Below are 57,671 nucleotides of genomic sequence, written 5' to 3'. Positions count from 1 at the left end.
CTTTCAGACTTACGGCTTCAATCGGAATTATACCGTTGCCCCCAGTTTGTCTTTTAAAGTCAATGATCGCCTTTCCTTACACATTGATGCCGAGTTTTTCCGGACGAACCGTACTACGCTTCCCGCGTATGCCTTTGGCAAAGCAGGATTCAAAAATATCAAGGATACGCCGCTGGCATACGATCAGGCCATCAACAGCAATGATCCGCTCCTGAAAATGGGTACGCACAACGTCTTTGCCAAGGCAGAGTACAAACTTTCGGATCAGTGGACTTCCGCCACGCAGTACGCCTACGGAAACATTCAGTACGATAATGTCAACTATATGTACCCGGCTACCTGGACGAGTGATAGTACCATTGCCCGTAGTCTTTCGGCGGCTCGGAATAGCTACACCCGCTCCATGCAGTTTCAGCAGAATTTCACGGGTGACTTTCAGATCGGCCGTTTCAAAAACCGGATGGTTGTCGGTGTCGATGCATATTACACGGCCAGCCTGACGCAGTCGTACGGCATTGTGAATTACGATGTAATCAATATCCGTAAACCGATTGTACCGATCTCCCTCTCCCGTCTGGAAAACATGGTCGCGAATGCGAACCTCACGAATACCTTCGCTGAACAGTATCGCTATAGTGCATATGTATCAGATATACTGAATCTGACGGATCGCTTGATGGCGATGCTGAGCGTACGGGTCGAAAAATTCGATAACAAGGGCACTTCTGTCAACGGACAACCCGCAGCGGCAGCCGGGGTGTACAGCCAAACGGCCGTTTCTCCCAAGTTCGGTCTGGTGTATCAACCCATCAAAGAGCAACTTTCGGTGTTTGCCAACTACATGAATGGCTTTCAAAACGTAGCTCCCGTTACTCAGCCCGACAATTCAATCCTGACGCCCTTGCCGCAATACGGTAATCAGTGGGAAGTAGGGGTAAAAACGGAGGCTTTGGCCCAGAAACTTACGGCTACGGTGAGTTACTACGAAATTGATCTGAAAAATGCCATACGCACGGATCCAACGCGGCCCGGGTTTTCCATTCAGGATGGTCAGCAAAAAAGTAAAGGGGTTGAGGTAGACATCGTGGCTAATCCCTTACCCGGCTTAAATCTGATTTTGGGTTATGGACACAATGAATACAAATACACCCGGGCCAATGCCAGTCAGGAAGGCTTGAGCAATGGCTTGCCGGCCGATATTGCTAACTTCTGGGCTAGTTATAAATTCACGCAGGGAGCGGCGAAAGGATGGGGGCTAGGCATTGGCGGGAATCACGTTAGTACAATCTATCCCAATAACGTCGGTGGAGGAATCACGATACCCGCCTATACAAAGTTTGATGCGACCGTGTATTACGATCAGCCCCAATGGCGACTGGGAATCAAGTGTAATAACCTGACCGATAAACGATACTGGGGACTTAACTATGATCCACAAAACCCCAGACAGTTACTCGTCAGTCTATCTTATAAGTTATAAACGGGCGTTACCACCAACGCTGAATAAAAAACCGAAAGAGATTCCTGAGCTACAGGAATCTCTTTCGGTTTATAAAGGCTGAAGGAAAAATATTTGAATCGGGACTACTTTTTCAAACCAAAGTTTTTGGAGATGCCAAAGTTTACGCCATCTCCAAAGGTTAGTTTAAAATCATTCAGGTTGCTGGACGAGTTTTTAACCTTGGCCGTACTGTAGCTCAGGTTCCCAAAACCAAAGTTCAGGGCGAATCCATTTTTCATGTTCACGCCGATCGCCGGAAAGAATACGCCCTGAAAGCCGTTGTAGCGAGTATCCGCATCCTGCTTTCCGGAGAGGTAAGTAGCATTGAATTGACCATACACAGCGAAGATGTCCGACAAAGCCCAGGCATAACGGACAAACGGACCTACGGTGAATTGAGAAGTTTTCAGATCCGCTCCACTGGCAGTGGTTGATTTCGTAGAACTCGTGCCTAAGACCAGACCACCCGTCCAGTGGTCATCCCATTGGTAACCCACGGCAGGACTAAAGTTGAACGTATTCGATTTCGCACTCGACCCACTTAATTTCTGAGATTCTAAACCTAGCGTCCCGTACACCAGCACGGTATTTTGTTGAGCAAAGGCTCCGGCCATGCTGAAGGTTAGGAAGCATAGACTGAAAAGTACTTTTTTCATGGATAGGATTTGTAAAAAGTATAGATGATTCGTTGGATAGTGATGTAAAGTAAAATGAGTATATAAGCTTAAATATTATTTGTTAGTTGAATAGTTACTAATTGTCGTCGAATGGTTATTTATACTCGTTAAAGAGATAAATACTTAGCCGAGTAAAGTAGATGCAAAAGTGACTGATGCAGTCAAAGCGTAAGAGAGGGGTAGTGGGGATAGTGATAAGCCAGCAAGCTTTTCAGGACACGCTAACGGCGATTTATATACATTGGTAAGAAAAATCTGCCCTTAGGCCATAAATCAGTTGGAGTTTCGTAAAATTCGGAACAAGTTCGCGTCGTTCTCTGGTACGGGAGTTTTTCTAGAAACTCTCCAAGCATTTGTAATCTTATGTACATATTCTGGTCTCGAACCTATTATTATGCTTTAGCAACCATATTATGTTTGTTGCTGATACAATGTGGCCCTGGCAAAGGCCCTGATCAGCATATTGATAGTGTGGAAGTAGTCCCCCCTCCGAAGGAGATAATTCTATCTCCTAAAAACCTCAAAGCCAAGCTTTATCTGGAAGCCAGTGGCAGTATGTTTCCCTACGATGCGGCGGGGAGTACGGGAGAATTTGACGAAGCTCTCCAGAAACTGCTGACGGAATTTGAAACCCAGAAGTCGGGTTCGACGGAATTGTTCGTTGTCAATGATAACGTGTATCCGATGGGGGTGAGTTTCCAGCAGTTGGTGGAACAACCCAATATTTTCACGCTAACCAAAGGGAAAGGCGACTCCAAACACACTGATTTCAGCCTTATTTTTAAAACGATTCTTTCCGACCTGAAAGAAGGAGAGGTAGGCGTCCTGTTTTCGGACCTGATCTACTCGACGGAATCAACGACCGCCCAGTCGGCAACGAAAATTCTGGCGGATGTAGAAACACTCATGCAAACGACCTTTGCTCCGCAGACCAAAGGAAAGTCGCTTTTGCTGCTGAAACTCAATGGTCAGTTCAAGGGTACGTACTATCCCCACAACGGCGGAGGTAAACCCTACAGTGGTTCGCGGCCGTATTACATTGCCCTGATGGCTACGAACGCCACGATGAAAGCTCTGCTGGCAGATCCTAAATTTGAGTCGCTTTCTCGCTTCTCTGAATTGCCGGGCTTCGACTCTTTCCATTATTTTACCAGTGCCACCGATAACCTTCCATTTTATACGGTGTTATTAAAAGACGCCGAACAGGCCGGGCAATTTGAGCAAAGTCGTCAGGAACGCAAGGAACGCTCCAACATCGTGCATACGCTCGAAAATATTAAGGCCGACCGCAAAACGCGGGGGCTGACCATTGCTCTGGGCGTCGATCTGGGCGGTTTTTATCTGCCGGAATCCTACAAGGCCGATCCCAAATCCTACGAGATTGAATCGGACGAAGGCTTTAAAATCCAGAAAATTGTAGCGGAGAAAGGGCCGGAGGGCTATACCCACAAGTTTTTGCTCACTACGCCAGAACCGCAGGGTGGGGGAAAACGTGAAATTAACATTCGACTCAAACGTAAATTCCCGCCCCGCTGGATTACGCAAACGCATACGCAGGATGATAGTAACCCGAATGCCGATGCCTTTGCGGAAACCACGTTCGGTTTGCTCAACTTTACCCGGGGTATTGAAAAAGCGTACAATCCCCAAAACGCCGACACCTATTTTACAATCAGCCTTACTTTGAATAATTAATGGAAAATCTACTGTACGACTTTTACGCTCTCTTTGTTGAGAACTCCCTGCTCAATGATTTATACGACGAAACGCTGCTGACCTCCCTGACGCTCACCATGCTGGTCTTTGTACTGGTAGGAGTAGCGATATATTATTTCGGGATGAACAAAGTACGTTACGCCAAAGCCTCTACCTGGCTGGCCGTACTGGGTAGCAGTGCCGTACTGACCATGATCGTCGCTATTGTGACCTGTTCGCAAAAGGCGGCTCAGGAAATTCCCCGCCGGAAGGGACACCCCGAGCAGGGTCGGTTTTTTGATCAGGGCGGCAGTATCTTCTTCGGCTTTGGCTTCGAAATGCTGATACTGGCGGCTATTCTCTTTTTTGTACTATCGCTGGTTGTAAAAAACGTAAGTACCAACAACCGGAAAATTCCATTTTGATCAGTTTACTGTTGTCGGTTTTCTGTTTTCAGTGGTCGACTCTTGCATCGTAGAATCATTGAAAACTCTAAACCGCAGCGGCGGCCGCTGAAAACTCAAAACTGAAAACTGAAAACTCCCATGTCTCGACTCTTTTTGTTTGCGATTGGAGGTACCGGAGCCCGGGTGGTAAAGTCGCTGACGTATCTACTGGCTTCGGGCGTTAAGCTCCGTAATACTACGCAGGTGATCCCCATTCTGATGGATCCCCACGCGGAAAATAAAGACCTGAAGCGAACCAAGGAAATTCTGAATCAATACCAGAACGTACGGTCTTCGCTGCAAAATCCGCCTTCGTCGGGACTGTTTGGTACTGACATTCAAACCCTGAAACGTCAGTTGCCCAGTGCCTCCATTGCGGATTCGTTCCAGTACGAACTCAAGGGCGTAAGCGACGAAAAATACGGCAATTACATCGGCCATGACTCGCTGGATGAATCCAATCATGCCCTGGCTGATCTGTTGTTTTCCAAAGAACAGCTGGATACCAAAATGGATATTGGTTTTGTGGGGAATCCAAATATTGGTTCGGTCGTACTGAACCAATTCCGGGAATCGGAAGAGTTCAAAGCCTTTGTCAGCTCGTTCAAGAGAGAAGATAAGGTATTCATTGTCAGTTCCATTTTTGGAGGAACCGGAGCCGCTGGTTTTCCGCTGATTCTCAAGAATATCCGTGGGTACGGCGGCTCGGATGCCAAAGACGTTCGCGAAGCCCGGATCGGAGCCGTGTCGGTTCAGCCGTACTTCGATGTATACTCGGCTGGTGCTCAGGACAAAGCCATCGATAACGCTACCTTTATTTCCAAGACAAAAGCGGCTCTGGGTTATTATCAGAACAGCCTTTCCAACAAAGAATATCCCAAGCTTAACGCCCTGTATTACCTGGCCGAAAGCTACCGGAGTCCGTACGAGTACGATCCCGGAGCGGGTGGGCAACAAAACGATGCTCACTACATCGAAATGGTAGGGGCCCTGTCGGTCGTAGACTTCTGCGAACATGCCAGCGAGCTAGAGTGCACGGTACGCGACGGCCAAATCATTGCCCGCAATCCACGCTACTCGGAGTTTGGTTTGGGCACGAGCAATAACCGACTGAATTTCGCGGATTTTGTGGATCGTACGCGGCAGGTCATCGCCCGACCACTGAGTCAGTTCGGCATTCTGAGCCAATACCTGAAAACCCGGGTGGAACGCGATGGTATTCTGGGCAGCAACAGTGCTCCCTGGACTAGTAAGGAAGCTCCCAAAATTGGTTCGGATTTTCGTCAGACGAAGTTCTACCGGAATCTGCACGACTTCAACGAGAACTTCCGTACCTGGCTGCTGGAGATGAACGATCACGACCGGAACGTCTTCAATAAACGCACCTTCCGCCCCTTCAATCTGGCGACGGAAGATTTAGGGAAGTTTATTCCCGGTTTCGAGCGAACCAAGAAAAACTTCTTTGGGAAAACCGTAGACGTAGAAATCGAGATGAACAAAGGGGAATTCGATGAATACCTCAATGCGGAATCCAAGGGCAAAACCTACGTTACGCCGGAAGACAAATTCCTGACGCTAATGAATACCTGTACGGATCAATTCCTGCAAAAGGAATATTCGCAGCTGTCCGGAAGCTAAGAAGGCATCGCTTTCATTCATTGGAACCCTACGGAGCCATGAACCGGGTATCAGCTCTTTTCATGGACTCCTTCATTCATTGAACTTATGTCAGACCAGTCATTAAAACGCGAACTAAACCTGCACGACCGCTCGGCTTCGGTTGATGGGCATTGGTTTACTTCGCAACCCTATACTACCGATCTGATCGAGGCGATTCAGGACAAGGCCAAAGGGGATACGGAGAAAGATCCGACGTCCATTCCCAGTCCGTTTGCCCGATTTGATCTGGTGAAATCTGCTTTCCGTAATCTGATTTTACGCAGTGACCTGAAAGGATCCTTGAACGACGAACGGCTGGTTTCGGCCTGTTTCGACGTGGGTGAAATCTTCTTCAATTACGATAAATTCAAGTCGCCCCGTGGCCCGGTCCGAATCATTACCTGGGATCGGGAACAGGCTCTGCGTACGTTGCAAAACGGCTCGCGTAACCACCAGCGTCTGGGCAGTGCCCTGGATCTGTACCTTCGCGAAGACGCCGCCAGCTACAACTTCGGCGGCTTGCGTAAGCTGTTTATTCTGCATTACCAAAGTCGTGAAGGAACGGGCGTGATTGGAGGCACTTCGCCCGCTACGCTGTTTTTTACGGCTCCGAACGCTCTGGATTTCGTGGATATTCACTTCGGAAATCACCGCGTATTTGACCGGAATAATCCCGTACCCCTGCACGAACGCGACATTGAGTACCAGGTATTCTGGCACGGATTGAAGCGTTTTATGCCGGGTTTCCGGGAATTGTACCCTGAAGTTTCCGAGTATCTCAGCCGCAGTCTGGAGCTACTGCATGCCCGAAATTATGACACCTGGCAACGAATCGGATCCAATGGCCAAAACCTGCGGGAAGAAGCCTGGAATGCCGATTTTCCGGAGCTGGAATTCGATACCAACTACACCGTCGAATTTGCTTCCACGGGACAGGGACCCGCCTTCAAAATGCGGAAAGCAGCGTCGGGACCGGAAGTCATTCAGGGCCTGAGTCATTTCCTGATTAGTCCGACCGAAGAGCTGGATGAGTACGGCGTTAAAAAACAACGCTACACGGGGAAACCGGCCCCCATGATTCTGTCCAGGGATTTCTTCGAGCCCATTCCGTACACGCGGATTCCCTGGCGGGACACGATTGACGTAAAGCATTTTGTGTCCGAAGACTGGCGTACCAACCAGCGGCAACTGCCCGGTCAGGCGGATTTTTATCCCTACCTGACGACCAGCGATTTCCTGGAACCGCATTTGATTCGGCTGGTCTACCCCATTCATTCCCAACGGTACTTTGACGGTGGTTTGCGGAATGTACAAAAGAGCTACCTGTTACCGCTGAAATCGGATTTCTTCGAGTTTTTCTCCGCTCAGGATCTGATGCGGGGTGGGGAAGTCAACATTCAGATGGAAGAACGGGCGGGCGGTTCGGTTCGCGTGACCTTACAGATTCCGCTGGGAAAATGGGACGTTGCTCAGCAAAAAGTAGTACCCACGGGCCGGACGCTGAAGCTCTCCCGGATGTACTACGATGATCCGACCAAATCGCCCAACGAGGAGAAAAACGAAGGCGTCATTGCGGAACATCAGTTTGGCATGACGGTATTCCCCTTCGTCAAGATGAAACGTCCGCCGCTGGCTAATTTCAAACCCATGTACCGGGTGCATCTGGTGGATCGGGACGTGTCGGCTCAGACATTCAAGAACGAATACAAACTCAGTTTCTTCGATCAGAATAACCAGCTTATTCCCGTGCCTGACAACCGGGTTCGTCCGCGGAGTCAGAAAGATATTGGTACGGGTGCTAAGTCAGAGGTTCACGTTGTGGAGGCTGATTTCGAGCGAATTACGGTTGAAGTGGCGGGTCATCGCGGCGTCATTTTACCGAAGTTCGAAGTACGCGAAATGAAGGATACGGTTTTTACCTTCGCCGTCGATTTCGGTACCACCAATACGCACGTGGAGTTTACCACCTCCGACGATCGGCAACCGCGGCCCTTTACCATCGACGACGATGTACAGATCGCGACCCTGCATGACCCCACTTTCCCCGAGCGGGATGGGTCATTCAACGGTACGCGAGCCATACCCATTGCCGAACTGGTACCGCAGGAAATGATGCCCGAACACCTGGGTGAAGCGTATCTCTGCAAGTTTCCGCAGCGGACGGCTCTGATCGAAAACCGGCCTAATTTTTCGGGTGAAAATCTGTTCGGCTTCGGGGACTTTAATATTGGATTCCTGTACGAAAAGCGGAATATTCCCAAGGATGACTATACCATTTCAACGAATCTGAAGTGGTCCGATTTCAGTAAAAATATCAAGGCTCAGAAGCGGATTGAAGGCTTCCTGCAGTCGCTGTTGCTATTGATCCGGAATAAAGTACTCATCAATGGCGGGAACCTGGCTCATACCGAATTACTCTGGTTTTACCCCCTGAGTATGGTTGAAAACCAGCGGAATTACTTCGAAGGACTCTGGAACAAGCTTTACGCCGAAACCATCAGTCGCGAGCGGATGCCCCGGAAAGTCCCTGAAAGTATTGCCCCTTTCTACTGGTATAGTCGGGGAGGTGGTAGTAGTCAGCCCATTGATTCCAACATTTACCCGACGGCTCTGATTGATATTGGGGGAGGCACGTCCGACATCGTTATTTTTGAAGGAAACCAGCCGAATATGCTGACTTCCGTGCGTTTTGCCGGTAATGCCGTATTCGGCGATGGCTTCGCCCGGGACGGAGCAGCGGCCCGTAATGGCTTCGTCAAGAAATACGATCCGGAAGTAAGCTCGCACCTGTCGGCTAATTTCAGTAACCTGCACCGGGCTTACGAGTCGATCAAGGCGAACAACCGTTCGGAAGATATTGTAGCGTTCTATTTCTCGCTGAAAAACAACCTGGATTTACGGGAAAAAGCGGCCTACGATTTCAACGACCGGCTCGCCAATGACTCCGATCTCAAAATTGTTCCGCTGGTATTCTATACGGCTCAAATCTACCACTTGGCCCGTTTGATGAAGGCGAAAGACAAGAAGATGCCCCGATATATTGCCTTCAGTGGAACGGGTTCTAAATTGCTCGACATTCTGACACCCCGAAACGTGGCTCTGGCCGATCTGGCCAAGCTGATTTTCGAAAAGGTATACGAGGCTCCTTACCACGCCGACGGACTCGACATTGTACGTGAACGCAATTCGCCCAAGGAATCGACTTGTAAGGGTGGTTTGAAAATGCCCGGACTGAACTTCTCCCGTGAAGACGACGGCACACTGGAAGCCCAGATGGACCGGATCAAAACCGTTTTGCTGGGTACGAAGGAAGATCGTATCGTGGTACGTGGCGATACGTATCAGCACATTGACGGGGAGGTACTGCAGGGCGTAGCCGATGAAGTGAAAGCGTTTGTGGATATGCTCTTTAGTCTGGAGATTTCGTTCAGTGGAAAGTTCGGTGTGAACGAGGGCCGACTGGATCAGTACAAGAACATTCTGCTGCGAAACCTACTACAAAATGTGTACAGTGGTTGGGAAATGCGTCGGGAATCACTCGAAAACCTGAACAGTCCGGTTGAAGAAACACTCTTTTTCTATCCTCTGCTGGGAGCTTTAAATCAGTTAGCCTGGGAAGCGGCCAGTTAGAGCCGTTTGGAAATTTTTATCGACGCGGGCCCGTAGTAGGGTCCGCGTTTTAACCAACCTTGAATCTTCGTATGCGTCGAGTCATCATTCTTGTTTTGTGCCTGTTCTGGACGGTTTCCGGATTTGCCCAAACGGCTTTGGCCCGTAAAGAGAGTACGTTTCAGGAAGCTGGCGGTGTGAATACCAAAGCTACCTACGCTGATTTCTTTAAAAAATTGATGGATTTTTTCCTGGACAACAAGGCTACGCCCAGTGTGGCGGTAGTGTTGCGTCAACTGGAGCCGTATCTGAGCCGACCGCTGACCGACCAGGACAAGACGAAAGTCAATAAGATTCTTACGGAACTGGAGAATCTGAAAGAACCCGATCCAAAAACGGGTGAGAAGGTGTCGATCCTGAAAACCCGGGTAGCTCTGGGCAGTTTTGTAACGAACCTGCGGACTGAAATTACGGAATCCGAAATCATCGACAGCGGCGATACAACCGTAGCCGATGGTACGGAAGTAATGCCCGATACAGTAGCTCGGGAAGCCCTCGATGGCGTTCCGGTTTTGCCGAATAAATCAGGTGATTCACCCTGGATTTGGTGGATCATTTCGGGAATAAGCGTACTCGCCGCTGCCGGGCTGGGTTATTTGTACCTGGACGAGAAAAAGAAACGGGAACGAATTGACCGGCAAATGCTGAATACTTCGAGTCAGGCGAGCCAGAGTTACATCAAAATGCAACAGCTTGAAAAGCAGGTACCGCAGTTGATTGAAAAAATCAAAGAATACGAGAAAGCACTGAAAGAGTACGACAAGGCTCTGAAAGACGCTCAACAGAAGAACGAAAACGAACGGAACCGCTGGTTACAGGACATGCAGAGTTTACAGGCGGCAGCGGCGAAGGAACCGGAGCTGGTAAAAGAACCCGAACCTGTAGTGGTGCCTCCCCAGCCGCCTCAACCCCCCGTTGCTCTGGCTCCCGAAGAGCCCGAACCGATGCCGGAACCTGCGGCGATTCCAGCTCCGGTAACTATGGGCGGACTTGAGGTATTCTATCTGTCGACGCCCAACAAAGATGGCTCGTTCCGGGATATTCGAGGAGCACAGTTTGATCCTTCCCAGTCGCTGTATCAGGTACGTCTGACGGGCCCGCTGGATGCGGAATTTGAATTTGTGGATGATCCGGGTTTGGTTAGCGAAGCCCTGCGGTATCCGGAAACCTTCCTCGATCCGGTGTGTGATTACGGCGGAGGCATTGAGTACGGAGCCCGCCGGATTATCACCGTTGCCAAAGGGAAACTAGCCAAAGCCAGTGTAGATTCGGATCGGTGGGAGTTGCAATACAAGGCAATCATTCGATTCGAAAATTAAAAGCGATGAGGGTTTGGGGTAGTTACGTGTCAGTACCTTCGGGTGCCTACACGTAACTACCCCAAAGCCTAAGTATCAAACGAAAATCCCACATGACCCAACTAATAGAAATCGTCATTATCCTCGGAATTCTGGTAGCTCAGGGCTGGGTATGGCTGGATACACGGGGTAGAATTAGTCGATTTCGCGAATTAATTCCTGAAGGTTCCGTCTTTAGCCTTCGGAGGTACCGGATACTGCGGCAGGATCTGGAACAGTTGTCCACCGCCGAAGTACTCAAACAGATTGAGAGTCTTTCGCAACGTACGCACGTAAACGATCTGCAACTCGAAGAATTGACCCGTCGGGAAGATCAACTGGTCGTACTCCTTTCCAAAGAGCTCCACGAGGTCATGCGGGCGGAAGCAGAGGCGGAGTTACAGCAGATACGCCAGGACCTCTGGAATTTCAAAACCATGAATCCGGGTCGCGAAACGCTGGAGTTGCCTCTGATTGTCTCGACGGATAAAACCGAGGGCATCGGCAAAATTCTTGAAAGCATCAATACCTACCTGATCCGCAATCGTACCTCGTTGGCGGATTTTAATTTGTTACGCGACATTACTGAACGGAATCTGGATGCGGAAGAAGAAGGCATTAATCTGACCATGCCCATTCCCCTGTACCTGGGTCTGATGGGTACCATGGCGGGTATTGTGATCGGTCTGTTTGCCATGCCAGCCGTAGGGTCGGCCAGCTTTTTACAGGGCGAAGGTGTTAATAACCTCATTGGCGGCGTGAAAATTGCCATGTTGGCGAGTTTAGCGGGTCTGCTGCTGACGGTACTTAATTCCTGGACGTTCCGCAATGCCAAAGCTACCTTGGAGAGCCGTAAACAGGGCTTTTTCTCTTTCCTGCAAACGGAGTTATTACCCATTCTTTCCGAAGGCGTAAACGCGGGCATCTTTGCGACGCTTAACCGGAGTATTCAGGACTTCAGTACCACCTTTCGGGACAATGTGCAGGAACTGAGTGGCATGGTGGATAAAAATCACGCGTCATTGATGGCCCAGCAGAAAGCCCTGGATACCCTGCAAAAAGTAGATCTGAATCGAGTCGCCAGCTTTAATATTCAGGTGCTGAGTCAGTTGGATAGTAGTCTGGATTCGTTGGAGAAATTCGGGTATTACCTCAATCAGCTGAATGGATTGGTGGATAATACGCAGAAAATCGTCGAACGTACGCAGAACGTCGAAGACATTTCCGTACAGATTTCCAAAAGCCTCCAGCAGTCGCAGGATCTGTATCTATACCTGACGAGCCATTTCAAGCAACTCGATCAGCATGGGCAGGCTTTCAACAATAAAGTAGGGCAGTACGATGACTTGATCGATCAAAGTCTACGAGCACTGGATCGTACCATCCACGATCAGTTGAAGAGCATCGAAGACATCAAGATTCGGGAAATCAACGCGACGGATCAGTACTTCACCCAAAACCGCGATAAACTGAGCAAGCTCGATTACCTGGAACTGCTCGAACGCAATGCCGAGGTGTACCAGAAAGAAAACGCCCAGCGGCAGGAGCAGATTCGTCAGCAACTCGAAGCCTTAGGCCGTCAGCAGGGCCAGACCCTGCAACTCATCGAACGCATGGTGAAGCGGATGGAAAAAGGAGCCTGGAGCCGCATGTTCTCAACAAAGAGTTAGCCAGCTCATCCCGATTTATAACCATCATGGAATGATCGGGGCGTTTTGGTCAAGCGTCTTAGACGCGAAACCATTCTCCACCCCGATTACAAATCGGGGCGAGCGGATTCTTAACGCTATTAGTCAATCAAATCATTGAAAACCAGACATACCGATTTTTTCTGGCCGAGTTATACCGATCTCATGACGAGTCTGTTTTTCGTCATGCTGGTGCTGTATGTACTGACGGTCGCTATTCTAAAGTCAAAAGAGGAGGGGTATATCAACGATGCCCTGAAATACCAGAAAATTCAGACCATCGAGCGGGCGTTGCAGGAGTTAAACGGAACCTATTTTCGCTATGATGAAAACAACAAACGGTTTCGATTGGGGGTGGACGTTAATTTTAAACCCAACCGGGCCGATATGAGCGAACTCGACGCCCGCACCCGCAATGGCTTACTCGAAGCGGGCAAGGTACTATTCCGAAAAATCAAGAACGTAGCCAAAGAAAACCCGGATGTCAGTTATATGGTTGTGGTAGAAGGCAATGCCCAACGAGCGAATGACAACTGGCAGAGCAGTTTCGGGCGTCAGAATGGGTACGAACTCAGTTATCGCCGGGCCCTGGCTCTGGTGGATTTCTGGAAGCAAAATGGCATCAACTTCGATCAGTTCAAGAATTGTGAAGTCCTGATTGTAGGGAGTGGCCATTTTGGGAAATCACGCGATCCCCGGAACGAAAACGCCAATCGCCGGTTTACCATACAGATCACTTCAAAAGTGGGTAAATCGCTATGAAATTTTATTGTTTACTGCTCTTACTCGGCCTGGGGCTGATGAGTTGTGCCGGTTGTTCCAAAAGTGGCAATCGCCGTCACGACCGAGATACGGTTCGCGTAGCCGAAGAACCGAGACCCTAGCCGGCTTCGTTTAAAAACTAGTATGGTTGCTTTTCCCAACGCCAAAATTAACCTTGGCTTATACATTACCGAAAAACGCTCGGACGGGTACCACAACCTGGAGTCCGTGTTTGTACCCGTAGGCTGGAGTGACGTACTCGAAATTCTGCCCGCTTCCGAAACAAGCTTTCGCAGTACGGGTTTGCCGATTCCAGGTGAAACTTCAACCAACCTGTGTTTACGGGCCTATGAACAGCTGCGAAAGGATTTCGATCTGCCTCCCGTACGAATTCACCTGCATAAAGTAGTACCCATCGGGGCCGGACTCGGAGGTGGCTCTTCCGACGCTGCGTTTACGCTGAAAGTACTTAATACGCTTTTTGATCTGAAGCTCAGTACGGAAGCCCTCGAAGCGTACGCTCGGCCGCTGGGCAGTGATTGTGCCTTCTTTATTCAGAACGAAGCAAAATTCTGCGTTGGAAAAGGCGATGAGTTTTCAGAAATCATGCTTAATTTAGCTGGAAAGTCGATTCTATTGGTTTACCCAGACCTCCATAGCTCAACTGCCGAAGCATACGCGGGCATTCGTCCACGGGCGGCTCAGGCTCAATGGACGCAGGTATTACAACAACCCCTTCATACCTGGCAAGCATCCATAACGAATGATTTTGAGCAGTCGTTATTTCCCAAGTATCCCCAGCTCGCTCAGATCAAACGCCAGCTTTACGAAGCCGGGGCGGCTTATGCCAGTATGTCGGGATCAGGTTCGACCGTGTACGGGATTTTTGAAGGAGAAGTACCAGAGGCTCTGTTTCCACAGCTTACCACCTGGCAGGGAAAATTATAAGTGAGTCAACGGTTTTTAGTTGCCATCGGCAGTTTTGTTACGCCATTTCTTACATGCCCATGAGAGACCAACGCAGACAGCTAAAAGCCGGGGACCGAAAACGTCCATCTGAATCTATGACCTGGCTTAGTAAACGCCGCGAGCCTTTTGGATTTATGTTACGCCTGGCCATGTTCGGCAGCGTGCTAATCTTCGTTTTTGTTCTGCTGGCTTACATCCTGCGGCGACACGGGGATACGAACTGGGACAATGTCACCCTGCCTCGTATTTTCTGGCTTTCGACGGCTGTTATTCTCGCCAGTAGTGCTACCCTTCATTCGGCCAAATCAGCGTTCAGGAAAGAACACTTTCTGAATTACCGAATCATGCTCGGTCTGACGCTGGCTCTGGGCTTTACCTTTGTCGTACTGCAGATCATCGGATGGAATGAAATGCTGCACCGCGGTATATCAATGCAGGAAAGTCCGGCCGGGGCCTTTATCTATATGATTTCTGGCCTACACGTGTTGCACATTCTGGGTGGACTCTTTTTTCTCGCCCGTGGCTTCTGGGAAGCCCTTCGGAATCATAAATACCTGGATGCGTACGTCTACAGCGTCAATCCACCTAATCAGCTGAAGCTGAACCTCATGACCCTGTACTGGCATTTTGTCGATATCCTCTGGATTCTGCTCTTTGCCTTCATGGTGTACAATCATCGACGATAGTGATCAGGCTAAAATCAGGAGCGGCGGAGACTGTAGAGGTGCTCGTCAACCACTACCTGATTTTTAATCATAGCCTGTTTTAAAACCGCTTCTTTCTCAAAACCCACTTTCTCCAGTACCCGCATCGAGGCCGTATTAAACGCAAAAACGCCCGCCCATAAGCGGTGTACCTCCGGGAACGTCTGCCAGATTTGCTGTATCCACAAGTCAAGGGCCGTCGTCATGACACCTTTCCCCCAGAAAGGCTCGCCTAACCAATACCCAATTTCTGCACTTACCCGATGAATATCTGTTCCCGGAATCAGACCTACGCAACCAGCAAAACAATTATCAACTGTGATGGCGGCATTTAGCGTCGGCTGACTGCGGCCATAATCAATCCATGCCCGAGCATGATCAAGGGTATACGGATGCGGAAAAATATCTCGAACATTATCATAAATCGAACGGTTATTAGCTAGGAATGCCAAAGCTATTTCGTCTTCGGGTATAAGCGTTCGAATGTGAATGTGCATTGCAAGACAGAGACAGGTGAAAATCAGGCGTAAAAATCAATTAAAAGAATAAAAGTTCGATCCTTTTTCAAAGAATAGCCCGTAATCTTATCGTTTTTATGAGTGATTTACGCTTGTTTACGCCCCTGACGCTGGGAGATTTAAGCCTCAATAATCGCATCGTTATGGCTCCCATGACACGGAACCGGGCCAGTGTCGACCATATTCCTACCGAACACATGGCTCTGTACTACGCTCAGCGGGCATCGGCGGGACTGATGATTACGGAAGGAACCAGCCCTTCCATCAACGGGGAAGGCTATGCCCGTATCCCCGGTATCTGGAACGAAGAGCAGATTTTAGGCTGGCGAAAAGTAACGGAAGCCGTACACGATCGTGGCGGGAAAATCTTCGTACAGCTCATGCATACCGGACGCATTTCGCATCGCCTGAATATGCACGAAGGAGCCTTGATTGTTGCTCCCTCGGAGGTACGGGCCAAGGGTAACATGCGTACGGATCAGGAAGGGGTACAGGCCCATCCCGTACCCTACGCCATGACCGAAGGCGAAGTGCACGATGCCGTTCTGGAGTTTGTACAGGCGGCTACCAATGCCATTACCGCCGGTTTTGACGGCGTCGAACTACATGCAGCCAATGGGTACCTGATCGAACAGTTCATTCGCCCTACGACCAACCAACGGACGGACGCGTACGGCGGAACCACCGAAAAATACGCTCATTTTGCTCTAGAAGTAGCCCGACAGGTAGCAGAAGCCATTGGGAAAGACCGCGTAGGTATTCGTTTGTCGCCCTACGGTGAAATGAACGATATGCCCTATCAGCCGGAATTCGATGAAATTTATCGGTATCTGGCTGACCAGCTGGGCGAGTATGTGACCTATATTCACCTCATTAATGCAAGCGAGGAAGAAGGCTATACGGCCCTTCGACAGTATGTACGACAGGTTTTTCCGGGTACACTGATTCTGAATCGAAGTTATACAAAGGAGCGGGCGGAAGAAGACCTGCAAAGCGGAGCGGCGGATTTGATTTCATTTGGAACTCCATTTATTGCGAATCCGGATTTACCCGAACGTTTCAAGCAGGAAGCTCCGCTGGCCGAAGGCGATCCCAGTACCTTCTATTCCCCCGGTGAAAAAGGGTACACGGATTATCCGAAACTGGATGAAGAATAGCGTAGCGTCCTTCGGTGTGAGCAATTCCATAAAAAAGCCCCGAACCTTTTTGAGTGTTCGGGGCTTTTTTATGACTACTGGGCCATCTGACTGGCCTGATACGCTAGTTCCAGGGAACGTAAGCCGTTTTCTTCCGTACTTTTTCGCTTGGTAACGCGACCCCGCAAATAGTCCGATTGCTCGGTGAAGAAATCCCGAAGCAAATCCCCGTAGAGGTGTTGTTTGTTTGTTTCATCCCCGAAATGAAGCTCTATTTTCTGAAAGGCTTCAATGTCTTTATGGCGTCCTCGCTGTTGCCGATCCGGACCGCCGTACGAGGCTGAAATATCCAGTCGGGCTCCCGGGAAAATATCGAGTAGCTGCTGGGTTTGTTCTTCGTTGACAATGCCCCGCAACGTCAGTCGGGTGGGCACCCATTCTTCGAGTGTAATGTCTCCATGCTCAAATACGATTCGTAATTCCTGGCGATCCAAGCGGCCCGGCTGCGTGAAGCCGTGGTAAAAATTAACGAGTATGTCGTTTTCGTATTTCACAATGGCCTGTACCTGTTCTTCAATACCGCTTTCGGGCCGAAATACCCGTTGGGCGGCCACGACCGTTCCGGCTCCCAGCCAGTATTCGAACAAATCGAAAAAGTGAACGGCGTGTTCGATGAAAATACCGCCACTAATTTCCCGATTCCAGAACCAGTGGGTAGGAGCCAGGCCTTCATCGCTGGCGTAGTTTTCGAAGTAACCGTGAATGGGTTTTCCCAGTAAATTACGCTTGATGATCTGCTGAACCCGGCCAATCATGGGATTATACCGTTGCATCAGATTGGTAATAATGACTAGACCCCGTTCTTTAGCGAGTGCCAGCATTTCCCGGCCCTGGTCGGGCGTGAGTGCCAGTGGTTTTTCACAAATGACGTGCTTGCCGTTTCGCAGACAAAGCATGGCCTGTTCGTAGTGTAGGGAAGGAGGCGTGGCCAGATAAATGACATCTATATCCGTACGGGTTGCTAATTCTTCGGGTGTTTCCAGCAGATCGGCTTTAAACCGGCGGGCGGCTTGCTTCGCCTGTTCGCGGAAGGTCCCGGCAATAGCAATGAGTTGGGTATCAGGAACCTGTAAGAAGTGTTGGGTAGCAAATAGCCCAAACCCGCCCATGCCAATAACGCCGAGGCGGAGAGTTTCGTAGGGAAGCGATTGCATTGACTGGAAGGTTGTTTCAGTTTTAGTACCAAAAAACCTGTACCGCTAAACTTCCGGCAGCGTCTCAATTTGTACGATGGCATCCCGGTTGAGCGGACCGTATAGATGAGGGAAGAGTTCGCCCCCGGTAGAGGCTTCGTAGCGTAAAGGGGCTGAAAATCGGGTTTCGTCCAGGTGTAGTACTAATAAAGGTCGCACGCCCGCGTAATAGCGTTCCAGTACACCCGCTACCTGTTCCTGTGTACTTAGGTGAATGAACCCTTCTTCCGCAAAGGTTTCGGGGGTGTAGGGATTTGCTTCCTCTAGTGCCGACCAATAGGCTGGCTGAACAACGTGATATAACATGAGCAGTAAAGATGTAAGGCTGGATACCGAAAAAGGTACTAAACCAGCCGATTGTATAAAGTTTTATTTTTTGACGGATGACGTATAGTTTGGCATGGTATTCCTAAGTTTTTATATAACTATTCATTAATTATTATACAGCCTGGAATGCTCGCTTGACGCCTTAAGTAGTTTTTAATGATTCATTAAGCTCAGCCTAAGGCTTCATGCCTACGTTTGTTCAGCACCAAACCAGTTAGACCATGATAGTAGAACCCATTCATGTATTAGCCTGGTCAAGGCTCCGCCGTCGCAAATTACGTCATCTTCGCTTGTTACCGAATTTCGAAAATGCTCCTTTGCTTGGCATTGGTACCTTAGTCGCCGGAATTGCTTACCTGCTTATTATGGGAGGAGTCGCTTAAAGCCTTCCTGCTTTCGCTTCCTGTTTGGTCCGAACCAGACGATTATTTTATCGAAAGGACCCATTTATTTTCTGAAACGAGCCGTTGCGTTCGCGGTTATCTTCCCGTTTTGAGATGCGTATACCTGTTCTTTTGAACAGTTAAGCATGCATTCCTCGGGGAGACTGTCGTCGCTCAATGTCCGGAAAAACTGGAAGTCTATTCCTCGTTTTTCCCCAGCCCAGCCGTTTCTTCACTCCTAGGGCGGGTTTTTGTAAGGAATGCCTATGAATCTGCCACCGAACTCTATGAAACGACTTTTCATAATTTCCAATCGATTACCCATTCAGTTAGTACGGCAGGAATCAACCGTACAATTGCTGGAAAGTGCGGGTGGCTTGGCTACCGCATTAAAAAGCTATCTACAAGCTCAGGACCGCTCTTCCTTTGAACCCGAAGAAGTAGTATGGGTAGGCAACGCTGATTTTAGTCGTGAGCTTTGGGAAGAATTTCAACAGAGCAAACGTTCGACCGGAACATTTAAAATTGAGCCACTTTGGCTCGATGATGATGTGAATGATGGTTTTTACAACGGTCTTTCCAATTCAACCATCTGGCCGCTCTTCCATTATTTTCCATCATTTGCTGAATTTAAAGAACCCAATTGGCAGGCGTATCAACAGGCAAACACTGTGTTTGCGGATCGTCTGGCCGAATTATATCAACCTGACGATGTCCTATGGGTACAGGATTACCACTTGATGTTATTACCGGCCCTGCTACGGGAGCGTTGCCCGGAAGCGACCATTGGTTTCTTCCTGCATATTCCTTTTCCATCGTTTGAAGTGTATCGCATGTTGCCCAACCGCTGGCGGGAAGGATTACTGCAGGGAATGCTGGGAGCCGACCTCATCGGATTCCATACTAACGATTACGTACAGCATTTCGAAAAATCAGTTCAACGGCTGTTAGGGATTGAAAGCAAACTACGTTTTGTTCAGATTCCCAACCGTCCGGTACGTGTTGATCTCTTTCCCATTAGTATTGACTACGATCGGTTCAACTCCTCTTATCGTCTGCCCGGAGTTGTCGCCGAGCGGGAAGCCATTCATCAGCAGTTACAGGGAAATAAACTTCTCTTTTCGGTGGATCGGCTTGACTATACGAAAGGCGTCTTGAACCGATTACAGGGATACGAGAAATTCCTGGAAAACCACCCGGAATGGCACGGCAAGATCAACTTTGTTATGGTTGTAGTACCCTCCCGTAGCGAAATCACTTCGTACGGTGAACGGAAGCAGATGATCGAAGAAAACATCGGTCGGATCAACGGGCGTTTTGCTACGGTCAGTTGGCAGCCGCTGGTCTATCAGTATCGCAGTCTTTCCTTCGAGCAACTGTGTGCCTACTACACGGCTTGCGATGTGGCATTAATCACCCCAATTCGGGATGGTATGAATCTAGTAGCCAAAGAGTTTATCGCCTCCCGCCAGGACGAACAAGGCGTATTGATTCTCAGTGAAGTAGCCGGAGCCGCCGCTGAATTAGGCGAGGCTTTACTTATTAATCCTACGGATCGGGTAGGGATGGCTTTAGCTATTGAAGAAGCCCTGTCCATGCCCGTTAAAACGCAGGCTGAGCGAATCAAACGCATGCAAACCCGTATTCGGGACTATGACGTGGTCCAGTGGGCGGATGATTTTTTAACCCAATTATTTAATGCTAAAGCCCAGCAAAACCAGTGGGAAGTACGCCTGCTGAATGTGGCATTACGCAAAGAACTTATGGATAATTATCAGAAAGCCCAAAAGCGGCTTTTATTGCTGGACTACGACGGTACGCTAGTTCCCTTCGCTAAGTTTCCCGATTTAGCCCGACCCAGTGAACGAGTGATTGAGTTGTTGAGCGAGTTGGCTAATGTACCCCAGAATCGCATTGTCATCATTAGTGGTCGGGATAAAAAGACGCTGGAAAACTGGTTCGGATCGCTCTCGATTCAACTGGTTGCCGAACACGGAGCGGCGGTACGATTGCCGGATGGAAACTGGCAGGAAAACCCGGAAGCTTTTCTGCCCGAATGGCGAAGCAATATTCAGCAGGCCATGAATCTGGCCGTACAACGTTGTCCGGGAACCTTTGTGGAAGAGAAAACGCACTCTCTAGCCTGGCATTACCGGAATACCGGAGCTGATCTGGGTTTTGCCCAGTCCCGTGAGCTCATTGATACCTTACATGGACTGACGGGCCATCAGCTACAGGTAATTGATGGAAACAAGGTCGTAGAGGTACGGGTGACGGGTGTAGATAAAGGAAGCGTTGCTAGCCGTTTAGCCTCGGATGATCAGTATGATTTTATCCTGGCCATTGGCGATGACCGTACCGATGAAGACATGTTCCGGACACTGGCCGACCGGGCCATTACTATTAAAGTAGGGCAGCAGAAAACGCTGGCTCGCTACAGTCTGCCAGATACGGGAGCTGTCTTAAGTTTCCTGCAACGCTTCACCAGTATGGACACACCGCCCAATGTAGAATTAACACCTAATCCGCATCTGGCTTCTGCTTAAGGCAGCGTCAGTGGGTAGTAAAAATGGGAAGAGCTAGGCTCTTCCCATTTTTTTTGTGCTCCCACGTATCGGCTTGAGAGCCCCAGCAGCTACCTATCTAAAATCCCCGGATTGGTCGCAAATACCTATCGAAATTGTATTTTATCTGCTTTATAACTTGAAATTCTAATTAAAATTTAATTCCTTTGAAGTAGTTAATAGCCAGATTTTAGTTAAAGAGAAGTTGACAAACAGAATAATAATGCGAATGTATCTCTGTTTGATGGTATTTTTTCTACTAGGTACCTCCGCCTATGGTTTACCTTTCTGGGTGGAAAATAATTGTACTTTAGAAAGAAATACTTCTACTTTTATGGCAGACAAAGATCCGGATTGTAAGAAAAAAATCCGGTATTGGAAGAGTGACAGTATGCCAGATGACGAACACTGGGATACGAATTCCGGGGAAGAACATAGCCACCATGTTTCCGACTTCCATCACCTCGACGCTGCCCTATTAACTTCTCAGTCCCGGCGTTTCTGGCTGATTCTTCTCAAACAAGCCGGTTTATTTCAGTATTGCAGCCATTATCAATCGATTGATGGCGTTTTGATTAGTCCACCCCCGCAGTTGGACTAATTTCCTCCTTTCCATTTCTCAGCTATTTCTGGCTGGGCCAGTTGCTTATTCTTTACTGAAACCAATGGATACACAGGGTAGTCCTTGTTGTATCCCTGACCGCTATGATCGATAAAATTATCGCATTCAGCGTCCGAAGTCCGTTTACGATTGGACTTCTGGTGCTGGTAATGGCCATTTGGGGTGGCTATTCATTAAAAACACTACCCATTGACGCAGTACCTGATGTAACCAACCAGCAGGTAGATGTAATTACCAATTCTCCGAATTTATCTTCTCTCGAAATTGAACGATACATCACCACGCCCCTGGAAATGGCCATGGCCAATATTCCGGGATTGACGGAAGTGCGTTCCTATTCCAAATTTGGTTCATCCGTGGTAAAACTGATTTTCACGGATGATACGGATATCTACTGGGCTCGTCAGCAGGTCTTTGAACGCCTGACACAGGTACAGGCCGAAATTCCGGAAGGGGCCGGTACGCCCATCCTGGGACCCGTATCGACGGGTTTGGGCGAAATTTTTCAATACGTTATTCGTCCGAAAGACCTCAATAACAGCCCCTATACGCTGACTGAAATCCGTACCATTCAGGATTGGGTCGTACGGCGTAAATTACTCGGTTTGCCCGGCGTGGCCGACGTAAGTGGTTACGGAGGATACGCCAAAGAATATCAGGCTCAGATCAAAACCGACCGTATGCGGGCACTGGGCGTTACGGTAGATGAATTATACGAAGCTCTGAACAAGGGCAACAGCAATACGGGCGGTGCCTACATTGAAAAGGAAAACAAGGCATTTACCATTCGCGGTATTGGTCTGGCTGCTTCACTCGAAGACATTGCCAATGCTGTAGTGAAGAAAAACGGCAATGTACCCATTCTGGTCAAAGACGTAGCCGATGTAGAATTTGGCCACGCTTTACGTTTCGGAGCTTTGTCCAACAACGGTGAGGGCGAGGTCGTCGGTGGTTCCATTCTGATGATGAAAGGAGCCAACGGAAACGAAGTAATTTCCCGTTTGAAGGAGCGTTTCACCGAAATTCAGAAAGAATTGCCCCCTGGACTCACCATCGAGCCTTTCCTGGATCGCTCGAAACTGGTGAACGCCGCCATTGCAACAGTAGCAAAAAACCTCGTGGAAGGGGCCATCATCGTCATGATTGTCATTCTGATCTTCCTGGGCAATTGGCGGGCCAGTTTGCTCGCGGCTTCGGTTATTCCGCTGGCCATGCTCTTTGCCTTTATCTGGATGAAGGAATTTGGGGTAGTTGGAAACGTGATGAGTCTGGGAGCGATTGACTTTGGTCTGCTGGTCGATCCGGCGATCATTGTCGTCGAGTCCGCCGTACTTTTCCTGGCCCTACGTATGAGTAAATTCCAAGGCAAGAAAATGACTTTCGCGGATCGGCAGGAAGTTGTTATTTCGGCGGCGGCGGAAGTAAAAAAATCGGTGATTTTCGGTGGCCTGATCATCCTGATTGTATACGTTCCCATTCTGACCTTACAAGGAATTGAAGGAAAGATGTTCTCGCCCATGGCCAAAACGGTAGCCTTTGCCATCATCGGAGCCTTGTTACTGGCGGTTACCTACGTACCGATGATGTGTGCCGTCATGTTACGACCGCCGAAGTCGGCACACCACGATGGCTTCTCGGAAAAAATTGTTCAGTTCTTCCTAAAAGGGTTGCGTCCCGTGGTACGGGCGGGCTTACGCGTGAAGTGGGCGGTGATTCTGTTTGCCCTGGCAGTACTGACTGCCGGGATCATCGGTTTCGGGAAAATCGGGGGTGAGTTTATGCCGCAGATTCAGGAAGGCGACATGGTCGTGGATATGGATTTGCCCGTGGGTACGCCACTGACGGAATCGATTCGCCAGAGCCAGATTTTTCAGGCGGGGATTATGAAAGAATTTCCGGATGAGGTCGAAGGAGTTGTCTCAAAAATTGGTACGTCCGAAGTGAAAGTCGATCCCTTGCCGCTGGAATCGCAGGAGGTATACGTCGAGCTGAAGGATAAAAAGCACTGGACCAAGGCGACCAATCAGCAGGAACTGGCGATCAAGATGAATGAGTATATGTCGCAGTTCCCCGGTCCACTCTACGCCATTTCGCAACCCATCGAAAGCCGGGTCAACGATATGATTTCCGGAGCCCGGACGCAGGTAGTGGTACAGTTATACGGAACGGACCTGGATACGCTGGTAAAGAAAACCAAGCAGATCATTCAGATCGTACGCAATGTACCCGGAGCCGTAGACGTGAAAGGGAGCAAGGTATTTGGTCTGCCGCAGTTGAATATTCACTACGACCGGCAGCGGATGGCCGTATACGGAATCAAGGTTGAACAGGTAAACCGGGCCATTCAGATGGCCTTCGGGGGTGCGACGGCGGGTGTGGTCTACGAAGATGATCGTCGTTTTGACGTAACGCTTCGACTGACGGGCGAAGACCGGACGCGTCCCGAAAACATTGAAAACCTGCTCATTAACGATCAGAATAATAACCCGATTCCATTGCGGGACATTGCCACCATCTCGGAAACCATTGGACCCTCGGAGATTGTACACGAAAATATGAAACGGGTCGTAAACCTGGGCTTCAACGTCCGGGGCCGTGACTTGCAGTCGGTGGTAAGCGACGTGATCAAACAGGTGGACGCCAAAGTAAAACTCCCCAAGGGATACGAGATCAACTACGGAGGCGACTTCGAGAACTTTGGACGGGCGAAAGACCGGCTTTCGATTGTCGTACCGATTGCCCTGCTCGTCATCTTTGGCCTGTTGTATCTGACCTTCCGCAATTTCCGCGACAGCTTCCTGATTTACGCCGTAGTACCCTTGTCGGCAGTGGGAGGGGTATTCTCACTGCTGATTCGGGACATGAACTTCAGTATTTCCGCCGGGGTTGGCTTTATCGCTCTGTTTGGGGTAGCCGTATTGAATGGAATTCTACTGGTCAGTCACTTCAACGCCCTGGGTGATGAAGGGATCGACGACCCCAACGAGCGGGTACTGAAAGGGATTGAAGAACGCTTCCGCCCGGTACTGATGACTTCGTTTGTGGCGGCACTCGGCTTTATGCCCATGGCCTTGTCAACCAGCGTCGGTTCAGAAGTACAGAAGCCCCTGGCAACGGTGGTGATTGGGGGTCTGCTGACGGCTACGGTTCTGACTCTCATTGTCTTACCGATTCTGTACGCCATGTTCGCTGGGAAGCCGAAAAAAGGTGGGTTGACGGGTGGTGTAAAAGCTAAAGCGGTACCGGTTACCACTACCATTGTTCTACTACTCGCTACGGGTCTGCTGGCTGCTACGGCTCAAATCACGCCTAACCAGGCCATTCCTACGAAACCCGAAGTAGGAGCTGTTGAAGATGTACGCGAACTAACGCTGGATCAGGCTTTGAACTTAACCAGACAACACAATCCCCAGACGCGTCTGGCCGATCTGCGAATTGAACGGGAGCAGGTACTCCTGCCAGCAACGCTCAATATTGAGCCACCCCGTATTTACACGCAGGCTCCGAGTGGCGAGAACTATCGGTTGGGTTTTTTCCAGACGATCCAGTTTCCTACCGTTTACAGCAACCAGCGAAGAGCTCAGAAACAACTGGTGAAAGTAAATCAGGCGGAAAAGAACGTGACGTTTAATGAACTCTCGTATCAGGTTCGCTCGGTTTTTAACGACATTCTGTACTACGAGCGGGTGATTCAGAACTTCGAAAAGCAGGATAGTCTGCTTTCGAATTTCGTTCGGGTGACGGACGTACGCCTGAATGTCGGACAAATTTCTCGAATTGAACGTCTGAACGCTGAGTCTCAATACCGCGAAAACCAGATTTACCTCAAACAGTCGCGAGCCCGGCTTCGCGGCTCCCGTATCCAGCTCTGGATTCTGACGGGGCTGGCTCCGGATAGTACACGAAAAGTCAGAGGAGATTTTAAACGACTGAACTACGCTTCGACCATTTCAGCGTCGGATACGTCTTTTTCTTCGAACCCTCGGGTAGCGTATTTCGAAGAAAATCGCCGGTACAATGAAAAGTTACTGCAAGTTGAAAAAAGCCGGCAATTACCCGGTATTTCATTAGGCTACATGAATCAGGGCAGCAGGGAAACACCAGCGGTCTACCGTTGGGAGTTTGGTCTGACGGTACCGCTCTGGCAGTGGCAGTACCGTTCCCGTCAGGCGGGGGCCCGTAAGGATATTGAAATTGCCCAGCAACAGATTTCGCTAAGTGGCTACGAGCTACGGGGTGCTTATGATAAAGCGGCGTCGGATTACCGCACCTACCGGGAGTCGCTGGACTATTATGAAACCTTTGCCCTCAATCAGGCAGACGAAATCGTCAAAGCCGCTCAGGATAGTTACCGCCTGGGAAGCATTGGCTACTACAACTTTCTGCTGAACCTGCAGCAGGCGTTCCAGATCCGGGCCGAATACCTGGATGTTGTCCGGAACTACAATAACTCGATCATCACGATTCAATACCTCAAAGGAGAATAATCCATGAAAAAGAACTTTTTGCCCCTGTTGGCCCTGCTGGGCCTGAGTGGCTTCTTAAGTAGTTGTTCGGATAGTGACGCGGAATCCAAGGCGGAAGAAAAACCGGCCCAGGTAAGCGTAAGTGCGGATTCCTTGCAATTATCCATGAAGCAACTTGAATCAGTTAACGTTGATCTGACGGGTTTTGAAGATCGACAACTGCGTCCGGTTATCAACGCCAACGGAAAGATTAAACTGTTCCCGGATAGCAGATCCGAAGTACACAGTGAAGTGGAAGGTCATGTCGACCAGATTTACGTGCGGGAAGGCCAGTTTGTGAAGAAAGGACAACCCTTGATGAAACTGACCAGTGGAGAGTTTCTGGAGCTGAAAAATCAGTACATCACGGCGAAAAGTGAAGCCGACTTCCTGGAAATTGAATTCAAGCGGCAGGCTGAATTGCGGAAAAGTAACGTCGGTGTACTGGCTGATTATCAGGCTACGGAAGCCAAGTTGAATGCGGCCATTGGGCGGGAAAAGGCCTTCAAAGCCAAATTGGCTCTGCTGGACTTCAATGCCACTCAACTCAACGATATTCGCAAAGCCGTCGTCTCACCCGAACTCATCATTCGTGCTCCCATTAGCGGTTCGATTTATAAAGTGCATCAGAACCTGGGTAAGCTGGCGACGCCTACCGACCCACTGGTAGATATTCTGAATACCGAACAATTACAGGCAAACGTATACGTGTACGAGAAAGACGCGGAGTTAATTCAGGTTGGGCAGAAGGTGGAATTGACCTTCCCAAACTCGGAAATTGGAGCTGTACAGGGAACCGTCGCCAGCGTAGCCCGGGCTCTGGATGCCGAAAATGGAGCGATTACGTTGTACGTGAATTTCAAACGCCCGCATACGAATGACATCATTTTCTCGGATATGAACGTTCGGGCGAAGATTGTAGGAGCCAGCGAGCGGAAAAGTTCGAATACACTGCCGCGTACGGCCATTCTGGATGACGGAGAAGGTACATACATTTTCGGTACCAGTCAGCCACAAGCCGCCAAGATTCCTTTACGAAAACTGAAGGTAGAAATCCAGAATGAAGGCGAAGAGTATGTGCAGGTGAAAGTGCTGGAAAAGGTACCCAATACGATTAAGGTTGCGTATAAAAATATACTGGCGTTGGAAGCCGAACGCAAGAAAAACGAGTAAGGATTTATGTAAGGATGTAGTAAAAAAGCGGCTCTTGTAGGGCCGCTTTTTTAGTGATTGTATCGATTTGTCCAGTAAATCAGGAGAATGAGAGGGAAGATAAGGCAATGAGAGCAATGATGATCAGCAGAAGACCAAAGAAGCCCAGTGATAAACCTGTAATCGCAAACCCACGACCTTTGTATTCAGAGCTATGACGGTTAATCTTGCTTAATCCGACAAACCCGAAAACAATAGCGACAATCGCTCCCAGTAAAAATAAAAGCCCGCTACCGATCAATAAGACGTCCAGCAAAGCCAGGAAGCCAGCGATGAAAGAGACGACAGAAATGGGTTCCGTACGTCGGGAATCAGCCGTACGCTTCGCTTTAGCCTGAAGCTTTTGAACCTTCTTCGTAACCATTTTCGTCAGTAACCGTTGACGAAACCCAACTTTCGTCTGCTGACTGGCAGAGGCCTCGGCTGATGTTACGGCATGGGCTGGGGTAGAAGTTGCCAGACTGGGAACTGCTGAAAGAACAGGAATGGCCGAAGCCAGTAATTCTTTTTTAGGAATAAGCGGGATAGAGGTGGTGTCAGGCTTAGTAGCGACTTTCTTACGTTCAATGAGCGGTGGGGTAGATTTGGCGAAGTACGCGTAGTTGGTTTTTTGACACGAGGTTAACGCAACCAGACTTAGTAAAGTCAAGGTAAATAACTGTTTCATACTTGATGGACAATGGTGGATTAATTACTAACAGCGAGCGAAAATGAAAAGAATATTTTTGATTTCCTAATTGAGATTTCATCAAAAATAAAGGGAAGCGAAGCATAAAAAAAATAGCATAGTTAATCCTAATCTTTTGATCAAATTAATTCTTATACAAAGAAAAAATAGTTACAGGTAGATAATTGATAGTAAAAATTAGTTTCACTTTACTAACTATTTAAATCCTTAAGATTAATGATTTATCCTCTGAATCAGAATGAGTTAAGATGTGTAAAAACGTTCTTGTACGGATATTTATTTTGAACCTAGAATATACGTAAGTTTAACTGGGAACGAGTATGTACTAATTAGATAGTACGTGTGCTTAATGTAGGAAGCTAAAGATAAAAATACGATGTATTCGAGTAGGAGATAAAAACAAAGCAGGCGGCCCGTAAGAGTCGCCTGCTTTGTTTTTAAGAATTTTTCTTGGTTTTGGTTGCCGTTTTGGTGGTGGTCTTCGTATCACCATTGGCTCCTTTCACAGTCGAAGTTTCTACCTTCTTCGAGACGTTTTTGCTACTTCCTTCAGAAGCTGGGCTCGTCGTTTTTTTGCTGGAAACGTGTTCCGTTTTTTTCTTCGTTACCGTTTTTTTGGTTACAACTACGGGCTGTTGAGCGAATGAACCGAAGCTAAGAGCGGTCAGTAACAGAGCAATGCTGAACGTTTTCATGGTATCAGGGTGAAAAATGAATAAAATACGAAAGCTTATTCCACAAGGGATAAAGCTATATCCGTACTCAAAATTTTTGTACCGCTGATTTACAAAATGCTTTAAATGGGGCTTTTTTAATTCCCATTTAATCTTTAGTACAGTGTCAGCATTACTTCAAGGCCTGCTTAATTTCATCCATCGTACTTCGGTATTCAGCCAGTTTCTGAGCCTTCCTGTAATACTCCCGAGCCTGATCTTGCTTGCCGGAACGATCCGCAATACGGGCGAGTCCGCAATAAGCCATGGCGTGGTAATCCTGCGTATACTGTTCGCTTATTTTGTTTTGCAGGGCTTTATGGTAATAAGAAGCAGCAGCGGCATCGTTTTTCTTTCCTTTTTCTAGAATCAATCCCAGAAAAACTTCACCCGATGATTTAAAAACCACTTGTTTTTTCTGGGCTAGTTGCTGAGCCAGTGGTTCGGCGTCAGCGTATCGGCCCGCCAGCGTAAGAGCTTCCGTGTGTCGCGTCAGGTAAACCGGATTGTTTGGATATTCTTTTAGTAAAGGCGTCGAGTAAGTCAGAGCTTTTGCTGGATTATTTTCATGTTTGATCAGGACATAGACCAGATAATACGCGGCTTCCGTTTTGGTGAAAATGCCTCTCTGGTAACCCGTTTCCATCTGTTTCAACCCCAGCGTTTTATTGCCATTTTGAAAAAAGACCATGATGGGTTTTACGATGGGGTGATCCTGCGGATACTGTTCGCGGTAATAATTATAGAGGCCCGTTGAAAAGAAAAATTCCGGGTTTTGTTCCGTCAGCTTGAATCCTTTCTTCATATAGTTATAGGTACGCTTGGCTTCCGAAGTGGCTTTCATAAACTCGCCCCGGTCCGATTCCAGCATCGCCAGGTAACTATGGGAGGCCAACAGAAAAAACGTAGCTTCTGTATCATGTTTATCAGCGGACTTCATCTGTTCCGCCTGTTCCAGCGACTGATTCAGATACGACTGATACCGACTGGCCGCCGAAGCGTTCTCAGACACGGGCAGGTACTGCCAGTAGGTCTGAATCGCCAGTAGTAACGCATTGACCGGGTGATTCGGATATTTGGCTTTGATCTTTTGTTGGAAAGGTTCGGCCTCTTTGAATTCGAAATTGTAAATGTTTTTGAGGGCTTCAATGACTTGCTGCTGGGTTTCGCGATCGTTGAGAATCTGAGACTTAGCGGAAGGGCTTTGGAAAATAAAGAACGAAAGCAGCAGAAGAAGGCGTAAATAGGTATGATTTTTCATGACTGGGGTTTACAAATGGGTATGCAAAAAGTGGGGTACTTGCTGGAAATTTTAAAAACATTGAGCCGTTAAAGATAGGGTGCATTTAACCCATAACCGTAGATTTGTCGGAAGGAAACGGATGCGGCGGACTAACCGTTCGCCGAAATACGTCCGGTTGAGGACTATGATTCATTATCAGACTTTTACTCTGGATAACGGCTTGCAGGTATATGTGCTCGAAGATCACACCACGCCCATGGCAGCCGTCAATATTTTGTACAACGTGGGTTCGCGGGATGAAAACCCCGAAAAAACGGGCTTTGCCCACCTCTTCGAGCACCTGATGTTTGGCGGCTCGAAACACATTCCCGATTACGATACCCCCCTGCAACGGGTAGGTGGGGAGAATAACGCATTTACGTCGCCCGATATTACTAACTATTACATCACCTTACCGGCGACGAATCTGGAAACGGCCTTCTGGCTGGAGTCGGATCGGATGATGTCGCTATCCTTCGATCCGCAGGTGCTGGAAGTACAGCGAAATGTGGTGATTGAAGAATTCAAACAACGCTACCTTAACCAGCCCTACGGTGATGTGTGGCTGAAGCTTCGACCCCTGGCGTACACAAAACACCCGTATAGTTGGGCGACCATCGGCAAGGAAATCAGCCATATCGAAGAAGCAACGCTGGAAGATGTGCGGAACTTCTTTTTCCGGTATTACGTGCCGAGCAATGCCTTGCTGGTGGTAGCCGGAAATGTAACCGTAGAACAGGTAAAAACCCTGAGCAAAAAATGGTTTGAACCCATTGCCGCCGGTCAGCCGTATCAACGGGCTTTGCCTGAGGAGCCCTTACAAACCGAGGCCCGTTTTCAGGAAGTTGAAGCCAAAGTACCCCTGGACGCTCTGTATAAAGTTTATCACATGCCGGGTCGGTACGAGGCCGGGTATTATCCGGCCGATTTGCTGGCGGATATTCTGGGCCGGGGAAAATCGTCACGCCTGTATCGCAAGCTGGTGAAAGAACAGGCTTTGTTTAATTCCATCAATGCGTATCCTACGGGTAGTCTGGAACCTGGCTTATTCGTCATTCAGGGTAACCTGAATCAGGGTGTATCAATTGAGGAGGGCGAAAAGGCCATTCAGGAAATCATTGATGAACTGCTGGCGAAAGGACCGATGGAATCGGAAGTATTAAAAGTAAAAAATCAGGCTGAAGCGACCCTGGCCTTCTCCGAAATCGAGTTATTGAATCGGGCGATGAATCTGGCATTTGCGGCTAACGCCGGAAACGTCGAATGGGCCAATATGGAAGCAGAACGCATTCAGGCCGTATCGGGCGAACTGATTCAGGCGGCGGCCCGTAACATTCTTCGTCCCGAAAACTGTTCAACCTTGTATTACCGGGCTTCGGCTTAATGTTCAGCGTTTCGGGAAAGATTTGGCCCGGAACGCCCAATCCTTACTATCCATGTTACAGTCGATTATTCAACAGGAATTATCAGAAGCTCAACAAGTACTGGATCGCTTTTTAAACGATCCTAAACATAGTCAGCACATTGAAGACGCTGCCCGCTTACTGGCTGTGGCGATTCAGAACGGCAACAAAATCATTTCCTGCGGAAACGGCGGTTCGCATTGTGATGCCATGCACTTTGCCGAAGAACTCACGGGTCGCTACCGAAACGATCGCCGATCACTACCGGCCATTGCGATTTCCGACGTGAGTCACTTATCCTGCGTATCCAATGACTACGGCTACGATCACGTATTTAGCCGTTTTGTGGAAGGCATGGGCTTTGCCGGGGATGTACTGGTTGGAATCAGTACGTCCGGAAATTCGGCTAATATCATCAAAGCGGTAGAAGCCGCCCGTTCCAAGGGCATGAAGGTATTGATTCTGACCGGAAAAGATGGAGGCAAACTGGCCGGACAGGCCGACGTGGAAATCTGCGTACCGCATTTTGGCTACGCGGATCGTATTCAGGAGATTCACATTAAAGTGATTCACATTTTAATTTTATTGATTGAGAAGTTAGTGGTCGAACAAAACGACTAACGTCCCTTCTTTGCGTCTGTTAAAACACAGTATTTCACTTGTAATAGTGAATACTGTGTTTTATTTGTGAATGGGCATTGGATGGGGACGGATATCCCCTGTGGGCAAGATCAGACATAACCCTCTAAACTGAACACTGAAACATGCAAGAAGAAAAGAAACTCCGTTCACAGGACTGGTTTGGCAAGACGGGCAAAGACGGTTTCATTTACCGGGCCTGGATGAAAAATCAAGGCTTTCCGCACCATGAATTCATGGGCAAGCCCGTCATCGGAATCTGTAATACCTGGTCGGAGTTAACGCCCTGTAATGCCCACTTCCGCGAACTCGCCGAGTGTATCAAGCGGGGCGTGTGGGAGGCCGGAGGCTTTCCCGTGGAGTTTCCCGTCATGTCTTTGGGCGAAACCCTCATGAAACCTACGGCCATGCTGTATCGCAACCTGGCCAGTATGGACGTGGAGGAATCCATTCGCGGAAATCCCATCGATGGCGTCGTGCTGATGTGCGGTTGTGACAAAACAACGCCCTCCCTGGTGATGGGAGCAGCGAGCGTGGACCTGCCCAGTATCGTCATCTCGGGCGGACCCATGCTGGCGGGGCACTTCAAAGGCCGTAAGATCGGTACGTCGGATGTCTGGCGTTTTGCCGAAGCCTACAAAGTAGGGGAGATGTCGCAGGAGGAATTTATTGCCGCTGAAGGCTGTATGGCCCGTAGTGCCGGGCACTGTGCGGTGATGGGCACGGCCTCCACGATGGCATCCATGGTCGAATCGCTGGGCTTGACTTTGCCCGATAATGCGTCCATTCCAGCGGCGGATTCCCGCCGAAAAACCATGGCCCACATGACGGGTCGCCGGATCGTGGAGATGGTTCGCGAGGACCTGACGATGTCCAAAGTACTAACCCGAAAGGCCTTTGAAAACGCAATCATGGTCAATGCCGCCATCGGGGGCTCTACCAACTTTGTCATTCACTTAATGGCGATTGCGGGTCGGATTGGCGTGGAGCTGGACTTGCAGGATTTTGATCGCTTGTCCGAAAATATTCCTTTCATTGCCAATATTCAGCCTTCAGGCGAGCACTTCTTTGAAGATCTGTACTACGCGGGCGGCTTGCCCGCGGTAATGAAAGAGCTTTCCAATTCGCTCAACCTGGATGCTCTGACGGTAACCGGGCAAATGATGGGCGAAAACATTGTTTTATCCAATGCTCATAACCGTGAAATCATTGCTTCCGTCGATAATCCCTTCAAACCCAACACCGGGCTAGCCGTACTGAAAGGCAATCTGGCCGTGAATGGAGCTGTACTTAAGCCCTCGGCGGCCAGTCCGCACCTGATGACGCACACGGGCCGGGCGGTTGTCTTTGAAGACATTGACGATTACAAAGCCCGGATTGACGACCCGGATCTGGACATCGACGAAACCTGCGTCATGGTGTTGAAATACGTTGGTCCGAAGGGATACCCCGGTATGCCGGAAGTAGGAAATATGGTTTTGCCGAAGAAGCTCCTTGAAAAAGGCATCCACGATATGGTCCGTATTTCCGACGGTCGGATGAGTGGTACCGGTTTCGGTACGGTCGTCCTGCACGTTTCACCCGAAGCGGCCATTGGAGGCACACTGGCTCTGGTACAAAATGGCGATCTGATTACGCTGGATGTACCCAATCGTAGCCTGCACCTGCACGTATCCGATGAGGAACTGGCCGAACGTAAAAAGCTCTGGGAGCCGCTTGAACTGGGTTACGAACGCGGTTATACCAACTTGTATCTGAATCACGTCCAGCAATCGCACCAGGGAGCTGATATGGATTTTCTGGTTGGAAAATCCGGAACCTGGAAATTGCGGGAATCGCATTAGAAACAAAACACCCGGCTTGGATTCAAGCCGGGTGTTTTGTTTTCGTACGGATTTAGAGGTTTACTTACAGGCTGTATACGCTTCGGCAACCTCCTGAAGATTGATCGGCGTCTGACTGTTGGCGTACTTGGTGCCGATAGCCGGGCAGTCACTCAAATACTCCAGCATATTTTTCCGGGCATTGAGTAACGTTGAACGTACGCCTTTTTCATCCCCTTTTTTCATCATCAGGTATTCCGTATTTCCCGGAACGAGCGATTGATACACCACCAGTTTCGGCGATTGATACGTATTTTGTAAAAGGTAGTAGGTAGCACCACCCGTAATCGCTGAGCCAAACTTCCGAATCAGGTATTCTTTACCATTTTCGTCCTGAAAGGATTTGATGGTAGAGCCCCATACCCAGGTTTCAGGGCCATTACCTGTACTGGGCAGACATACTGACAAATCAGTCGTGGAAGGCAGTTCGACCATGCCGTTTTTTTCCTTAGACTGATAGTAGGGTTCACTCCGGAATACCTTGACCAAGCCTTCGTAAGTACCCGCGTTGCGACCGGATTCGATGACAATTTTAGTCTTTGGGATCAGATAGTACTTATAGCGGTCCATCACTTCCGGGGTAGAAAGCACCGCTAGCTGGCTCGCTGTTTCTTCCTGGAGTTCGGGTGTGAAGGCCCGAATCATGGATTCCAGCTCTTCACTATTCTTGTAGGAAATCAAACCCATCATTTGCCGGATCGACTTGTCAATGGGTTTATATTGTTCAACGTAAGCCATAGCTTCTTTGTAATTTCCCTGCAACAGGTTCGTAACGGCCAGGTTTTGCAAAGCCGCTCTTCTTACTTCGGAAGCATTTCCTTCTCCCTGGTAATTAGCCAGCGTCTGCCATTGGGAAAGGTAAGGTTTAGCCTGCTCCAGATAGGCTTCAATACCGTTCTTTTTAAGCGTACTTTGCAAGCCATTAATCTGCTCTTTTAACTCCTTCAATTCAGGAAATTTCTTAACCCCATTCAGGTACGCTAAACTTGTACTAAACTTTCCCTGATAACCGTAAATCTTATTCTGTAAAGGCACGAGACTTTCCGTAATTGCCTTCTGGGCAAAAAGGGCTAAACTTGCTCGTTTATTGTTTTTGAAGTCGATGGAAGAAGCGGGTACGGCAACTTGCGAAGATTCGTACGGATTGATAAATACTTTACGTCCGTAGCGATCATAAACGGTGGTATGCACGGCTACCTGAGCAAGGGATTGTTGAGCATTGTAGGGATTAGGTCCAATGAACTTAAAAGCCTGAATGAGAGCAATTACGTGCAGATCACCCTGATCATCTACCTGGATTAATTTGCCAAAATTAATAGCCAGGGTATTCCCCGTGAAAGCCGCTTTTAAATCATCCGCGTGTTCTTTACTGATAAACGCGTTATTGATTTGACTGGTAACAATTCCGCGAACATCATACGTATGGTCTTGCTGAAGGGCTGGTAAGGTAGCGGGAACTTCTCGTGAAAAACCGATGGATTCGTAATTTACTTCCTGAGCTTTGGCGAGTGAAGCAGTAAGCAGAAGAATACTGCCAAGGGTGCAAAAGGATTTTGCACGCCGAAATTTGATGGACATAAAGAAGATGATAGATGGGGTATAAAACTAAATTTCAGCTCAAATATAGATAACAAAATAAAAAAGGGATAAGAGAAAATTACTTTCTCTTATCCCTTTGTAAATCAAAATTATAAACGTTAATAAAGCCGCTAATTCGTATCCCTTTCTTCCTTAGCGGGTAGATGAATTGTTTTCGTCGGCTCGAAAAGTGTATCTCCACGAATGGTATCCGAAGCTACCGTACCGGGAAACATTGTTCGTTTTTTATCTTTTATAAAAATAAGACTACCGCCAATTGCAACGACCATCAGCACCACTACAATAAGCACCGCCCAGCGGATAAGTGAACTGATTCGCCACCATTGTTTCATTTTACTCCATGAATTATTTGTATCGTTCGTTGATTCCATAGCTGTTCCAAATGATTCTACTGCTTATAGGTACAAAAGAATTATCCCTTCTGCTCTGGAGCAGTGACGTGTGGTCTACATGCCCAATCTGCGGACGTTATACCCCTGATTGGTAGGCTTTTCGAAGACATGACTTGAAAATACGCAACAAGTGGTACAGGCTTTTCATACCTTAACGGGTCCCCCCGCTTATTGTCCTGATAGTGGGTTATCGTTCCTCTTACTTGTGTAAATACCCACATGAACAGAATCTTAAAGCCCTCACCACTTGCTGTCAAAATACTCGTCGGTGTATTTGCCCTTTGCCTGCTGGTTGTCTTAAGTATATGGGTTGTGGGGACTTTCTTCCTCAAGCCTTTTGCAGGTCAAAAGATTCAGCGTGCCGTTTACGAGAAGTCAGATCAGCTGTATCAGATCCAGCTCAATGAGCTTACTTATAACCCTTTTACGGGTAAAGCCCGCATTACGGACGTCAAACTACAGGCTGACACCGCACGACGCCGACAATTAGGCAAGGAGGCTCCTGATTTAATTTTTGAAGGGAACATGCCTGAAATCAGCGTACAGGGTTTTCAGCTGTTTTCCTGGTTATGGGGAAAGAAACTGTCCGTGGAAGCAATCGTGCTCAATCAATTCGATCTACGGTTAACCCAGTTTCCGAACACAAAACCGGATGAGCCCGAAGTACAAAAAACGCCTTATGAAATGCTGAACAAGCAATTCGAGCACGTAAAGATTGGTCGGATTCAGGGCGATAACTGGACGGTTAAACAGGTAGACCGTCGAACGAAAAAGGTCCGTACGCTAAGTGTCCAGAAACTTTCCTGGAAAGTAGACGACCTATTGATCGATGAGAAGGGCCATCTGGATACGACCCGCCTCTGGTATGCTAAAGCAATTGAGGTAAACCTTGATTCACTGGTCCTGCCCAATCAGGACTTGAGTGCATCCGTACAGGTGAAGAAAATTCAGTTGTCAACGGCCAACAAACGTCTGCAAATCGAGGGACTGGGCAGCATTCCTTCGTATCCACGTATGGAGTACGTACGACGCACGGGAAACACCAGCTATACAAAGGCTGTCGTGAATCACATTGAACTCGCCGGACTGGACTTATCAAAATACTGGCTTCAGAAAAAAGTAAAAGTGGAAGTAGTGACGGTGGAAGGAGGTCTGGTAAACGCTTTTGAAGTACGGAGCCGATCTTCCAAGATGGATGGACCTCGCAAACCCTTCCCGCACCAGCTGTATCAGCAATTGCCTTTTCAGTTAGACATTGACTCGGTGAAAGTGCGGCAGGTCGATATTGTTTACGATGAGCTAAATCCGAAAACGAACCAGACTGGAAACGTTAATTTCCGACGGATAAAAGGCGTAATCGTTTCGCTGAGTAATGATTCACTCCGGAAGACCAATGTGTGTAAGGCTGATTTTCAGGCTTCGTTTATGGGGGTGAGTTCCTTGCAAACGCATTTTACATTCGACATGCGGTCACCCCGGGGGCAGTATACCTGTGCGGCTGAACTGGCCACCCTGGATTTACGGGTCTTGAAATCCACTTTCAAACCATTGGCCCTCATGGACATAGAAACGGGGATAGTAGATCGGTTTCAGTTCCGTTTTTCCGGCGATCAGGTGAAGACTTCAGGCAGCGGAACGCTTCTGTATCACGATTTGAAAATAAAGATTCTGAAGCCCGACGAGAAGAAAGGGTTTAAAATCCGGGACCTATTTACGTTTGCTGCCAACAAGGTTTTGATGTACGAAAGTAACCCTATGCCTAAAAAAGAAGTACGGCAAGGAAAAATTTCCTATGAACGCATTCCGGGGGAAAGTTTCTTTGGGATTCTCTGGCGGAGTATCCGTTCTTGCCTTTCTGATTCAGCCTTGAAAACCTAGAAAATGCAGGAATTTTTTTCAAAAGTTTTTATATATACAAAAGGGGCCTGCAGCCCTATTAAAAAGTTTATTTCAAAATAGTTAAGTCTATTCAAACCAGATACATCTATAATACGTTTATATGTATGTAATAATTATTGAATACCCGCACCTGTAAACATTTTTCCACCGTTTGGACTTTATTATCTTACGATTCGCTGAGAAAGGCAACTCTTAAAAAGCCCTTAATTTTAGCAATTACTCTATAGAGCGATTAGAGAATATGGCAATTGCCAGTATCTTTGTTTTCCACGCTCATAAAAAATTGTTGAACAATTTTCAAGCCACTTTCATTTTTTAAGTATCTGAAATGACCTTAAGCGTATTGTTTGCTGGCCTGTTGGCCTATTTTTTAGGTTCAGTCCCTACGTCCGTTTGGTACGGACAGGCTTTCTTTGGAATCGATGTTCGTGAGCACGGAAGCGGCAATGCCGGAGCAACCAATACGTTCCGCACTTTAGGCAAAAAAGCAGGTACGATCGTACTGCTCATCGACGTATTGAAAGGATGGTTAGCAGCGAACCTGGCTCTCATTCTGTTCTATCTGAATGAAATTACGCTGGACGAACGGGTACCCATGAAGCTTGCCTTCGGAATTATCGCGGTCATTGGCCACTTGTTTCCCGTTTTTGCCCGTTTCAAAGGTGGTAAGGGCGTGGCTACGTTGCTGGGTATGGTACTTAGCATTCACCCGGAAGCGGCTGGCGTTTGTATTCTGGTTTTCATACTGGTAATGCTTTCGTCGCGGTATATTTCGCTGAGTTCCATTGTCGCTACACTGGCATTCCCCCTGATGATGGTGTTTAACCTGTTTGGTCCGGAACACAATCTGCTGGTGATTTTTGGATTTATTCTGTTTGGATTAATTGTGTATACGCACCATAAAAATATTGGTCGATTACTGCGGGGCGAGGAAGCTCGTATCCCCATCGGTCGTCGTCGGAGCCGTTAATACTTCGGTTTTACCCGTACTTTTTTCTCAACCCGGAGCCTCAGGTTCCGGGTTTTTCTTTTGCCTTTGGTTCGCTGCTACGTACAAGCTTTGTTTACTTTTGCAAAATCAGTCAGGACGATCCAGCCGGGTTGGTGTTCGAACCGGACTGGCGGAAAGAGAACAAGTCCTTTCATTCAACATGCTACACTATGCAAGATTACTTAGAGGCTAATAAGGGCCGCTTTCTCGAAGAACTGCTGGAATTGTTACGCATCCCTTCCGTTAGTGCAGATTCAAAATTCAAAGGTGATGTACGACAGGCTGCCGAATACGTTCGGGAAAGTTTAGCCAAAGCCGGAGCGGATGTAGCCGAGCTGCACGAAACCGCCGGCCATCCGATTGTGTACGGAGAAAAGATCGTTGATCCGGGTAAACCAACGGTACTGATTTACGGTCACTACGACGTTCAGCCAGCCGATCCGCTGGAACTTTGGACGTCACCACCGTTTGAACCCGTCATCAAAGACGAGAAAATTTATGCCCGGGGTTCAGCCGATGATAAAGGCCAGTTTTTCATGCACGTGAAAGCGTTTGAAGCCATGATGGCGACGAACTCGCTGCCCTGTAACGTGAAATTCATGATTGAAGGCGAAGAAGAAGTTGGCTCCAATAACCTGGGTACTTTCGTTAGCCAGAACCGTGAAAAACTCAAGGCTGATGTGATTCTGATTTCGGATACGGCGATGATTTCTAACGATACGCCGTCGATTGATACGGGCTTACGTGGACTGAGCTACGTGGAAGTAGAAGTAACCGGACCCAACCGTGACCTCCACTCAGGGGTATACGGAGGAGCCGTAGCGAACCCGATCAATACGCTGGCTAAAATGATTGCCAGTCTGCACGATGAAAACGGGCATATCACGATTCCGAATTTTTATGATGATGTCGTAGAATTATCGGCGGAAGAGCGTGAAATGCTGGAATCGGCTCCGTTCAATCTTGAGGAATACAAGGCTGATCTGGCGATCGACGATGTACAGGGAGAAGCTGGCTTTACAACCCGGGAGCGGGCCAGTATTCGTCCGACGCTCGATTGCAACGGCATTTGGGGTGGTTACATTGGCGAGGGAGCAAAAACGGTACTGCCGTCTAAAGCTTACGCTAAAATTTCCATGCGTTTGGTGCCTAATCAGGACTGGAATAAGATTACGGATTTGTTCGCTGCTCATTTCCAGAGCATTGCTCCCAAGTCAGTGAAAGTGACGGTAACGCCCCACCACGGCGGTCAACCGTACCTGACGCCCCTGGAATCGGCGGCGTATAAAGCAGCCGAGGCCGCTTTGACGGAAAGTTTTGGCAAGAAACCCGTACCGACTCGCGGCGGTGGTAGTATTCCCATTGTGGCTTTGTTTGAAAAAGAACTTGGTCTGAAAACCGTATTAATGGGCTTTGGTCTGGATTCGGATTCCATTCACTCGCCCAACGAGCACTATGGTTTGTTCAACTTCTATAAGGGAATCGAAACCATTCCTTTGTTCTTCAAACACTTCACGGCTTTATCCTGATACTTCATTCAAAAACCGGAGCTTCTCACAGAAAGCTCCGGTTTTTTCATACCGCCATGCGTTCGATCTTTACCCTTCTGGGGCTAGGCTTCCTGCTAATTTCCGGAGTTCAGGCTCAAACCAAAACGGAATTTCTGCCCAAGGGCCATTTATTTGAACCGATCGTTCTCGATCCGCTGGAAGCTAAAACCAGTGCCTCCTTATTGCGGCGTACAGAAGATGGCGTAAGCAGGGACGGACTGTTTGCTCCCTTTTCAATCGGTTTTCAGAAAGGCTTTTTCCGCTGGAGTCGGGACGAGCGTCGGGCTTCCGAACTAGCCCTGGATGTCGTAGCCAATACTCAGTTTGAAATGTTTCACGATAGTCAGGAAGATAAATTCCGACGCTATCTGTTTAACGTCGATTTTCGCGTAGGGTTGCTTTATAATTTGAAGCGGGGAAATGCCAGCTGGCGATTCCGGGTTTATCACCTGTCGTCGCATTTGGGTGATGATTATCTGGTTCGCAATCAGATCAATTATTTCTTGCCCAATGCCGTTAATTACGAACAGGTGGATGCTTTGTACGCGTATCAGTGGACGAGTGTACGCTTGTACGGAGGCCTGGGCGTCGGACTGCGACCTGCTTCGGAGCGGAAGCGGTTGTATACGCAAATCGGTACCGTCTGGAAGCAACCGAATCGGGAGAAACTTCGCTGGTGGGCGGGCGTAGATGTTCGGATGATCGAACAAACGAACTTTCATCCGGGTGTAACTGCGGCCGTGGGAATTGAATTAGGAGCGATTGAACGAAATCCACTAAGTCTGGCTGTACAGGCCTTTCATGGACCCTTACCCTATAGTACGTTTGAACAGCATATCAACAATTGGGTAGGCGTAGGGTTCTTCCTGAATCCGTTTTAGTTGTTAGTTTGTCGTTTTCAGGTGTAATGAATATATAAATCTGTATTCGGGATCTACTCGCAATTACCCCGCATTGCATACGGGGCTATGTACATTGAACCCCTGCGGGTTGGTAAGATCCAACCCCGCAGGGGTTCAATAACCGTAACCATGGGTACCACCCATGGAATACTTACTCCAATTCCAGCACAAATCCCTGCCAGGGTGTAGGACCTTCTTTTCCTTCCAGAAGCGGACTCTCGCTCAGATGAATTTCATAGTTACTCTCGGGAATCTGAATACTCTTCTCCCAGTAATTTTTCATAAAATTAATCACCTCCGTGAAAAGCTGTTGCGTATGAACTTCGTCCATAGTAGAACGGTCTGGATCGATAATCTGAATATTCCGTTCATGACCGGGATCACCAGACAGACTTTTATAGGTAAAAATCAAGTGTGTGCCTGAGCCTTGGGTATCAACCGGCGTGCAGGCCGTGAATTCGTAACGGGGCATAGTAAATAAATAAGTTAGGAGACGCCAGTTACTGGCTCAATGTTTACGTAATGATCCAGTTTTTTGAGTTCGTAGTCGATTCCATTGACCGTAATCGTCTGAAAGGGAGGACCTGGCTCAACGAGTGGATCGAGTTGGCCCTGTAATTCATTAAAACGGGCATCCAGAGCTTCGGCTACCTCTGGCTTTTTACCCTCCGGCGTTAAAATTTTTTCCTGAATGCCTAAGATTTCTTCGACCATGTTTTGCAGGCTTGCCATACGAAAAGAGAAATAAGGTGATACGTTTCGTTCTGGATGCAATCGAGTAAAACCCTGTGCCTACAAGACTGAATTTCTACTGAAGAGTAAAAGGACTTCTTTACCGAAGAGCAAATACGAAAAGGTCTAAAAACAGAACATCCCGAAAGCCTAAACTTCCGGGATGCGTACTGAATGTCGATACTCAGGGGAATAAATCCGTCGACTACTTAGAAAATTTCATTTTGTAATCTACTCGTACTTCCCCTTTCGTAATGTTAGAAAGTTTCTTCTTAAGCAGGGTACGCTTCAGCGGAGGCAGGTGATCGGTGAACAGGATGCCTTCAATGTGATCGTATTCGTGCTGAATGATCCGGGCGGCAATGCCATCGTACTCGTCAATGTGCTCGTTCCAGTCCAGATCGTAGTATTTAATCTTGACCCGTTCGGGGCGACTGACATCCGAACGAATACCCGGAATGGATAAACAGCCTTCTTCGTAGGCCCATTCTTCGCCATCTTCTTCCAGAATTTCGGGATTGATGAAGGCCTTTTTAAAACCTACCAGACTCGGATCAAAATCTTCACTGTCTTCCTCTTCTCCGTCGATGATCGGCGTACCGTCTACGACGAACAAACGCAGGCTCATGCCGACCTGCGGGGCCGCCAGACCGACACCCGAGGCTTTGTACATCGTTTCAAACATATTATCGACCAGTGCTTGCAGGTCGAGATCTGTATCTTTTTGAATGTCGACGGCTTCCTTCCGCAATACCGGATCACCGTAGGCGACGATGGGTAAAATCATAATCTCTGAAAAGTAATCCGCTTACGTTACGCGGTTTGTTGAGAATGAAAAGACAAAATTCGTGAAAGCTGGCGGCTTTTCCGAACGCCAGCGTCATTATCCCATCCGTTGACTTTTTTCTGCCAGTATTTCCCGTCCGTATTCATCCTTCGACTTAGCTAATACCTGCTGCGTTTTCGTCTGACTGCGTGTATGAACAGTTCATCACACTGTATTGTCAATTCATCCCAACACCGCTGGTACGACAGGGCATAGACGAGCTAATTTTCCATCGTATTTAATCGTTCAACCAATTGTATTCAAGCCAATCATGAAAACCAGTGCTATACTTTTCGTCCTGTTGAGTGGAATCGTTACATCGTGCGGATGGGTGAGTGCCGCGAAAGAAACCGCAGACGGTTACCAGCAGATGACCCAGGCCGCCCGGAACGTCAGTGAAGGTACGGAAGCGATTAACAAAAAAGTAGAAGAACGCCGGGCCAAAGGAGACACCCTGGCCCTGCCGTTTCGAACCTTAGCCCAGTTTATGCCTACGGAAGTAGAGGGCTACAAAACAGATGGCGAACCCTCGGGACAAACGACCAACAACGAAGGCTTTTCGTATTCCTCTTATGAACTAAAATTTAAAAAGGGTGAGGATTCAGAAGTGAAGATCGAGCTGGCTGACTACAACGCTTCGGCGGCTTTGCTAAGCATGGCTACTGTGGCGATGTCCTCAGGAATGGAGATCGAAAACGAAAATCAGATTACCAAAAGCTGGGCAACGGGAATGGAATCCGTAAGAGGCTACGAAGAATTCTACAAGAAGGGTAAACAGGCTAAAGTAACCGTTAGTGTGGGCGAACGCTTTCTGGTACAGGTTTCCGCGACGAATCAGGAAAACACGGATTTGGTCAAGGAAATAGCCCAGTCTTTAAAATTGAAAGAATTAACGCAGTACTAGCGTTAATTACCCGTCTGTTACCCAAGTAGAGGCCAATGATTGCAAGAAGGACCGACGAAAAGCCAAGTCATTCCATAGACCTCTTTTACATTTCCTTTTTATTCTCCATTGTATAATCTATGAATCGTCGGAAGGCCTTAAGCCATCTTTCGCTAAGCTCCGTTGCTTTATTGGGCGGCTGGGGTTTCACTAAAACCTGGGTAAAAGCTTCGCCGGTTCAGGAGCAAGTATTCCCCCTGGTCATTCAGAAAGGATCCGTTTTTACGGAAGGGAAACTAGAACCGCTAAACATAGGCGTTACCGATGCTGGGTTGTTGCATCTAAGTCCACTGGAGCTACAGGGAACGCAGGTGATTGACGCCAGTCACCATATAGTCAGTCCGGGTTTTGTTGATATTTTAGCCGATGGACCGAAAAACCTGACGAACGATTACCACGTCTTCGAACGCTTCAAACTAACCGATGGCGTAACCACCACCTTGCAGTTACACGGCGGACGGGAAAATCCGGAAGAATACCACCGCTTTTTTGATCCTAAACCGCATTATACTAACTACGGCGTAGGCATTTACGTGATGGGCATTCGGCTTGCCGCAGATTTACCGCACCGACTCAAACACGTGGAAAAAATGCTGGCGGAAGGAGCCTTAAGCGTATCGCATAGTCTGGAATATCAGCCTACACCTTACGAGGAAGTGAAGGCGTATGCCCAACTCGCTAGGCGGTACGAACGCCCGATGTTTCTACACTTACGGTATTCGGATAAAGAACATGAACTGGAGGGTGTAAAAGAAGCCATTCGCCTGGCCCGAGAAACGGGCGTCCGGATGCATATTGATCACCTGCACTCCACAGGCGGGACCTTTCATATGGCTGAAGCTCTGGATTTGATTCACGAGTCCCGGCAGTCGGGCTTGGATATTACCACCTGCGTATATCCTTATAGTTACTGGGCTACGTATTTGCATTCCAAACGCTTTGACGAAGGCTGGAAAGAACGATATAATCTGGACTACAGCGATCTGCGGCTGGTGGGTACTCAGGAACGAATCAGCAAAAAAACGTTTCAATATTACCGCCAGCATCCCGGCTATCTGGTAGCCGTACCCGAGGGAGCTATGCCCTTTGAGACCACGATTGATCTGGCCTTGCAAACGGATTTCTGTATGATTGGATCAGATGGGGGAATTGCTTCCCTAGAAGCCGCTAACTCGCATCCGCGTGGAGCCGGCTGTTTTGCCACGGCTCTGCAACACGCTCAGGCGATTGGTATACCGCTGGAAAAGATGTTACCGAAGCTGACGAGTATGCCCGCGGATTTGATTCGTCGGGCCGTACAGAACCGGGGTGAAATCAAAGAAGGGGCCATCGCCGATCTGACGATTTTTAATCCGAAAACCGTACAGGGCCTGGCTACCGTTGAAAATCCCAATACCGATTCGGCAGGAATCAAAGCCGTCATTCTAAACGGAAAACTAGCCTATCAGGAAGGAAAGATTCTGGCCGAACAGGGTCTGCCCATTCGGAATTCAGGGCGGAGGGCTTGATATAATTTTGAATGAATGATAGAATGAGTAAATGATTTTTATGATCCTTATTCACTCATTCTATTATTCATTCTATCATTTATTATACCGTAAATCCTGACAGTTTTACGAACTCCTGTACGCGAGCATCTACCTCTTCTTTGGAAAGGCCGAGCAGCCGTTCAGTACCAAATTTCTCTACGCAGAAGGAAGCCAGGGCTGACCCGTAAATGATCGCCCGCTTCATGTTTTCAAAGCTGGTGTCATTAGTAGCGGCGAGGTAGCCGATGAAACCACCCGCGAAGGTATCGCCCGCTCCGGTTGGATCGAAAACTTCTTCCAGCGGCAGGGCCGGAGCAAAGAAGATTTCTTCGCCCTGGAACAACAGGGCTCCGTGCTCGCCTTTTTTGATGATGAGCGTACGGGGTCCCATCGCCATAATAATTTTCGCAGCTTTGCGTAAGCTATATTCACCGGAAAGTTGGCGAGCTTCTTCGTCATTGATGCTCAGCACGTCGACGCGTTGGATAACCTTTTTAAGATCATCCATAGCCACGTTCATCCAGAAATTCATGGTATCGAGTACCACGAGCTTCGGACGATTTTTCAGACGATCCAGTACCGTCATTTGTACCTGAGGGGTTAGGTTACCCAGCATCAGGTATTCGCAATCTTGGTACGATTCGGGAATAATGGGATCAAAGTCAGCCAGTACGTTCAGTTCGGTCACCAGCGTATCACGGGTATTCATGTCGTTGTGATACTTGCCCGACCAGAAGAAGGATTTTTCTCCCGCCTTCACTTGCAAACCTTCCGTATCAACACCCTGATTTTGCAGCAGTTGGATGTATTCCCGGGGGAAATCATCGCCGACTACGGCTACAATATGGATGGGTTTCGTAAAGTACGACGCCGCCAGGGAAATGAACGTACAGGCTCCGCCAATGATTTTATCCGTTTTGCCGAAAGGGGATTCAATGGCATCGAAAGCCACCGTACCGATTGCTAAAAGACTCATGTATTGATGTTTACAGTTTATTCGGTGTGCTGTTTCTGATGAATAAGTTAAAACAGGTATCCTGAAAATCAGGCAAAAATACGGAATGATACGCACATCCACGAAAAAAGCCCCGATTCGAGTCGGGGCTTTTCAAACCTTGGAAAGGTTTCAGCAGGGGGTAAGAAACGGCTGAAAGGCCGAATCCGAAACCGTGCTGGTCTTATTTTTTCTTCGCGGGAGCGTTAAGCGAAACGATCCACTTGGCGATTTTCATGGCATCTTCCTTGGGAACCTGCGTCATCGGAGCCATTGGAGGATAACCGGGCCAGTTCGAAGGCTTCGGTTTGTAGATCAATTCAACGATTTGCTCCGGCTTGTATTTCTTCTTGGCGACATCCGTGTACGCCGGACCTACCAGGCGTTCGTTTACTTTGTGACAGGTAAGACAGATGTTTTTCTCAAGCAGGGCTTTGATTTCAGCCGGAGGATCAGTTTTACTTTGTGCAGAGGCGTCGGTACCTACGAATAAGGCGGCCACCAGACCCAGCAGGGGAAGAAGCGTTTTGTTCATAGTAAGCTATAAAAAATTTAAGAAAATGCTCGTTTTGTTTAATCGTTAGAACGCAAAAGTACGTAAAATTATACGGACGCTTTGTTAATAATTGCAAAAGAATCGATGGTAATAACTCGCTTTTCTAAGGATTGTTACCGGCTTCTACTGCTTTTCGTACACTACCGTGGCGGGCAAGCAAATCCTCGGCTTTCTCGCGGGTGGTATTGAGTTCAGCCATGACCATCTGGATAGCCCGATTGACGAGCTTGTAGTTAGACAACTGCATATCCACCATCCGGTTGCCCTTCACCCGACCGAGCTGAATCATCGTACTCGTCGAGATCATATTCAGAATGAGTTTCTGAGCCGTACCCGATTTCATTCGCGTGCTACCCGTTACAAACTCAGGGCCTACCACGGCTTCTACGGGGTATTCAACCGCCGCAGCGAGAGGACTACCGGCATTACAAACGACGCAACCCGTCAGAATGCCCCGTTCGCGGGCAGCTTTCACGCCACCAATGACGTAAGGCGTTGTACCCGACGCAGCAATCCCAACGAGCGAATCCAGCTCGTTGATTTCGTATTCCTGCAAATCTTTCCAGGCCTGTTCGGCGTTGTCTTCGGCATTTTCAACGGCTTTCCGAATGGCGGTATCGCCTCCAGCAATGAGCCCGACGACCAGGCCAAACGGTACGCCGTAGGTGGGCGGGCATTCCGAAGCATCGAGGATGCCCAAACGGCCACTGGTACCCGCACCAATGTAAAACAAGCGTCCGCCCTGCTTCATGCGGGCAACAATCTGCGTAACCAGGGCTTCAATCTGCGGCAGTGCTTTTTCAACGGTCAGCGGTACCGTTTTATCTTCATTGTTAATGCCTTCCAGTAACTGCCGGACGGTCATTTCTTCCAGATGATCGTAATGAGAGGAGGATTCGGTTGTAAGCATAAGGGATGGATAAATACGAAGGCGTATAGAAAAAGAGTCCCTAAAGGTAACGAGTTTTCGGCGGTATGCCGTCGGACAAACGGCTTTTCAGTAGGAGTCCGGATAAAAGAAAAGTCCCGACACAACGCCGGGACTTTTCTCTTCTGTAACGGAATGAAATTATTTAAACCAGTAGCCAAAACGAATGACCAGCGGACTACCACTGGAAGAATACGTATTGGGATTGGAATTGTAATTGGCATGGTACAGAAGCGTGATCTGGAAACCAGGTTCGCCCGCCGGTACGCCATAACCGCCTCCTATCAGAAAGCCAGTATCATATTCGTATCCCGTGATTTTGGCTTGAGAGTTTTTGAGGGACAGCACTTTATACTGCTCGGCTTCACCCCACAGGAATAAACCTGGTACCACGTTCTCCAGGAAACTCAGGTGTTGCTGAATGAAAACTCGCCCGCCCAGCAGGCTTGCCTTTTGACGGCCCTGGCGTCCCGCAGAGTTAATGTAACCATCCGGTTGACTGCTATAGCTGTAGGTAATTCCCAAACCCGTGGTGGTCGTGGGCGTAACCCGGATACCGGCCATGGGGGAAATATCAAAGCTGAAGAAGCTGCTTCCACCAAAGAAACTTAGCGATGGCGTCGTAATATTCAACCCATACCGCAGCTTATCCTTAAAGGGGCGGGCTTTCCAGGGCATTTCCTGTTCTCGCTGGTAGTTCTCATCAAGGGGCTGCTGCTGAATAATAACGGGTCGCTCGGCGGGCCGGGGAATGGAATCATACTGGGCAGAAGCAAAGGGGGTGACCGCTAGGATCAGTAAACAGGCGGCCAGTACAGATCGAATCATGGATGTTATGTTCATGGACAACGTAAAGAAGTCAGGTCAGCAAAGAACTCGACGGGCCTGAATTTGGTTATCTCTCTGGCACCAACGTCTACCTTTTTTCGCTAACATTTCCCAAAGTAACGGTCTTCGCCGCAAATTCTTGTATGAAGGAGTCAAATCCAGTGCTGGAATGAACCTTTTTAGCGACGTAGGTGCCCGAATGTGAGCATTCGGAAAACATTGAAAGCCACCATTTCTTCCAACCCCGAAGCGGGTTATCTTTGTCGAATGAATTCAATTGAAACGCTGGGTCGCCCGTCGGTCGAAACCCTCGATCCGAAGCAATACATCCTCATCAAAGGAGCACGTGTCAATAACCTTAAAAATATAGACGTTTCTATCCCCCGTAATAAGCTGATTGTCATTACTGGATTGTCGGGTAGCGGGAAATCATCGCTGGCGTTTGATACGCTTTTTGCGGAAGGTCAGCGGATGTACGTGGAAAGTCTGAGCAGTTACGCCCGGCAGTTCCTGGGCCGGATGGAAAAACCGGAAGTAGACTGGATCAAAGGCGTATCACCCGCCATCGCCATCGAGCAGAAAGTGAGTACGAAAAACCCCCGCTCGACGGTGGGTACTACTACCGAAATTTACGATTACCTCAAATTACTCTTCGCCCGTATTGGCCGCACGTACTCGCCCGTATCGGGTCAGGAAGTACGAAAAGATACCGTAACGGACGTCGTAGACTATATTCTTTCGCTGGAAGAAAACGTCCGTGTACTGATCACTACACCGCTCATTCGTAAAAACAACCGGAGTCTGGCCGAAGAATTGACCATTCTGGTACAAAAAGGCTTTACGCGGATTGTGGCCGAAGACGAAACCATTCAGATTGAGGAAGCATTGGAAGATGCCGCAACGAGTCAGCGGATTGCGGACCTGCCCCTGCATATTTTGATTGACCGTCTGGCGGTAAAGAAAGAAGACGAAGAAACGCAGTTTCGTCTAGGGGATTCCGTGCAAACGGCTTTTTTCGAAGGCGAAGGCTCTTGTTTCGTGCAGGTGCTGGGCGGCGAGCGGCGGCAGTTTTCTGACCGTTTCGAACTCGACGGTATCGCGTTTGAAGAACCTAGCGTCAACCTATTCAGTTTTAATAACCCGTACGGAGCCTGCAAACGCTGTGAAGGATTTGGTACCATTCTGGGTATTGATCCCGATCTGGTATTCCCGGATCGTAACCTGTCTGTATTCGAAGGAGCCATTGCCCCCTGGCGTACGGAAAAAATGGGCGAGTGGCTCACGCCGCTGTTACGCAATGGCATCCGCTTTGATTTTCCCATTCACCGGGCGTACAAAGAACTGAGCCAAGCCGAAAAGGACTTACTCTGGAAAGGCAACAAGTACTTTGGCGGTCTGGATGATTTCTTCAAAATGCTGGAAGGCGAATCGTACAAAATCCAGTATCGGGTGCTATTGAGCCGGTACCGGGGCCGTACGGTATGTCCGGAATGCCGGGGTTCGCGATTGCGGAAGGATGCCGGATACGTAAAAATCAACGGTAAATCCATCGTTGATATCGTCTTACGCCCCATCTCCGAAATCGCTCAGCTCTTCCGCGAAATGGAACTGCCGGAGTATCAGGAAAAAGTAGCCCGCCGGATTCTGACGGAAATTCAGAACCGACTGGATTATATGGAACGGGTAGGGCTGGGTTACCTAACGCTCAACCGATTAACGAATACCCTGTCGGGCGGAGAATTCCAGCGGATTAAACTGGCGACTTCTCTAGGTAGTGCTCTGGTAGGATCGATGTATATTCTGGATGAACCCAGTATCGGATTGCACCCCCGTGATACACAACGATTGATTTCAGTATTAAAGTCTCTTCGTGATCTGGGCAATACGGTAATCGTGGTAGAACACGAGGAAGAAGTCATGAAGGCCGCCGATGAGATTATTGACATTGGCCCCGAAGCCGGTACGGGCGGGGGACAGGTTGTTTTCCACGGCGACTGGAATACCATTGAAGATTTACGCCTGGAAGGGCCACGCGAAGCGACGAATCAGTCGCATACGCTGGCTTTCCTGACGGGACAGGACGTGATTCAAACGCCTAAATTCCGCCGTCGGCCTTCGGGTTGGCTGGAACTGAAAGGAGCCCGGGAAAACAACCTGCGGGATGTAAATGTCCGTTTTCCGCTCGGTACGCTGACAGTGATTACGGGCGTGAGTGGCTCCGGAAAATCTACGCTGATCCGGAAGATTCTGTATCCAGCCCTGGGTAAGATGTTAGGAACGTATTCGGACGAATCGGGTAAGTATACCGAACTGGTTGGCGATCTGAAAGGATTGTCAGCGGTGGAAATGGTCGATCAGAATCCGATCGGAAAATCCAGCCGTTCGAACCCGGTTACGTACGTAAAAGCCTACGATCACATTCGTCAGCTGATGAGTGACCAGCAACTGGCCAAAGCCCGTACCTACAAACCGAGTCATTTTTCCTTTAACGTGGATGGCGGTCGTTGCGAGACGTGTCAGGGCGAAGGGCAGGTGAAGATTGAAATGCAATTCATGGCCGACATTTACCTGACCTGCGAGTCCTGCGGCGGTAAACGCTTCAAGCAGGAAATTCTGGAGGTCAAGTACAAGGATAAAGATGTGGCTGAAATTCTGGATATGACCGTTGACGAAGCCGTCACTTTCTTCCGGGATGAACCGAAGATTTATGAAAAGCTGATGCCCTTACAGGAAGTAGGTTTAGGTTACGTAACCCTAGGTCAATCATCCAATTCGCTTTCGGGTGGAGAAGCTCAGCGGGTAAAACTGGCGAGCTTCCTGGGAAAAGGGAATCCGAACGCCGGGAAAACGCTCTTCATTTTTGACGAACCTACGACTGGACTCCACTTCCACGACATCCGCAAGCTGCTGAAATCCATCAACGCCTTGGTAGAACAGGGCGACTCGGTAATCATTATCGAGCACAATACGGAAGTCATCAAGTGTGCCGATTACATCATCGATATTGGACCAGACGGGGGCGAGGCCGGTGGGCAGATCACCTTTACGGGAACGCCGGAAGAGATGATACAGCTGGAAGATGAGAATTATACGGCTCAGTTTTTGAAAGAAAAAATGGCCGAGTAAGCAGATAAGTGATTGCAGTATAAGGGGTCCGTTCAGCGACGGGCCCTTTTTGCTTTTGGCCCAGCTTGTTTTGGGCTGAGTGACAGGGCTGATCGGAAAGAAAATACTTGATTTTTCTGGAAAATAGGGAGTAAGCCTTTGAATTTCAGTAATAAACCCGCTATATTTGCACTCCCTTTTTCAGCTATGATGCCCAAAAGTATCTGAAAATCAAGAGGAAACATTCAAAGATAATTAATCGTGGACCAGTTAAGCTACAAAACTGTTTCAGCCAATCCAGCGACCGTAACTAAGGAGTGGGTCATTGTTGACGCTGAAAACGCGATCTTGGGTCGTCTGACCAGCCAGATCGCCGCTATCCTGCGGGGTAAGCACAAAACCAACTACACGCCTCATATCGATTGTGGGGATAACGTGATCGTAATCAACGCCGACAAGATTCGTCTGACGGGTAACAAAATGACTGACAAGCAGTACGTGCGTCACACGGGTCACCCCGGTGGACAGCGTTTTGCTACGCCTCGGGAAGTTTTGGAAAAGATTCCTGCTCGGGTTATCGAATATGCCGTAAAAGGTATGTTGCCGAAAACGCGTCTGGGTCGTCGCCTGTTTACGAACCTGCACGTGTATGCTGGCCCTAACCATCCGCACGAAGCTCAACAACCGAAGAAAATCGAATTGTAATCTTTCGTTGCTCGTGAATGGTTCGTGGGGGTTCAGTACAGATGTACACTGAGGTTCCAGAAACTAGGTTACGATTAACGGTAAATGAATACCAAACCAATGGCAGAAGTAATTAATACGCTCGGCCGCCGGAAAACTGCCGTAGCTCGCGTTTATTTGACGCCGGGTAACGGTACGATCACGGTAAACGGCCGCGATTTCAAGGAGTACTTCCCTTCTGAAGTTCTCCAAATTGTTGTAAACCAGCCTTTTACTACTACCAACACCCTGGGTGCTTATGACATTAAAGCAAACCTGGATGGCGGTGGAGTAGCCGGTCAAGCCGAAGCTCTTCGCATGGGTATCTCTCGTGCGTTGGATCAGGTGAACCCTGAATTCCACACGGCTCTGAAGAAAGTTGGCTTCCTGACGCGTGATGATCGTATGGTGGAACGTAAGAAACCAGGTCGTCGCAAAGCTCGTCGTCGCTTCCAGTTCAGCAAGCGTTAATTTTCTCAGTCTGCCGTTTTCAGTTTTCAGTTTTTGGATTGTCCAGAACTGCAAACTGAAAACCGACAACTGAAAACTCATTCGCCTCTGATTCAGGCTTGCAGTGTCCGACGCCGAATCATGCTTTTTTTACATCCTTTTTGACTTAACAACAAAATGGCACAAGTAAGCTATAAAGAACTCCTCGATGCCGGTGTACACTTTGGTCACTTGACCCGTAAGTGGGACCCGAAGATGGCTCCTTACATCTTCATGGAGAAAAACGGCATCCACATTATCGATTTGAACAAAACGGTAACCCTTCTCGATGAAGCGTCTACCGCCCTCAAATCAATCGTTCGTTCAGGCCGCAAAATCATGTTCGTAGCTACGAAAAAGCAGGCTCAGGAGATCGTTTCGGAAGAAGCTCGTCGCCTGAAAATGCCTTACGTAACCGACCGTTGGTTAGGTGGTATGCTGACTAACTTCGCGACGATTCGCAAGTCGTTGAAGAAAATGACTCAACTTGAGAAAATGCTTAAGGATGAGACGACGTCAGCGAACCTGAACAAAAAAGAAAAACTGGTCCTTACTCGCGAAAAAGATAAATTGGAGCGTGTACTTGGTGGTATTGCTGACCTGACTCGTCTGCCCGCAGCTCTGTTTGTGATTGACGTGAAGCGTGAGCATATCGCTGTGGCTGAAGCTCAGCGTTTAGGTATTCCGGTATTCGCCATGTGCGATACCAACTCTAACCCCGAATTGGTTGATTTCCCGATTCCTGCCAATGACGATGCCTACAAATCAATCAGCCTGATTACCCTGGCGATTGGTAAGGCTATCGAAGAAGGTCTGATGGAGCGTAAGCAAGATAAAGACGATGCTCGCGTTCAGGAAGAAGAAGAAGCCAAACGGGCCGTTGATTCAGGTGCTGACGTAGCTGAAGCTCCTGCGGCAACGACGGAGGAAGAAGCCTAATCTTAGGTTAGATCTTTGATCCCTGTGAATAGCCCGGAGCTTTAGCTTTGGGCTATTCCGTTTAGAAGTTTGAAGAATGGTTGGATGGGTAGGGGGGGTGAAAAGGTTTAAAGCGAGGTCTCGTACGCGGGTCAACGTTAAACTTCAAGCCACTGAAACGCATTCAAACCAGATATGCTTCGCTCTTCTTAACAAAAGCTTAATTTCATAATCTGGGACAATTGTCCCTACTTCACGGTAAAAACAAACTCACTACAATGGCTGCAATTACCGCTGCTGACGTGAACAAACTCCGCCAAATGACTGGTGCGGGGATGATGGATTGCAAAAAGGCTCTGTCTGAAGCCGATGGCGATTTCGAAAAAGCGATTGAAATTCTCCGTAAAGCGGGCCAGAAAGTGGCTGCGAAACGGGCTGACAACGCTACTTCCGAAGGACTCATCCTGGTTAAACTGAGCGAAGACGGTACCAACGGTAAACTGGTTGCTCTGGCTTGTGAAACGGAACCCGTTTCTAAAGTAGAAGACTTCCGGAACCTGGCTAACGCCATCATCGAAACAGCCGTTGAGAAAAACCCTGCTACGATCGAAGAATTATCAGCTTATACCTTAGCTGATGGTCGTACGATCCAGGAAACGATTACGGAACTGGTTGGTAAAATCGGCGAGAAAATCGTTATCGGTGCTTACGAAAACGTAAATGCTGAACAAGTAGTTAGCTACATTCACTCAAACGGTAAATTAGGCGTACTGCTGGCTTTCAATAACGTTCAGGGGGCTGAAGTACAGGAAGTAGGCAAAGACATCGCGATGCAAATTGCTGCGATGAAACCCGTAGCCGTAAGCAAAGACGAAGTAGATCCTACGTTGGCTGAGAAAGAACTGGAAATCGGTCGCGAGCAGGCTCGTGCCGAAGGAAAACCCGAAGCCATCCTCGATCGGATCGCTCAGGGTCGTCTGGAGAAATTCTACAAAGAAAACACGCTGCTTTCGCAGGAGTTCGTAAAAGATAGCTCAATCACGATTGCCCAGTTACTGGAAAAAACGCAAAAAGGATTGACCGTAAAAGAATTCAAGCGTATTGCTTTAGCTTAATTCTGTAGCGTATCGTTTTAACGGCTTACGGGGTGATCCGTAAGCCGTTTTTTTATATAGTTTTTAGAATAATCATAAGTATTTATAAGCATAAACGTGGGCTTATTTAAGAATTATAAATATTTTTGCTCATATCCTATCTAATGTTTTCCTAATCCATGGTATCTAAAAAAGTAATCTATCTTCTACTACTATTAAGCTCATTTTCTTTCTTCGCTCAAGCCCAAACAGAGCCCATCCCCGTAAAAAAAGACACGACGTACTGGCGAAAGAAAAAAGAATTCGGCCTGAATTTTAACCAGGGTTCGTTTAGCAATAACTGGCAGGGTGGGGGCGTCAATAACCTGGGTTTAGGGGCTTTTTTTAATGCCAAAGCCGAATACCGCAAAGAGCGGGATAGCTGGGTGAACGATTTTCAGAGTCAGTTTGGCTTTCAGAAAATCAAGGATCAGGAGTTTCGAAAGAGCATTGATCGTTTGTTTTTTGACTCAAAATACGGCCGGAAATTAGGGCAGGATACCATTTGGGCTTTTGTCGCTAACCTCAACGTACTGACCCAGTTTGCCAATGGATTTGACTTTAATTACGCTTACGCCAATCAAACGTATCCACACATATCAGGTCTGATTACGCCTTTCTTTTTAACGGAAGCGATTGGTATTGAGTGGCGACCCACTTCATTTTTCAATCTGAACTTTTTACCGGGCTCCGTACGCCATACCATTCTGGCTGATAAAGATTTGTACCGGGAAATTGACGCTCGCAATGCTACCGAAGTAGAAGCGGGCGGCACACCTTATGAGTTCAAAAACTACGGCGTCAAGCGGGGCAACCGAGCCTTAACGGAAGTAGCCCTGATGCAGCTGGTAGCTAACTTCGATAAAGACATTTTCAAAAACGTAAACCTGAAGTTCCGTTACCAGGCCTTTGCCAGCTTCAAAGATCTGGCGGCAATCGATAACCGACTGGATGCAAAGATTACGGCTAAGATCAACCGTTTCCTCAATTTTAACTTCGATCTGATTGCCCTATACGATCAGGATCAGGTTACCAAAATTCAATATGCTCAATCCATGGGATTAGGATTTTTGTATACCTTTAAGTAATCTTCTGGTAATCTACTCAGTTATCGTTTGCACCTTAAAACCTTACCGTCATGCTAAAGGAATTTAGAGAATTTATTGCCAAAGGAAATGTTCTGGACCTGGCCATCGGGGTAGTCATTGGAGCGGCCTTTGGAAAAATTACTACAGCTTTGGTAAATGATATTCTGATGCCACCCATCGGCTTATTGTTAGCGGGAGTTGATTTAAAGGATGCCAAATGGGTATTGAAAGCAGCCAATGAAGCGGCCAAGCAACCCGAGGTAGCTATTACTTACGGTTCTTTTCTACAGGTGGTGATTGAATTCATGATTATCGCCTGGGTATTATTTTTAGTAGTAAAAGCAGCCAACCATACGGGTTTGATGCAGAAGAAGGAGGAGTAAGTGGATTGCCTTACTACCAAAAAATAGTCTGATCTTCGGGTCAGACTATTTTTTTGGTAGTAAGGCAATCCTTTTCGAATGTGATCCGGATACTCATCATGTGAAATACAGGATTCAGCCCTTAAATTCGCCTCAATAGATCGTATACAGACATCATGGCAAAAAAGATTGTGGTTTTGGGCGGCGGCGAAAGTGGGGTAGGTGCCGCTTTACTCGCTCAGGCTAAAGGGTACGACGTTTTTCTATCCGATAAAAGTGAACTCGGTGAAGCGTATCGCAACCAACTACTTGAACACGGCATTCCATTCGAGGAAAAACAACATACGGAAACTCGAATTTTCGAGGCGGATGAAGTCATCAAAAGCCCCGGCATTCCTGATCATATTCCTTTAATCAAAAGCCTGCGGGAAAAACAAATTCCGGTCATTGGGGAAATTGAGTTTGCCGCTCGCTTCACGAAGGCCCGTCTCATTGCGATTACGGGCTCGAATGGAAAAACCACCACTACGCTGTTGACGTACCACCTCCTAAAAACGGCAGGACTGAACGTAGGTCTGGCCGGAAACATTGGGGATAGCTTCGCCAAACAGGTCATTACGGATTCCTTTGACTATTATGTGTTGGAAATCAGTAGCTTTATGCTCGATTCAATGGTTGAGTTCAAGGCTGATATTGCCATTCTGACCAATATCACGCCCGATCACCTTGACCGCTATCAGTACGATTTTCAGCAGTATATCGATTCTAAGTTTCGTATTCTACAGAACATGGGTCCGGCGGATACGTTCATTTACTGGCAGGAAAGCGAAGCAATCGCTCAGGAATTGGGCAAACGCACTATTATTTTCCAAACCTTGCCTGTTTCGACCCATACACAGCTAGCTAAGGGAGTGTCTATCACTGATACTCAGCTCATCGCTCGTACGGC

Annotated in this window: 49 protein-coding genes (2 of these 49 only partly in view); 33 read left to right on the top strand and 16 right to left on the bottom strand. The window is 48.3% G+C overall.

Annotation, left to right across the window (positions count from 1 at the left end; all coding sequences use genetic code 11):
• Positions 1-1,480 carry the 3' portion of a TonB-dependent receptor gene (locus BWI97_RS11085; RefSeq protein WP_158242739.1) on the top strand. The gene continues 857 nt to the left of window position 1, outside the view, so only the last 1,480 of its 2,337 coding nucleotides appear in the window; the start codon falls outside the window, past its left edge; it ends in the stop codon at positions 1,478-1,480.
• A 104-nt stretch (positions 1,481-1,584) separates the two neighbouring features.
• On the opposite strand, the gene BWI97_RS11080 is transcribed toward BWI97_RS11085, so the two are convergent.
• Positions 1,585-2,157, bottom strand: coding sequence for an outer membrane beta-barrel protein (locus tag BWI97_RS11080; protein WP_094809310.1), 573 nt, complete (start codon positions 2,155-2,157; stop codon positions 1,585-1,587).
• 438 nt (positions 2,158-2,595) lie between these two features.
• Here BWI97_RS11080 and BWI97_RS11075 point away from each other — a divergent pair, with 438 nt between their 5' ends.
• The 10 genes from BWI97_RS11075 to BWI97_RS11035 all read left to right on the top strand — a co-directional run bounded on the left by BWI97_RS11075 (position 2,596) and on the right by BWI97_RS11035 (position 15,089).
• Positions 2,596-3,873 carry a hypothetical protein gene (locus tag BWI97_RS11075; protein WP_146010914.1) on the top strand — a complete coding sequence of 426 codons (1,278 nt, stop codon included), beginning with the start codon at positions 2,596-2,598 and terminating at the stop codon, positions 3,871-3,873.
• Entirely contained in the window at positions 3,873-4,298 is a 426-nt protein-coding gene (locus BWI97_RS11070; protein ID WP_094809315.1) for a hypothetical protein, read from the top strand. The genes BWI97_RS11075 and BWI97_RS11070 overlap by 1 nt, the downstream gene beginning before the upstream one ends.
• A gap of 120 nt (positions 4,299-4,418) precedes the next feature.
• Positions 4,419-5,957, top strand: coding sequence for a hypothetical protein (locus BWI97_RS11065; RefSeq protein ID WP_102201044.1), 1,539 nt, complete (start codon positions 4,419-4,421; stop codon positions 5,955-5,957).
• A gap of 87 nt (positions 5,958-6,044) precedes the next feature.
• Positions 6,045-9,608: a cell division protein FtsA gene (locus BWI97_RS11060; RefSeq protein ID WP_102201043.1), complete on the top strand. Its 3,564-nt coding sequence runs from the start codon at positions 6,045-6,047 to the stop codon at positions 9,606-9,608.
• A gap of 71 nt (positions 9,609-9,679) precedes the next feature.
• Positions 9,680-10,966, top strand: coding sequence for a hypothetical protein (locus tag BWI97_RS11055; protein ID WP_102201042.1), 1,287 nt, complete (start codon positions 9,680-9,682; stop codon positions 10,964-10,966).
• Between the two features lie 92 nt (positions 10,967-11,058).
• Entirely contained in the window at positions 11,059-12,654 is a 1,596-nt protein-coding gene (locus BWI97_RS11050; RefSeq protein ID WP_102201041.1) for a hypothetical protein, read from the top strand.
• 135 nt (positions 12,655-12,789) lie between these two features.
• On the top strand, positions 12,790-13,434 hold the full coding sequence (locus BWI97_RS11045) for a hypothetical protein (RefSeq protein WP_233207810.1): 645 nt from the start codon (positions 12,790-12,792) through the stop codon (positions 13,432-13,434).
• Complete coding sequence (locus tag BWI97_RS28905) at positions 13,431-13,556, top strand: hypothetical protein (RefSeq protein WP_255402852.1); 126 nt, start codon at positions 13,431-13,433, stop codon at positions 13,554-13,556. Before BWI97_RS11045 ends, BWI97_RS28905 begins: the two co-directional genes overlap by 4 nt.
• Positions 13,557-13,578: 22 nt before the next feature.
• The gene (gene ispE / locus BWI97_RS11040; RefSeq protein ID WP_102201040.1) at positions 13,579-14,382 is read left to right on the top strand and encodes a 4-(cytidine 5'-diphospho)-2-C-methyl-D-erythritol kinase; all 804 of its coding nucleotides are present in this window, start codon (positions 13,579-13,581) and stop codon (positions 14,380-14,382) included.
• A gap of 116 nt (positions 14,383-14,498) precedes the next feature.
• Entirely contained in the window at positions 14,499-15,089 is a 591-nt protein-coding gene (locus tag BWI97_RS11035) for a cytochrome c oxidase subunit 3 (protein WP_233207809.1), read from the top strand.
• Positions 15,090-15,103: 14 nt separating this feature from the next.
• Here the strand turns inward: BWI97_RS11035 and BWI97_RS11030 are convergent, their stop codons facing one another.
• Complete coding sequence (locus BWI97_RS11030; RefSeq protein ID WP_102201039.1) at positions 15,104-15,604, bottom strand: GNAT family N-acetyltransferase; 501 nt, start codon at positions 15,602-15,604, stop codon at positions 15,104-15,106.
• A 98-nt stretch (positions 15,605-15,702) separates the two neighbouring features.
• Between BWI97_RS11030 and BWI97_RS11025 the strand changes: the two genes are divergently transcribed.
• On the top strand, positions 15,703-16,782 hold the full coding sequence (locus BWI97_RS11025; protein WP_102201038.1) for an alkene reductase: 1,080 nt from the start codon (positions 15,703-15,705) through the stop codon (positions 16,780-16,782).
• Between the two features lie 74 nt (positions 16,783-16,856).
• On the opposite strand, the gene BWI97_RS11020 is transcribed toward BWI97_RS11025, so the two are convergent.
• Together BWI97_RS11020 and BWI97_RS11015 are read right to left on the bottom strand one after the other, a co-directional pair.
• Positions 16,857-17,975: a Gfo/Idh/MocA family protein gene (locus tag BWI97_RS11020; RefSeq protein WP_102201037.1), complete on the bottom strand. Its 1,119-nt coding sequence runs from the start codon at positions 17,973-17,975 to the stop codon at positions 16,857-16,859.
• A 45-nt stretch (positions 17,976-18,020) separates the two neighbouring features.
• The gene (locus BWI97_RS11015) at positions 18,021-18,320 is read right to left on the bottom strand and encodes a DUF952 domain-containing protein (protein ID WP_094809333.1); all 300 of its coding nucleotides are present in this window, start codon (positions 18,318-18,320) and stop codon (positions 18,021-18,023) included.
• A 691-nt stretch (positions 18,321-19,011) separates the two neighbouring features.
• On the opposite strand from BWI97_RS11015, the gene BWI97_RS11010 reads away from it, so the two are divergent.
• From BWI97_RS11010 to BWI97_RS10995, 4 genes are all read left to right on the top strand, one after another.
• Positions 19,012-21,270 carry a bifunctional alpha,alpha-trehalose-phosphate synthase (UDP-forming)/trehalose-phosphatase gene (locus BWI97_RS11010; RefSeq protein ID WP_158242738.1) on the top strand — a complete coding sequence of 753 codons (2,259 nt, stop codon included), beginning with the start codon at positions 19,012-19,014 and terminating at the stop codon, positions 21,268-21,270.
• 352 nt (positions 21,271-21,622) lie between these two features.
• Positions 21,623-21,889 (top strand): hypothetical protein, encoded by a 267-nt coding sequence (locus BWI97_RS11005; protein WP_146010913.1) that lies wholly within the window; start codon positions 21,623-21,625, stop codon positions 21,887-21,889.
• Positions 21,890-21,993: 104 nt separating this feature from the next.
• On the top strand, positions 21,994-26,397 hold the full coding sequence (locus tag BWI97_RS11000; RefSeq protein ID WP_102201034.1) for a CusA/CzcA family heavy metal efflux RND transporter: 4,404 nt from the start codon (positions 21,994-21,996) through the stop codon (positions 26,395-26,397).
• Between the two features lie 3 nt (positions 26,398-26,400).
• A complete protein-coding gene (locus BWI97_RS10995; protein ID WP_102201033.1) occupies positions 26,401-27,588 on the top strand; it encodes an efflux RND transporter periplasmic adaptor subunit in 1,188 nt (395 codons plus the stop codon).
• A 79-nt stretch (positions 27,589-27,667) separates the two neighbouring features.
• Here BWI97_RS10995 and BWI97_RS10990 read toward each other — a convergent pair whose 3' ends face one another.
• The 3 genes from BWI97_RS10990 to BWI97_RS10980 form a co-directional block, all read right to left on the bottom strand.
• Positions 27,668-28,294: a DUF4190 domain-containing protein gene (locus BWI97_RS10990; protein WP_102201032.1), complete on the bottom strand. Its 627-nt coding sequence runs from the start codon at positions 28,292-28,294 to the stop codon at positions 27,668-27,670.
• A 458-nt stretch (positions 28,295-28,752) separates the two neighbouring features.
• Positions 28,753-29,010, bottom strand: coding sequence for a hypothetical protein (locus BWI97_RS10985; RefSeq protein WP_102201031.1), 258 nt, complete (start codon positions 29,008-29,010; stop codon positions 28,753-28,755).
• Positions 29,011-29,161: 151 nt separating this feature from the next.
• Positions 29,162-30,289 (bottom strand): hypothetical protein, encoded by a 1,128-nt coding sequence (locus BWI97_RS10980; RefSeq protein ID WP_102201030.1) that lies wholly within the window; start codon positions 30,287-30,289, stop codon positions 29,162-29,164.
• A 166-nt stretch (positions 30,290-30,455) separates the two neighbouring features.
• Here BWI97_RS10980 and BWI97_RS10975 point away from each other — a divergent pair, with 166 nt between their 5' ends.
• The 3 genes from BWI97_RS10975 (at position 30,456) to BWI97_RS10965 (ending at position 34,196) form a co-directional block, all read left to right on the top strand.
• Complete coding sequence (locus BWI97_RS10975; RefSeq protein WP_094809349.1) at positions 30,456-31,694, top strand: pitrilysin family protein; 1,239 nt, start codon at positions 30,456-30,458, stop codon at positions 31,692-31,694.
• A 52-nt stretch (positions 31,695-31,746) separates the two neighbouring features.
• Positions 31,747-32,334: a D-sedoheptulose 7-phosphate isomerase gene (gene lpcA, locus BWI97_RS10970; protein WP_094809351.1), complete on the top strand. Its 588-nt coding sequence runs from the start codon at positions 31,747-31,749 to the stop codon at positions 32,332-32,334.
• A gap of 143 nt (positions 32,335-32,477) precedes the next feature.
• The gene (locus BWI97_RS10965) at positions 32,478-34,196 is read left to right on the top strand and encodes an IlvD/Edd family dehydratase (RefSeq protein WP_094809353.1); all 1,719 of its coding nucleotides are present in this window, start codon (positions 32,478-32,480) and stop codon (positions 34,194-34,196) included.
• A gap of 60 nt (positions 34,197-34,256) precedes the next feature.
• On the opposite strand, the gene BWI97_RS10960 is transcribed toward BWI97_RS10965, so the two are convergent.
• Together BWI97_RS10960 and BWI97_RS10955 are read right to left on the bottom strand one after the other, a co-directional pair.
• Positions 34,257-35,813, bottom strand: coding sequence for a hypothetical protein (locus BWI97_RS10960; RefSeq protein ID WP_102201029.1), 1,557 nt, complete (start codon positions 35,811-35,813; stop codon positions 34,257-34,259).
• 131 nt (positions 35,814-35,944) lie between these two features.
• Entirely contained in the window at positions 35,945-36,205 is a 261-nt protein-coding gene (locus BWI97_RS10955; protein WP_094809357.1) for a hypothetical protein, read from the bottom strand.
• Between the two features lie 240 nt (positions 36,206-36,445).
• Between BWI97_RS10955 and BWI97_RS10950 the strand changes: the two genes are divergently transcribed.
• The 4 genes from BWI97_RS10950 to BWI97_RS10935 all read left to right on the top strand — a co-directional run bounded on the left by BWI97_RS10950 (position 36,446) and on the right by BWI97_RS10935 (position 41,547).
• Positions 36,446-38,104: a hypothetical protein gene (locus tag BWI97_RS10950; protein WP_146010912.1), complete on the top strand. Its 1,659-nt coding sequence runs from the start codon at positions 36,446-36,448 to the stop codon at positions 38,102-38,104.
• 349 nt (positions 38,105-38,453) lie between these two features.
• Complete coding sequence (gene plsY / locus BWI97_RS10945; RefSeq protein WP_102201027.1) at positions 38,454-39,095, top strand: glycerol-3-phosphate 1-O-acyltransferase PlsY; 642 nt, start codon at positions 38,454-38,456, stop codon at positions 39,093-39,095.
• A 191-nt stretch (positions 39,096-39,286) separates the two neighbouring features.
• Complete coding sequence (locus BWI97_RS10940) at positions 39,287-40,645, top strand: dipeptidase (RefSeq protein ID WP_102201026.1); 1,359 nt, start codon at positions 39,287-39,289, stop codon at positions 40,643-40,645.
• Between the two features lie 56 nt (positions 40,646-40,701).
• Entirely contained in the window at positions 40,702-41,547 is an 846-nt protein-coding gene (locus BWI97_RS10935; protein ID WP_102201025.1) for a DUF1207 domain-containing protein, read from the top strand.
• Between the two features lie 172 nt (positions 41,548-41,719).
• Here BWI97_RS10935 and BWI97_RS10930 read toward each other — a convergent pair whose 3' ends face one another.
• The 3 genes from BWI97_RS10930 to def form a co-directional block, all read right to left on the bottom strand.
• Positions 41,720-42,040: a hypothetical protein gene (locus tag BWI97_RS10930; RefSeq protein WP_102201024.1), complete on the bottom strand. Its 321-nt coding sequence runs from the start codon at positions 42,038-42,040 to the stop codon at positions 41,720-41,722.
• Positions 42,041-42,054: 14 nt separating this feature from the next.
• Positions 42,055-42,282 carry a hypothetical protein gene (locus tag BWI97_RS10925; protein ID WP_146010911.1) on the bottom strand — a complete coding sequence of 76 codons (228 nt, stop codon included), beginning with the start codon at positions 42,280-42,282 and terminating at the stop codon, positions 42,055-42,057.
• Between the two features lie 223 nt (positions 42,283-42,505).
• Positions 42,506-43,087 carry a peptide deformylase gene (gene def, locus BWI97_RS10920; protein ID WP_102201022.1) on the bottom strand — a complete coding sequence of 194 codons (582 nt, stop codon included), beginning with the start codon at positions 43,085-43,087 and terminating at the stop codon, positions 42,506-42,508.
• Positions 43,088-43,397: 310 nt separating this feature from the next.
• On the opposite strand from def, the gene BWI97_RS10915 reads away from it, so the two are divergent.
• Both BWI97_RS10915 and BWI97_RS10910 read left to right on the top strand, forming a co-directional pair.
• On the top strand, positions 43,398-44,030 hold the full coding sequence (locus BWI97_RS10915) for a hypothetical protein (RefSeq protein WP_146010910.1): 633 nt from the start codon (positions 43,398-43,400) through the stop codon (positions 44,028-44,030).
• A 119-nt stretch (positions 44,031-44,149) separates the two neighbouring features.
• On the top strand, positions 44,150-45,577 hold the full coding sequence (locus BWI97_RS10910) for an amidohydrolase family protein (protein ID WP_146010909.1): 1,428 nt from the start codon (positions 44,150-44,152) through the stop codon (positions 45,575-45,577).
• An 82-nt stretch (positions 45,578-45,659) separates the two neighbouring features.
• On the opposite strand, the gene BWI97_RS10905 is transcribed toward BWI97_RS10910, so the two are convergent.
• From BWI97_RS10905 to BWI97_RS10890, 4 genes are all read right to left on the bottom strand, one after another.
• Positions 45,660-46,574: a PfkB family carbohydrate kinase gene (locus BWI97_RS10905; RefSeq protein ID WP_102201019.1), complete on the bottom strand. Its 915-nt coding sequence runs from the start codon at positions 46,572-46,574 to the stop codon at positions 45,660-45,662.
• 202 nt (positions 46,575-46,776) lie between these two features.
• Entirely contained in the window at positions 46,777-47,127 is a 351-nt protein-coding gene (locus tag BWI97_RS10900; RefSeq protein WP_094809379.1) for a c-type cytochrome, read from the bottom strand.
• Between the two features lie 124 nt (positions 47,128-47,251).
• Positions 47,252-48,058 carry an N-acetylmuramic acid 6-phosphate etherase gene (murQ, locus tag BWI97_RS10895; protein ID WP_102201018.1) on the bottom strand — a complete coding sequence of 269 codons (807 nt, stop codon included), beginning with the start codon at positions 48,056-48,058 and terminating at the stop codon, positions 47,252-47,254.
• 159 nt (positions 48,059-48,217) lie between these two features.
• Positions 48,218-48,904: a hypothetical protein gene (locus BWI97_RS10890; protein WP_102201017.1), complete on the bottom strand. Its 687-nt coding sequence runs from the start codon at positions 48,902-48,904 to the stop codon at positions 48,218-48,220.
• A 267-nt stretch (positions 48,905-49,171) separates the two neighbouring features.
• Between BWI97_RS10890 and uvrA the strand changes: the two genes are divergently transcribed.
• The 8 genes from uvrA to murD all read left to right on the top strand — a co-directional run.
• A complete protein-coding gene (gene uvrA, locus BWI97_RS10885; RefSeq protein ID WP_102201109.1) occupies positions 49,172-52,030 on the top strand; it encodes an excinuclease ABC subunit UvrA in 2,859 nt (952 codons plus the stop codon).
• Between the two features lie 240 nt (positions 52,031-52,270).
• The gene (rplM, locus tag BWI97_RS10880; RefSeq protein ID WP_094809385.1) at positions 52,271-52,714 is read left to right on the top strand and encodes a 50S ribosomal protein L13; all 444 of its coding nucleotides are present in this window, start codon (positions 52,271-52,273) and stop codon (positions 52,712-52,714) included.
• Positions 52,715-52,813: 99 nt separating this feature from the next.
• Positions 52,814-53,203, top strand: coding sequence for a 30S ribosomal protein S9 (rpsI, locus tag BWI97_RS10875; protein WP_094809387.1), 390 nt, complete (start codon positions 52,814-52,816; stop codon positions 53,201-53,203).
• A gap of 156 nt (positions 53,204-53,359) precedes the next feature.
• A complete protein-coding gene (gene rpsB / locus BWI97_RS10870) occupies positions 53,360-54,160 on the top strand; it encodes a 30S ribosomal protein S2 (RefSeq protein ID WP_094809389.1) in 801 nt (266 codons plus the stop codon).
• Positions 54,161-54,417: 257 nt separating this feature from the next.
• Positions 54,418-55,254: a translation elongation factor Ts gene (gene tsf, locus BWI97_RS10865; RefSeq protein WP_094809391.1), complete on the top strand. Its 837-nt coding sequence runs from the start codon at positions 54,418-54,420 to the stop codon at positions 55,252-55,254.
• Positions 55,255-55,412: 158 nt separating this feature from the next.
• The gene (locus BWI97_RS10860; protein WP_102201016.1) at positions 55,413-56,360 is read left to right on the top strand and encodes a DUF3078 domain-containing protein; all 948 of its coding nucleotides are present in this window, start codon (positions 55,413-55,415) and stop codon (positions 56,358-56,360) included.
• Between the two features lie 50 nt (positions 56,361-56,410).
• The gene (gene mscL / locus BWI97_RS10855; protein ID WP_094809396.1) at positions 56,411-56,743 is read left to right on the top strand and encodes a large conductance mechanosensitive channel protein MscL; all 333 of its coding nucleotides are present in this window, start codon (positions 56,411-56,413) and stop codon (positions 56,741-56,743) included.
• Positions 56,744-56,895: 152 nt separating this feature from the next.
• On the top strand, positions 56,896-57,671 hold the 5' portion of the coding sequence (gene murD / locus BWI97_RS10850) for a UDP-N-acetylmuramoyl-L-alanine--D-glutamate ligase (RefSeq protein ID WP_102201015.1). Its footprint extends 580 nt past the window's final position; only the first 776 of its 1,356 coding nucleotides appear in the window; the start codon lies at positions 56,896-56,898; its stop codon lies off the right edge, out of view.

It is taken from the genome of Siphonobacter sp. BAB-5405 (assembly GCF_002872335.1).
Taxonomy (GTDB): Bacteria; Bacteroidota; Bacteroidia; order Cytophagales; family Spirosomataceae; genus Siphonobacter.
Note: the sequence above shows the minus strand (reverse complement) of the source record. Positions and strands in the feature narration are given on the sequence as shown.

What these genes read in the sequence shown, in the direction of transcription:
- BWI97_RS11005 (WP_146010913.1), top strand. Translation starts at nt 21,623, where the DNA reads ATGGCAGACAAAGATCCGGATTGTAAGAAAAAAATCCGGTATTGGAAG.
- BWI97_RS10860 (WP_102201016.1), top strand. Translation starts at nt 55,413, where the DNA reads ATGGTATCTAAAAAAGTAATCTATCTTCTACTACTATTAAGCTCATTT.
- plsY (WP_102201027.1), top strand. Translation starts at nt 38,454, where the DNA reads ATGACCTTAAGCGTATTGTTTGCTGGCCTGTTGGCCTATTTTTTAGGT.
- BWI97_RS10955 (WP_094809357.1), bottom strand. Translation starts at nt 36,205, where the DNA reads ATGGAATCAACGAACGATACAAATAATTCATGGAGTAAAATGAAACAA.
- uvrA (WP_102201109.1), top strand. Translation starts at nt 49,172, where the DNA reads ATGAATTCAATTGAAACGCTGGGTCGCCCGTCGGTCGAAACCCTCGAT.
- BWI97_RS10910 (WP_146010909.1), top strand. Translation starts at nt 44,150, where the DNA reads ATGAATCGTCGGAAGGCCTTAAGCCATCTTTCGCTAAGCTCCGTTGCT.
- rpsB (WP_094809389.1), top strand. Translation starts at nt 53,360, where the DNA reads ATGGCACAAGTAAGCTATAAAGAACTCCTCGATGCCGGTGTACACTTT.
- lpcA (WP_094809351.1), top strand. Translation starts at nt 31,747, where the DNA reads ATGTTACAGTCGATTATTCAACAGGAATTATCAGAAGCTCAACAAGTA.
- ispE (WP_102201040.1), top strand. Translation starts at nt 13,579, where the DNA reads ATGGTTGCTTTTCCCAACGCCAAAATTAACCTTGGCTTATACATTACC.
- BWI97_RS11070 (WP_094809315.1), top strand. Translation starts at nt 3,873, where the DNA reads ATGGAAAATCTACTGTACGACTTTTACGCTCTCTTTGTTGAGAACTCC.
- BWI97_RS11055 (WP_102201042.1), top strand. Translation starts at nt 9,680, where the DNA reads ATGCGTCGAGTCATCATTCTTGTTTTGTGCCTGTTCTGGACGGTTTCC.
- BWI97_RS11065 (WP_102201044.1), top strand. Translation starts at nt 4,419, where the DNA reads ATGTCTCGACTCTTTTTGTTTGCGATTGGAGGTACCGGAGCCCGGGTG.
- BWI97_RS10995 (WP_102201033.1), top strand. Translation starts at nt 26,401, where the DNA reads ATGAAAAAGAACTTTTTGCCCCTGTTGGCCCTGCTGGGCCTGAGTGGC.
- BWI97_RS10940 (WP_102201026.1), top strand. Translation starts at nt 39,287, where the DNA reads ATGCAAGATTACTTAGAGGCTAATAAGGGCCGCTTTCTCGAAGAACTG.
- BWI97_RS10960 (WP_102201029.1), bottom strand. Translation starts at nt 35,813, where the DNA reads ATGTCCATCAAATTTCGGCGTGCAAAATCCTTTTGCACCCTTGGCAGT.
- BWI97_RS10975 (WP_094809349.1), top strand. Translation starts at nt 30,456, where the DNA reads ATGATTCATTATCAGACTTTTACTCTGGATAACGGCTTGCAGGTATAT.
- rpsI (WP_094809387.1), top strand. Translation starts at nt 52,814, where the DNA reads ATGGCAGAAGTAATTAATACGCTCGGCCGCCGGAAAACTGCCGTAGCT.
- BWI97_RS10905 (WP_102201019.1), bottom strand. Translation starts at nt 46,574, where the DNA reads ATGAGTCTTTTAGCAATCGGTACGGTGGCTTTCGATGCCATTGAATCC.
- BWI97_RS10965 (WP_094809353.1), top strand. Translation starts at nt 32,478, where the DNA reads ATGCAAGAAGAAAAGAAACTCCGTTCACAGGACTGGTTTGGCAAGACG.
- BWI97_RS11015 (WP_094809333.1), bottom strand. Translation starts at nt 18,320, where the DNA reads ATGTTATATCACGTTGTTCAGCCAGCCTATTGGTCGGCACTAGAGGAA.
- BWI97_RS28905 (WP_255402852.1), top strand. Translation starts at nt 13,431, where the DNA reads ATGAAATTTTATTGTTTACTGCTCTTACTCGGCCTGGGGCTGATGAGT.
- BWI97_RS10935 (WP_102201025.1), top strand. Translation starts at nt 40,702, where the DNA reads ATGCGTTCGATCTTTACCCTTCTGGGGCTAGGCTTCCTGCTAATTTCC.
- BWI97_RS11000 (WP_102201034.1), top strand. Translation starts at nt 21,994, where the DNA reads ATGATCGATAAAATTATCGCATTCAGCGTCCGAAGTCCGTTTACGATT.
- BWI97_RS10915 (WP_146010910.1), top strand. Translation starts at nt 43,398, where the DNA reads ATGAAAACCAGTGCTATACTTTTCGTCCTGTTGAGTGGAATCGTTACA.
- BWI97_RS10930 (WP_102201024.1), bottom strand. Translation starts at nt 42,040, where the DNA reads ATGCCCCGTTACGAATTCACGGCCTGCACGCCGGTTGATACCCAAGGC.
- BWI97_RS11080 (WP_094809310.1), bottom strand. Translation starts at nt 2,157, where the DNA reads ATGAAAAAAGTACTTTTCAGTCTATGCTTCCTAACCTTCAGCATGGCC.
- BWI97_RS10925 (WP_146010911.1), bottom strand. Translation starts at nt 42,282, where the DNA reads ATGGTCGAAGAAATCTTAGGCATTCAGGAAAAAATTTTAACGCCGGAG.
- BWI97_RS10980 (WP_102201030.1), bottom strand. Translation starts at nt 30,289, where the DNA reads ATGAAAAATCATACCTATTTACGCCTTCTTCTGCTGCTTTCGTTCTTT.
- def (WP_102201022.1), bottom strand. Translation starts at nt 43,087, where the DNA reads ATGATTTTACCCATCGTCGCCTACGGTGATCCGGTATTGCGGAAGGAA.
- BWI97_RS10990 (WP_102201032.1), bottom strand. Translation starts at nt 28,294, where the DNA reads ATGAAACAGTTATTTACCTTGACTTTACTAAGTCTGGTTGCGTTAACC.
- BWI97_RS11030 (WP_102201039.1), bottom strand. Translation starts at nt 15,604, where the DNA reads ATGCACATTCACATTCGAACGCTTATACCCGAAGACGAAATAGCTTTG.
- BWI97_RS11020 (WP_102201037.1), bottom strand. Translation starts at nt 17,975, where the DNA reads ATGCAATCGCTTCCCTACGAAACTCTCCGCCTCGGCGTTATTGGCATG.
- BWI97_RS11060 (WP_102201043.1), top strand. Translation starts at nt 6,045, where the DNA reads ATGTCAGACCAGTCATTAAAACGCGAACTAAACCTGCACGACCGCTCG.
- BWI97_RS11050 (WP_102201041.1), top strand. Translation starts at nt 11,059, where the DNA reads ATGACCCAACTAATAGAAATCGTCATTATCCTCGGAATTCTGGTAGCT.
- mscL (WP_094809396.1), top strand. Translation starts at nt 56,411, where the DNA reads ATGCTAAAGGAATTTAGAGAATTTATTGCCAAAGGAAATGTTCTGGAC.
- BWI97_RS10950 (WP_146010912.1), top strand. Translation starts at nt 36,446, where the DNA reads ATGAACAGAATCTTAAAGCCCTCACCACTTGCTGTCAAAATACTCGTC.
- BWI97_RS11035 (WP_233207809.1), top strand. Translation starts at nt 14,499, where the DNA reads ATGACCTGGCTTAGTAAACGCCGCGAGCCTTTTGGATTTATGTTACGC.
- BWI97_RS10985 (WP_102201031.1), bottom strand. Translation starts at nt 29,010, where the DNA reads ATGAAAACGTTCAGCATTGCTCTGTTACTGACCGCTCTTAGCTTCGGT.
- BWI97_RS10890 (WP_102201017.1), bottom strand. Translation starts at nt 48,904, where the DNA reads ATGATTCGATCTGTACTGGCCGCCTGTTTACTGATCCTAGCGGTCACC.
- BWI97_RS11025 (WP_102201038.1), top strand. Translation starts at nt 15,703, where the DNA reads ATGAGTGATTTACGCTTGTTTACGCCCCTGACGCTGGGAGATTTAAGC.
- murQ (WP_102201018.1), bottom strand. Translation starts at nt 48,058, where the DNA reads ATGCTTACAACCGAATCCTCCTCTCATTACGATCATCTGGAAGAAATG.
- BWI97_RS10900 (WP_094809379.1), bottom strand. Translation starts at nt 47,127, where the DNA reads ATGAACAAAACGCTTCTTCCCCTGCTGGGTCTGGTGGCCGCCTTATTC.
- BWI97_RS11010 (WP_158242738.1), top strand. Translation starts at nt 19,012, where the DNA reads ATGAAACGACTTTTCATAATTTCCAATCGATTACCCATTCAGTTAGTA.
- tsf (WP_094809391.1), top strand. Translation starts at nt 54,418, where the DNA reads ATGGCTGCAATTACCGCTGCTGACGTGAACAAACTCCGCCAAATGACT.